49 protein-coding genes and 2 pseudogenes are annotated in these 57,671 nt (G+C 69.4%); 21 read left to right on the forward strand and 30 right to left on the reverse strand.

All coding sequences use genetic code 11. The features are described from left to right. Positions 1-100, forward strand: a pseudogene (locus AB0J95_RS34930) (IS481 family transposase); the annotation flags it as partial. 201 nt (positions 101-301) lie between these two features. On the opposite strand, the gene AB0J95_RS34935 reads toward AB0J95_RS34930, so the two are convergent. Continuing rightward, a complete protein-coding gene (locus tag AB0J95_RS34935) occupies positions 302-1,093 on the reverse strand; it encodes a hypothetical protein (protein ID WP_364767820.1) in 792 nt (263 codons plus the stop codon). Positions 1,094-1,131: 38 nt separating this feature from the next. On the opposite strand from AB0J95_RS34935, the gene AB0J95_RS34940 reads away from it, so the two are divergent. Then, the gene (locus tag AB0J95_RS34940; RefSeq protein ID WP_364767822.1) at positions 1,132-2,325 is read left to right on the forward strand and encodes an MFS transporter; all 1,194 of its coding nucleotides are present in this window, start codon (positions 1,132-1,134) and stop codon (positions 2,323-2,325) included. Here the strand turns inward: AB0J95_RS34940 and AB0J95_RS34945 are convergent. The 3 genes from AB0J95_RS34945 to AB0J95_RS34955 form a co-directional block, all read right to left on the reverse strand. Continuing rightward, entirely contained in the window at positions 2,265-2,456 is a 192-nt protein-coding gene (locus AB0J95_RS34945) for a DUF1918 domain-containing protein (RefSeq protein ID WP_364767825.1), read from the reverse strand. The genes AB0J95_RS34940 and AB0J95_RS34945 overlap by 61 nt on opposite strands. Then, entirely contained in the window at positions 2,437-2,988 is a 552-nt protein-coding gene (locus AB0J95_RS34950; protein WP_364767828.1) for a class I SAM-dependent methyltransferase, read from the reverse strand. Before AB0J95_RS34950 ends, AB0J95_RS34945 begins: the two co-directional genes overlap by 20 nt. A gap of 119 nt (positions 2,989-3,107) precedes the next feature. Next, positions 3,108-3,683, reverse strand: coding sequence for an HhH-GPD-type base excision DNA repair protein (locus AB0J95_RS34955; protein ID WP_364767831.1), 576 nt, complete (start codon positions 3,681-3,683; stop codon positions 3,108-3,110). Positions 3,684-3,826: 143 nt separating this feature from the next. Here AB0J95_RS34955 and AB0J95_RS34960 point away from each other — a divergent pair, with 143 nt between their 5' ends. Beyond that, positions 3,827-4,408 carry a rhomboid family intramembrane serine protease gene (locus AB0J95_RS34960; protein ID WP_364767834.1) on the forward strand — a complete coding sequence of 194 codons (582 nt, stop codon included), beginning with the start codon at positions 3,827-3,829 and terminating at the stop codon, positions 4,406-4,408. Here AB0J95_RS34960 and AB0J95_RS34965 read toward each other — a convergent pair. Continuing rightward, positions 4,359-5,177 carry an inositol monophosphatase family protein gene (locus AB0J95_RS34965; RefSeq protein ID WP_364767837.1) on the reverse strand — a complete coding sequence of 273 codons (819 nt, stop codon included), beginning with the start codon at positions 5,175-5,177 and terminating at the stop codon, positions 4,359-4,361. The two genes, AB0J95_RS34960 and AB0J95_RS34965, sit on opposite strands and share 50 nt — an antisense overlap. Positions 5,178-5,238: 61 nt before the next feature. On the opposite strand from AB0J95_RS34965, the gene AB0J95_RS34970 reads away from it, so the two are divergent. Genes AB0J95_RS34970 through AB0J95_RS34980 form a run of 3 tightly spaced genes read left to right on the forward strand, consistent with a single transcriptional unit; the run spans position 5,239 to position 8,473 of the window. After that, positions 5,239-5,922, forward strand: a complete 684-nt coding sequence (locus tag AB0J95_RS34970) for a response regulator transcription factor (RefSeq protein WP_364767840.1) — start codon at positions 5,239-5,241, stop codon at positions 5,920-5,922. A 27-nt stretch (positions 5,923-5,949) separates the two neighbouring features. Further along, positions 5,950-7,218 (forward strand): HAMP domain-containing sensor histidine kinase, encoded by a 1,269-nt coding sequence (locus AB0J95_RS34975; protein WP_364767843.1) that lies wholly within the window; start codon positions 5,950-5,952, stop codon positions 7,216-7,218. Between the two features lie 55 nt (positions 7,219-7,273). Beyond that, positions 7,274-8,473, forward strand: a complete 1,200-nt coding sequence (locus AB0J95_RS34980; protein ID WP_364767846.1) for a cytochrome P450 — start codon at positions 7,274-7,276, stop codon at positions 8,471-8,473. A gap of 1,002 nt (positions 8,474-9,475) precedes the next feature. Here the strand turns inward: AB0J95_RS34980 and AB0J95_RS34985 are convergent. The 6 genes from AB0J95_RS34985 to AB0J95_RS35010 form a co-directional block, all read right to left on the reverse strand. Further along, complete coding sequence (locus AB0J95_RS34985) at positions 9,476-10,465, reverse strand: malate dehydrogenase (RefSeq protein WP_364767849.1); 990 nt, start codon at positions 10,463-10,465, stop codon at positions 9,476-9,478. A gap of 87 nt (positions 10,466-10,552) precedes the next feature. Continuing rightward, on the reverse strand, positions 10,553-11,137 hold the full coding sequence (locus tag AB0J95_RS34990) for a VanZ family protein (RefSeq protein WP_364767852.1): 585 nt from the start codon (positions 11,135-11,137) through the stop codon (positions 10,553-10,555). Between the two features lie 80 nt (positions 11,138-11,217). Continuing rightward, a complete protein-coding gene (locus AB0J95_RS34995; RefSeq protein ID WP_364768567.1) occupies positions 11,218-11,451 on the reverse strand; it encodes a DUF3017 domain-containing protein in 234 nt (77 codons plus the stop codon). A 50-nt stretch (positions 11,452-11,501) separates the two neighbouring features. Further along, a complete protein-coding gene (locus AB0J95_RS35000) occupies positions 11,502-12,350 on the reverse strand; it encodes a bifunctional methylenetetrahydrofolate dehydrogenase/methenyltetrahydrofolate cyclohydrolase (protein WP_364767854.1) in 849 nt (282 codons plus the stop codon). After that, on the reverse strand, positions 12,347-13,312 hold the full coding sequence (locus AB0J95_RS35005; RefSeq protein WP_364767857.1) for a DMT family transporter: 966 nt from the start codon (positions 13,310-13,312) through the stop codon (positions 12,347-12,349). Before AB0J95_RS35005 ends, AB0J95_RS35000 begins: the two co-directional genes overlap by 4 nt. 1,178 nt (positions 13,313-14,490) lie before the next feature. Beyond that, entirely contained in the window at positions 14,491-15,711 is a 1,221-nt protein-coding gene (locus AB0J95_RS35010; protein ID WP_364767860.1) for an MFS transporter, read from the reverse strand. Positions 15,712-15,829: 118 nt separating this feature from the next. Here AB0J95_RS35010 and AB0J95_RS35015 point away from each other — a divergent pair, with 118 nt between their 5' ends. From AB0J95_RS35015 to AB0J95_RS35025, 3 genes are all read left to right on the forward strand, one after another. Further along, positions 15,830-17,818, forward strand: a complete 1,989-nt coding sequence (locus AB0J95_RS35015) for a TNT domain-containing protein (protein WP_364767863.1) — start codon at positions 15,830-15,832, stop codon at positions 17,816-17,818. Between the two features lie 96 nt (positions 17,819-17,914). Next, positions 17,915-19,075 (forward strand): SPFH domain-containing protein, encoded by a 1,161-nt coding sequence (locus AB0J95_RS35020; RefSeq protein ID WP_364767866.1) that lies wholly within the window; start codon positions 17,915-17,917, stop codon positions 19,073-19,075. 68 nt (positions 19,076-19,143) lie between these two features. Then, positions 19,144-20,175, forward strand: coding sequence for a hypothetical protein (locus tag AB0J95_RS35025; protein ID WP_364767868.1), 1,032 nt, complete (start codon positions 19,144-19,146; stop codon positions 20,173-20,175). Positions 20,176-20,267: 92 nt separating this feature from the next. Here the strand turns inward: AB0J95_RS35025 and AB0J95_RS35030 are convergent, their stop codons facing one another. Both AB0J95_RS35030 and AB0J95_RS35035 read right to left on the reverse strand, forming a co-directional pair. Beyond that, on the reverse strand, positions 20,268-20,714 hold the full coding sequence (locus AB0J95_RS35030) for a universal stress protein (RefSeq protein ID WP_364767871.1): 447 nt from the start codon (positions 20,712-20,714) through the stop codon (positions 20,268-20,270). Positions 20,715-20,756: 42 nt separating this feature from the next. Further along, positions 20,757-22,073, reverse strand: a complete 1,317-nt coding sequence (locus AB0J95_RS35035) for a reverse transcriptase family protein (RefSeq protein WP_364767874.1) — start codon at positions 22,071-22,073, stop codon at positions 20,757-20,759. A gap of 152 nt (positions 22,074-22,225) precedes the next feature. Between AB0J95_RS35035 and AB0J95_RS35040 the strand changes: the two genes are divergently transcribed. Next, entirely contained in the window at positions 22,226-22,582 is a 357-nt protein-coding gene (locus AB0J95_RS35040; RefSeq protein ID WP_364767877.1) for a hypothetical protein, read from the forward strand. Between the two features lie 83 nt (positions 22,583-22,665). Beyond that, on the forward strand, positions 22,666-22,794 hold the full coding sequence (locus AB0J95_RS35045; protein WP_364767880.1) for a hypothetical protein: 129 nt from the start codon (positions 22,666-22,668) through the stop codon (positions 22,792-22,794). Positions 22,795-23,241: 447 nt separating this feature from the next. Here the strand turns inward: AB0J95_RS35045 and AB0J95_RS35050 are convergent, their stop codons facing one another. After that, positions 23,242-26,562 (reverse strand): error-prone DNA polymerase, encoded by a 3,321-nt coding sequence (locus tag AB0J95_RS35050; protein WP_364767883.1) that lies wholly within the window; start codon positions 26,560-26,562, stop codon positions 23,242-23,244. 117 nt (positions 26,563-26,679) lie between these two features. On the opposite strand from AB0J95_RS35050, the gene AB0J95_RS35055 reads away from it, so the two are divergent. After that, a complete protein-coding gene (locus AB0J95_RS35055; protein ID WP_364767886.1) occupies positions 26,680-27,414 on the forward strand; it encodes a hypothetical protein in 735 nt (244 codons plus the stop codon). Between the two features lie 1,807 nt (positions 27,415-29,221). Here AB0J95_RS35055 and AB0J95_RS35060 read toward each other — a convergent pair. The 4 genes and pseudogenes from AB0J95_RS35060 to AB0J95_RS35075 form a co-directional block, all read right to left on the reverse strand. Next, positions 29,222-30,631: pseudogene (locus AB0J95_RS35060) on the reverse strand (DNA polymerase Y family protein); the annotation flags it as partial. 31 nt (positions 30,632-30,662) lie between these two features. Further along, positions 30,663-31,082, reverse strand: coding sequence for a hypothetical protein (locus AB0J95_RS35065; protein WP_364767889.1), 420 nt, complete (start codon positions 31,080-31,082; stop codon positions 30,663-30,665). Further along, positions 31,079-31,768, reverse strand: a complete 690-nt coding sequence (locus AB0J95_RS35070) for a hypothetical protein (RefSeq protein WP_364767892.1) — start codon at positions 31,766-31,768, stop codon at positions 31,079-31,081. Before AB0J95_RS35070 ends, AB0J95_RS35065 begins: the two co-directional genes overlap by 4 nt. 137 nt (positions 31,769-31,905) lie before the next feature. Continuing rightward, positions 31,906-32,595: a GntR family transcriptional regulator gene (locus tag AB0J95_RS35075; protein WP_364767895.1), complete on the reverse strand. Its 690-nt coding sequence runs from the start codon at positions 32,593-32,595 to the stop codon at positions 31,906-31,908. A 101-nt stretch (positions 32,596-32,696) separates the two neighbouring features. Between AB0J95_RS35075 and AB0J95_RS35080 the strand changes: the two genes are divergently transcribed. Next, the gene (locus AB0J95_RS35080) at positions 32,697-33,950 is read left to right on the forward strand and encodes an MFS transporter (protein WP_364767898.1); all 1,254 of its coding nucleotides are present in this window, start codon (positions 32,697-32,699) and stop codon (positions 33,948-33,950) included. After that, positions 33,947-34,714, forward strand: coding sequence for a putative hydro-lyase (locus AB0J95_RS35085; protein WP_364767901.1), 768 nt, complete (start codon positions 33,947-33,949; stop codon positions 34,712-34,714). Before AB0J95_RS35080 ends, AB0J95_RS35085 begins: the two co-directional genes overlap by 4 nt. On the opposite strand, the gene AB0J95_RS35090 is transcribed toward AB0J95_RS35085, so the two are convergent. Further along, positions 34,699-35,871, reverse strand: a complete 1,173-nt coding sequence (locus AB0J95_RS35090) for a phytase (RefSeq protein WP_364767904.1) — start codon at positions 35,869-35,871, stop codon at positions 34,699-34,701. The two genes, AB0J95_RS35085 and AB0J95_RS35090, sit on opposite strands and share 16 nt — an antisense overlap. A gap of 118 nt (positions 35,872-35,989) precedes the next feature. Between AB0J95_RS35090 and AB0J95_RS35095 the strand changes: the two genes are divergently transcribed. Beyond that, on the forward strand, positions 35,990-39,157 hold the full coding sequence (locus tag AB0J95_RS35095; RefSeq protein ID WP_364768570.1) for a S8 family serine peptidase: 3,168 nt from the start codon (positions 35,990-35,992) through the stop codon (positions 39,155-39,157). Between the two features lie 56 nt (positions 39,158-39,213). Here the strand turns inward: AB0J95_RS35095 and purH are convergent, their stop codons facing one another. From purH to AB0J95_RS35135, 8 genes are all read right to left on the reverse strand, one after another. Next, the gene (purH, locus tag AB0J95_RS35100) at positions 39,214-40,782 is read right to left on the reverse strand and encodes a bifunctional phosphoribosylaminoimidazolecarboxamide formyltransferase/IMP cyclohydrolase (RefSeq protein ID WP_364767907.1); all 1,569 of its coding nucleotides are present in this window, start codon (positions 40,780-40,782) and stop codon (positions 39,214-39,216) included. Next, positions 40,779-41,399, reverse strand: a complete 621-nt coding sequence (gene purN / locus AB0J95_RS35105; protein WP_364768572.1) for a phosphoribosylglycinamide formyltransferase — start codon at positions 41,397-41,399, stop codon at positions 40,779-40,781. Before purN ends, purH begins: the two co-directional genes overlap by 4 nt. A gap of 55 nt (positions 41,400-41,454) precedes the next feature. Further along, positions 41,455-42,825 (reverse strand): DUF6350 family protein, encoded by a 1,371-nt coding sequence (locus AB0J95_RS35110; protein ID WP_364767910.1) that lies wholly within the window; start codon positions 42,823-42,825, stop codon positions 41,455-41,457. A 151-nt stretch (positions 42,826-42,976) separates the two neighbouring features. Further along, a complete protein-coding gene (locus tag AB0J95_RS35115) occupies positions 42,977-43,669 on the reverse strand; it encodes a DUF5336 domain-containing protein (RefSeq protein ID WP_364767913.1) in 693 nt (230 codons plus the stop codon). Between the two features lie 432 nt (positions 43,670-44,101). Next, a complete protein-coding gene (gene sucD, locus AB0J95_RS35120) occupies positions 44,102-44,986 on the reverse strand; it encodes a succinate--CoA ligase subunit alpha (protein ID WP_364767915.1) in 885 nt (294 codons plus the stop codon). 5 nt (positions 44,987-44,991) lie between these two features. Next, a complete protein-coding gene (gene sucC, locus AB0J95_RS35125; RefSeq protein WP_364767918.1) occupies positions 44,992-46,170 on the reverse strand; it encodes an ADP-forming succinate--CoA ligase subunit beta in 1,179 nt (392 codons plus the stop codon). A gap of 121 nt (positions 46,171-46,291) precedes the next feature. After that, positions 46,292-46,627 (reverse strand): methylmalonyl-CoA mutase, encoded by a 336-nt coding sequence (locus AB0J95_RS35130; RefSeq protein ID WP_364767921.1) that lies wholly within the window; start codon positions 46,625-46,627, stop codon positions 46,292-46,294. Beyond that, complete coding sequence (locus AB0J95_RS35135; protein WP_364767924.1) at positions 46,624-48,471, reverse strand: hypothetical protein; 1,848 nt, start codon at positions 48,469-48,471, stop codon at positions 46,624-46,626. Before AB0J95_RS35135 ends, AB0J95_RS35130 begins: the two co-directional genes overlap by 4 nt. A 574-nt stretch (positions 48,472-49,045) precedes the next feature. Here AB0J95_RS35135 and AB0J95_RS35140 point away from each other — a divergent pair. Then, entirely contained in the window at positions 49,046-49,816 is a 771-nt protein-coding gene (locus AB0J95_RS35140; RefSeq protein ID WP_364767927.1) for a M23 family metallopeptidase, read from the forward strand. Positions 49,817-50,653: 837 nt separating this feature from the next. Here the strand turns inward: AB0J95_RS35140 and AB0J95_RS35145 are convergent. The 3 genes from AB0J95_RS35145 to pcrA form a co-directional block, all read right to left on the reverse strand. Then, the gene (locus AB0J95_RS35145; RefSeq protein ID WP_364767930.1) at positions 50,654-50,902 is read right to left on the reverse strand and encodes a hypothetical protein; all 249 of its coding nucleotides are present in this window, start codon (positions 50,900-50,902) and stop codon (positions 50,654-50,656) included. A gap of 112 nt (positions 50,903-51,014) precedes the next feature. Further along, positions 51,015-51,722, reverse strand: coding sequence for an aspartyl/asparaginyl beta-hydroxylase domain-containing protein (locus AB0J95_RS35150; protein ID WP_364767933.1), 708 nt, complete (start codon positions 51,720-51,722; stop codon positions 51,015-51,017). A gap of 133 nt (positions 51,723-51,855) precedes the next feature. After that, on the reverse strand, positions 51,856-54,195 hold the full coding sequence (pcrA, locus tag AB0J95_RS35155; RefSeq protein WP_364767936.1) for a DNA helicase PcrA: 2,340 nt from the start codon (positions 54,193-54,195) through the stop codon (positions 51,856-51,858). Between the two features lie 278 nt (positions 54,196-54,473). On the opposite strand from pcrA, the gene AB0J95_RS35160 reads away from it, so the two are divergent. The 5 genes from AB0J95_RS35160 (at position 54,474) to AB0J95_RS35180 (ending at position 57,615) form a co-directional block, all read left to right on the forward strand. Continuing rightward, positions 54,474-55,145 carry a DedA family protein gene (locus tag AB0J95_RS35160; protein WP_364767939.1) on the forward strand — a complete coding sequence of 224 codons (672 nt, stop codon included), beginning with the start codon at positions 54,474-54,476 and terminating at the stop codon, positions 55,143-55,145. Then, positions 55,142-55,534: a DUF1707 domain-containing protein gene (locus AB0J95_RS35165; RefSeq protein WP_364767941.1), complete on the forward strand. Its 393-nt coding sequence runs from the start codon at positions 55,142-55,144 to the stop codon at positions 55,532-55,534. The genes AB0J95_RS35160 and AB0J95_RS35165 overlap by 4 nt, the downstream gene beginning before the upstream one ends. A gap of 156 nt (positions 55,535-55,690) precedes the next feature. Beyond that, entirely contained in the window at positions 55,691-55,984 is a 294-nt protein-coding gene (locus AB0J95_RS35170) for a chorismate mutase (protein ID WP_364767943.1), read from the forward strand. A 214-nt stretch (positions 55,985-56,198) separates the two neighbouring features. After that, on the forward strand, positions 56,199-56,504 hold the full coding sequence (locus tag AB0J95_RS35175) for a hypothetical protein (RefSeq protein WP_364767945.1): 306 nt from the start codon (positions 56,199-56,201) through the stop codon (positions 56,502-56,504). Positions 56,505-56,745: 241 nt separating this feature from the next. Next, a complete protein-coding gene (locus tag AB0J95_RS35180) occupies positions 56,746-57,615 on the forward strand; it encodes a hypothetical protein (RefSeq protein WP_364767948.1) in 870 nt (289 codons plus the stop codon). Positions 57,616-57,671: the final 56 nt, after the last annotated feature.

A 57,671-nucleotide genomic window follows, 5' to 3' on the forward strand; every position in this document is an offset into this window, starting at 1 on the left:
GCACTACAACTACCATCGACCCCACACTGCCGCCGGAAACCAACCACCAGCCATCCGGCTCCACACCGGCGTCACCAACGTCATGGCCTCGTACAACTAGGCTCGCGGGGTGCAATCGGCTGGAAGTTCGCTGGCACTACGATCACCGGCGCGCCACGACGCTCGGTACGCATCCTGGCGCACAACCGAAAATCCCTCACAACCTGGAGCGATCGGACAATGATCCGGCACGGTGGAGAGAACGACGACAGCTGAACTGCCGTCGGCCAGAGCAGCTTCCCATCACACAAATGGGAAGCTCTCATTTCAGCTCGAGCCGCATTCCGATGCGCTTGCGAGGCGGGAAGTTGCAACCGGTGAAAGAGAATTTCCGCCGGTCACCGTCATCGGACGCGTCGATCGAGAAATCCCCGTTCGGCTCCGCGAAACCGACCGGCTCGTGATAGGCGTCCAGACCGGCGGGCAGGATGACCGCGTAGGTGGCGCGCTCGAGTGGCCACAGTTTGCTGAACTTGAAGATGTACTCGTCCGGGCGCCGTTCCCTCATGAGCGGCACACACTGTCCCGGCCAGGACCACTCGACCTCGAACCGGAGTTCGCTGCCCTGCCGCACGGGTTCGTGAAAATGCGCCAACACGTCCAGCCTGCTGGCCGACAACCAGGTGGTCGTGATCTCCCAGCTGGTGCCGCGAGTTCCGGCGATCAGCAGGTTGCGAATGGTCAGGCGAACGCGTTTGCGTTGCCGTTCCGGCTGCTCCCAGCCCGACCCGAACCGCAGCTGCAGAAAGTAGAGTTCCTTCTTGAGCACCACCGCGGTTATCGCGATCGTGCAGGTGGCGTCCCCGTTCTCCTGGAGAACAAGTGTCTGGTCCCAGCTCTGGACCCGGACAGTCGGGCGCGGTGGTGTCGCGACGAAATCGCAGTACCGGGTGAGCAGACGCCGGTAGCGGACCGCCTCTCGCTTGAGGTTCGCCCGGTCGGCGAACAGAAGCAACATCAATGACAGCATGACAAGTGTCACCGCGATGAGCAGGCCGGACTCGACTTCATATTCGATCGTGATGAACGGGCCGACCTGCCACCACTTGGACACGGTGGGCGTTTTGCCGGTTTCTGGTAAGTCCAGTGGGTATGTCGCTTCGGACGTATCTGTTGGCAACGGGGACATTCGCGGCCGGGACGAGCGCTCAGGTGATCGCCGGGGTGTTACCCGAGGTGTCGCAGGAGCTGGGGGTTTCGGTCGCGGCGGCGGGGCAGTTGGTGACGGCATTCGCGGTGACCTACGCGGTGGCGTCGCCGTTGTTGGCGGCGGCGACCGGCCGGTGGGAACGGCGGCGGTTGCTGGTCACCGCGCTGATGGTTATGGCTGTGGGCAACGGGTTGGCGGCGGTGGCGCCGAGTTACGGCGTGTTGGTCGTGGCGAGGATGCTGACGGCGTTGGGAGCGGCGGTGTACACGCCGGCGGCGACGATGGTGGCGACGGAGTTGAACCCGCCCGAGCGGCGGGCGCGGGCGATCGCGACGGTGTTCGGCGGGTTGTCGATGTCGCTGGTGCTGGGGATCCCGGTGGGCAGCCTGCTCGCCGGCTCGCTCGGCTACGAGGGGGTGTTCGCGCTGGTCGCGGGCTTGATCGTGGCCGCGGCGGTGGGTGTGCGGGCAGCGCTTCCGGTGGTCGCGGCGCCGCCGAGGGTGGGGTTGCGGGAACGGCTTGGGGTGGTGGGTGATCGGCGGGTGGTGCCGATGTTCGCGGTGACGCTGCTGGTTTCGGTCGCGGGCGTGAGTGTCTACACGTACCTCGCCGAGGTGCTGATCGAGGTCACCGGCGTGCACGGCGGCACGGTGAGCCTGTTGCTGTTCGTCTACGGAATCGCTGGGGTGCTTGGGAACGCGGTCGGCGGATGGGTGGCCGACCGGTTCGGTACCCGGTGGCCGCTGGTCGTGTCGCTGGCCGGAAGTGTTGTGGCGATGGCGTTGTTGCCGGTTGTGGCCGGTGGTTTCGTTGGGGCGGCTGTGATTCTGGTGGTGTGGGGGATGTCGGCCTGGTCGGTCAACCCGCCGATGCAGCACCGGCTGGTCTCCAGCGCACCCGCGACGGCCGGGCTGGTGCTGGCCATGAACGCGTCCGCCGTGTACCTCGGAGTGGGACTGTCCGGTGTGGCCGGTGGCCTGGTCGTGGCGTTCGCGGGCACGCGTGCGCTGGGGCCGGTGGCGGCGGTGGTCGCCGCCGTCGCCCTCACCGTCTTCGTGGTCGCGAGCCGGCCACGTCAGCCCTCGTTCGCCGGCTCCACAACGCAGTCCGGCCCGGGGAAGACCAGGCTCTCGTGACCGTCCGAGAACCGCACCAGGTAGGGCGGGGCGCCGTCCGGGCCGCGTACCTCGATGATCTCGCCGTGCCGATCGGCGAGGCCCACGTTCTTGCCATGGACGAGAAGCCGATCACCTGCCGTTGCCTGCATGGTGGCTCACCTCCGTATCGACCAGCGTAAGACCGCTGACAACCCCGGCGACCAGACCGATCGCCGGCGCCGGGGCGATGTCCCGGCACAGCACGTCCTCAATGGAGAACCCTTGCGCGGCAAGGACTTCCCTCGCCTGCTCGAGCACCTGCCGGTGACGCCCGGGGGTGGGCGGTTGATGAAAGACGAACAACCTCCCGCCCGGCGCCAGCAACGGCCGCACCATCGCGGCCAGCCGCGGCGACGTCCAGAACCCGCTCACGTTCACCGCGAAGACCTTGTCGTACTCGCCGGTCGCGGTGTCCGACTTGCGGATCACCGCCTTGCCCGCCGCGATGTTCGCCCGGTTGCGCCGGACCGCCGCGGCGACCATCACCCCCGACCGGTCGATGGCGGTAATCCGCCCATCACCCAACCTTTCGCACACCAACTCGACCGCGGCCCCATGCCCGCACCCAATTTCCAGCACCCGATCCCCAGCCACGACCCCAAGCGTCTCCACCGCCCACGAGAGCCGCTCCGCGATCGCCACACCCCCGAGTGTCCCGAACACACCCCACGAAAAGAGCCGCCAACCAGGTGTCACTTCACGAAGCACCCGGACGTCAGCGACCGGATCGAAAGCTCCGGCCCGACGCCCCTGGCACCGGCTCACTTCGCGGCTTTGGCGGCGGCCTTCGCTTCCTTCTTGAACGCACGCACCTGGGCCAGCGCCTCAGGACTGGTCACGTCCGCAATGGACCGGTGCGATCCCTCGTCGCCATAGGATCCGGCGGCCTCCCGCCAGCCCTCCGGCTGGATGTTGAGCTGTTTGCCCAGCAGGGCCAGGAAGATCTTGGCCTTCTGCTCGCCGTAACCGGGGAGGGCCTTCAGCCGCTTGAGGACCTCTTTGCCGTCCGGCTTGCCCTGCTTCCAGATCCGGTCGGTCTTGCCGTCGTAGTTCTCCACGATGAACCGCGCCAGCGCGTGCACCCGCCGCCCCATCGACCCGCCGTACCGGTGGATCGCGGGCTTCTGCACGCACACCTCGACGAAGCTCTCCTCGTCCATCCCGGCGATCGCCCGCACATCGAAACCGCCCATCCGCTCGGCGATCTTCTTCGGTCCCGAGAACGCCACCTCCATCGCGATCTGCTGGTCCAGCAGCATCCCGGTGAGCAGCGCGAACGGGTCCTTGCTGAGCAGGCGGTCCGCCTCGGCGTCGCCGGTCAGGTGCAGTTGCGGCATGCCGCACATCCTGGCACGTCCGACCGGTGCACACCTCCCCTGTGGGCCAAAGTCCGCCTGTCCAGTGCCCACGACATCTGTCATGGAAAACGTTGTGACAGCCGGCCTGAGGTCACGCGAACGCGCGCCCTTAGGTTGGGGGTATGGCTGAGAATGCGGTGCCGGCGCTGCCTGGTGTTCGGACGAAACTGCCTGTCGGGACGATTGTGGTGCTGGGGGTGTGGGCGGTTTGTACGGCGGTGTATCACCTTGGGGGTAATGGGTTGTTCTTGGCGGTGCGGCGGGATCCGGAGGCTTTGCGCGCCGGGGAGGTGTGGCGGGTGATTTCGCCGGTGTTGGTGCAGCCTGACTCGGTTCTGACGGTGCTGGGGCTGGGTGTGTTCGCGGCGGTGCTGGGGACCGTGACGGAAAGGGCTTTCGGGACCGGGCGGTGGGTTGTTCTGTTTCTGGCCGGGGCGTTGGCGGGGCATTTGATCGGTGAGATCTGGCAGCCCTACAGCGGTGGGGTTTCGGTCGGATTTTGCGGGCCACTCGGCGCGTTGGCGGTCTGCCTGATCCTCACCAGGAAATGGCAACCCGGAGTCGTGGTCCTCGCTGGGGCGGTGGCGCTCACCGTCATCACCGACATTCACGGGCCCGCGATCCTGGCCGGGGCGCTGGCCGGCCTGCCCCTGATCAGGAGCGGAGCACGAGCTCTACCAGCGACTCAGCCAACGCGGGAGTAGCCGCCGCCACTCCCGACCAGCGGCGGGAGAGGTCCGGGTCGAAGTCCAGCGGACGCCCGTGCACGTCCAGAACCACCCCGCCGGCGGCGGGAACGGTGACCATGGCGGCCGCGAGGTCCATGATCCGGTGCGTGTCCGATCCCGCGTCGATGAACGCGTCGATCGAGCCCTCCGCGACCAAAGCCGCCTCCAGGCAGGTACTGGACAGCACCCGCACCCGGTCGGCCGCGTAGGCCACCCGCATCCAGGCCGCGCGGTTGTTGTCCTTGGGGCGCAACATGGCCACCGACGCACCGTCCACTGTGGTCCGTCCGGAGGTGCGGAACGGGGTCGGCGTGCCGGACCGCGCCCACCACGCCCGGCCGGTGTCGAACCACAGTGTCAACGCCTCCTGGGCCACGCCTTCCTCGACGACCACCCCGGCGAAGCACGACAACGGCACCCCCATCGAGGCGTTGGACGAGCCGTCCAACGGGTCGACCACCAGCGTCACCGTCGACCCGTGGTCGAGGAATCCCGCCTCCTCGCTGAGCAGGTTCACCCGGTTGCGCGACACCGACAGCGCGATGGCCTCCTCCACGATCGCGTCGATCCGCATCGTCGGCGTCCCGTCCGCGCCCATGGCGACCTCCTCGGCCAGCTCTAGGCGGGGATGCGCGGCCCTGGCCGCGCGGAACGCCGAGGCGGCGGCCCGGGCGGCGTCGGCGAGCGCGGCGTGCACCCCTTGGGGCAGCTCGGGTTCGGGCACCGGCCAGGTGATCATCGACATACCTGCACGGTACGAGGGCGGCCCGTGCGAGACCAGCCGCCGAACGGGAACAATGGGTGTCGTGCAGCGCACTGGGGAAGGTCAGTACCTGCTCGTGGTCGACGACGAACCGGCGATCACGGAGCTGCTTTCCACCACCCTTGACCTGGCCGGGTACACCGTCGCCACGGTCCGTGACGGCCGCGCCGCGCTCGCCTCGGTCCAGGAGAAACGCCCCGATCTGGTGATCCTCGACGTGATGCTGCCGGACATGGACGGGTTCACGGTGTGCCGCAGGCTGACCGAGCGCGGCGACCCGCCGCCGGTGCTGTTCCTGACCGCCCGCGGCTCGATCGAGGACACGGTCACCGGCCTGCGGATCGGCGGCGACGACTACGTCACCAAGCCGTTTCACGTGCTCGAGCTGCTCGCCCGGGTGCAGGCGCTGCTGCGCCGGTCCGGCAAGGCGGCGCCCGGGATCCTGCGCAGCGCGGACCTGTCCCTGGACGAGACCACCTTCCAGGCCACCCGCGCGGGCCGCCCGATCGACCTGACGCCGACGGAGTACAAGCTGTTGCGGTACCTGATGCTCAACGCGGGCCAGGTGATGACCAAGGAGCAGATCCTGCAACACGTGTGGCAGCACGATTTCAGCGAGGGCGTGGTCGAGAAGCTGGTGTCCCGCCTGCGGCACAAGGTCGACGCGGGCCACCGGCCGCTGATCCACACCGTCCGGGGCTTCGGCTACCGGATCGCCGAGAACTGAGAGCTGGGAATTGGGAGCCGGAAGCCGATGCGGGGCGCGAAGAGCAAGCTGCTGATCGGGCTCGTCGCGCTGACCGTGCTCGCGATGGTCCTGATCGACCTGGCCGCGTTGTTCGTGCTCAACGTGTACGCCACCGACCGCGTCGACAGCGCGCTGGAGGAGATCCGGCACTCGCTCGACAGCATCTCCGGCCGAGTGGTCACTGTGGACGGTGCCACGGTGGTCCAGCAAGTGCCGGAAGGGTTCTTGGTAGCGTTCGTGGACGAGAACGGGAAGATCGTCCGGCAGAGCGCGCCCGCCGGCCTCACCGGCGAACCGATCACCGCACCCCGGTTCCCCCAGCCCGTTCCGCCGGACTGGGCCAGGGACGCCATCACACTGTCCTCTTCGGACACCCAGTTCCGGGTGCGTACCTTCGATCTCGGCGCCAAGGCGGAGATCGAGGTGCCGGATTCGGCCACGCCGGTGCGGTTCCGGTACGCGATCGTCGCGGGCAGCCTCGCGCCCGGCGAACGCGCGGTGCACCAGCTCCTGCTGTTCGAGCTGATCGCGACCGGTGCCGCGGTGATCGCCGTGTCGCTGTTCGGGTTGATCGTGTTCAACCGGTCCACCCGCGAGCAACGGGAATCCGAGGCGCGGCTGCGGGAGTTCATCGCGGCCGCTTCCCACGAACTGCGCACCCCGTTGACCACCATCCGCGGCTGGGCCGAGCTGCATCGCGTGTCCGGCAAGCCGGAGCTGACCGGGCTGGCACTGAGCCGGATCGAGCAGGAGGCCGACCGGATGAGCCAGCTCGTCGACCAGATGCTGCAGCTGACCAGCCTCGAACAGGGGCCCAAGTTCCGTCGTGATCCCGTTGACCTGCGGGCGATCGCGGCGGAACTGATCGCGGACGCGTCCGTGGTGCAACCGGATCGCCAGATCACCCTCGACGCCCCGGAAGAGGCGACCGTGCCCGGCGACGCGAACGCGTTGCGCCAGGTGATCGGCAACCTGATCACCAACGCCGTCAAGCACACTCCCGCCGGCACGCCCGTGACGGTGACCGTCCGCGGTGGCACGATCGCGGTCACCGATCACGGCCCGGGCATGTCCCCGGAGGTGATGGTGCGCATCTTCGACCGGTTCTACCGGGCCGAAGGCCGTACCTTCGAGGGTGGCACCGGCCTCGGCCTGAGCATCGTCCGGTCGATCGTGCAGGCGCACGGCGGCGAGGTCACGGTCTCCTCGGAGCCGGACGCGGGCAGCACTTTCACCGTCTCGCTGCCGACCGTCAGGTCTTCGTCAGACTACTGACAGCAACACGTCAGCTCCGCAGGGTTTCGTCGAGAACAGACGTGAAGGAGCTGTGATGACGGAAATCCTGTCCGGCGTTCCCACCCTCCCAGCCGACCGGGGCGACAGCCCGCTCGACCCGCCCGCCGGGCTGATCGCCCGCGAGCCGCTGAGCCCGCTGCAGTTCCACGGCGGGAAGACCGGCTGGCTCGTGACGTCCTACGCGCTGGCCCGCCAGATCCTCGCCGACCAGCGCTTCAGCACCCGCAGTGAGCTGCGCGGCTTCGCCCGGCGGGACGGCGAGCCGGACCGGAACATCGAACGGCAGCCGACCAAGCCCGGCATGTTCCTGGCGATGGACCCGCCCGAGCACGGCCGCTACCGCAAGCTGCTGACCGGCCAGTTCACCGTGCGGCGGATGAACGAGCTGATCCCGCGGATCCAGGAGATCGCCACCGAGCACGCCGAGTCGATGCGCCGCGGCGGATCACCGGCCGATCTGGTGCGGGAGTACGCGCTGCCGATCCCGTCGATGGTCATCTGCGAGCTGCTCGGCGTGCCGTACGCCGACCGCGCCCGGTTCCAGGACGGGGCCGGCCGGATGCTCAAGCTGACCTCGTCGATCGAGCAGATCCGCGCGGCCATCGCGGAGATGGAGGCCTACATCCTCGAGCTCGTCGCGGCCAAGCGCGCGAAGCCCGGCGACGACATGCTCAGCGGCCTGATCGAGACGGGCGAGCTGAACGACGGCGAGATGTCCCAGATGGGTTTCCTGCTGTTGCTCGCCGGGCACGAGACCACCGCGAACATGCTGGGCCTGGGCACCTACACACTGCTGACCAACCCCGACCAGCTGGCGCTGCTGCGGTCGGACCCGTCGCTGGTGGACAACGCCGTCGAGGAGCTGCTGCGGTTCCTGACCATCGTCCACTTCGGAGCGAGCCGGACCGCGCTGGAGGACGTGGAGATCGACGGACGGCTGATCAAGGCGGGCGACCCCGTGTCGATCTCGCTGCCCGCGGCCAACCGCGACCCGATGCGGTTCGCCTCACCGGGAAAGCTGGACTTCGGCGGGTCGCCGGCCGGGCACCTCGCGTTCGGTCACGGCATCCACCAGTGCCTGGGTCAGCAGCTGGCCCGGATCGAGATGCGGATCGGATTCACCACATTGCTGCGCGAGTTCCCGACCCTGCGCCTCGATGTGGCGCCGGAGGAAGTGCCCATGCGGTCGGACATGGCGATCTACGGAGTCCACAAACTCCCGGTCGCCTGGTAACCGGTTTGCCTCCGGCCCCCCGGAATCCAGCCTACCGGAAGCCACCGACAAAAACGTCTCACAGGGTAGCTGACCTGCGGAGACGCAATTCTTGTCGGTGCCCGCTGATAGGCTGGAAATCGGGGGCCGGAGGCAAAGCCGACCACAAATCGGCGGCCACCCACCGACTGACATCACCATGAGGCCCCCAGCCAACCCGCCAGCCACAACAATGAGCGACCACCACCCAGCGCGGCAATTCATCAGAGCGACTACCCCCAGCGCGGCAATTCGTCAAAGCGACACCACCCAGCACGCCCCACGACCAAAGCAAGCCACAGCCCAGTACGGTCGGCCACGGCAACGAGCCACCCCGCAACGCGGCCGATCTCCGAAATCAGCCGTCGCCGCAGCGTAGGCGTCAGCCGCGACGCAGCGCAGCCGACCGTCAGAATCTGCCCAGCACCGTGCGGCCGACCACCAGAATCAGCCGCGGCGCAGTGCGGCCGACCACCAGATCGAGCCGCCACCCGTCCGGCCGACCATCAGAAAGAACGGCTACCCCCAACGCGGCCGACCATCGGAATCAGCCATCGCAGCCGACCACCAAAACAGCTGCTGCGCAGTGTGGCCGACCATCAGATCGAGCCGCCACCGGTCCGGTCGACCATAGAAAGAACCGCCAGCCCACTGCGGCCGACAACCAGAACCAGCCGCAGGGCAGCGCGCTCGACGACCGGATCGAGCCGCCACCCGCCCGCCGAACAACAGAACAACCGCCACCTCACCGCGGCCGACAACCAGAACCGGCCGCAGCACAGCGCGCCCGATCGCCGGAATGAACCACTACCCGGTCCAGCCAAATGAGTAGCGGCCAGGAAAATGAGGGCGCTGGCCGACAAAAATCACTTGCTCCGAGCGGCAAGCCCTGCGATCTGGCCAAAGAGCAGCGCCCGGATACGAAAAATGAGCGGCCGGCCCGAAGGCCGACCGCTCATTTCCGCGAACTCAGGTAAGCGCCACTCAGATCAGGCCGAGGGCCTGCACCGCGTCGCGCTCCTCGGCCAACTCGGCCACGGAGGCGTCGATCTTGGCGCGGGAGAAGTCGTCGATCTCCAGGCCCTGGACGATCTCGTAGCCGCCGCCGGTGGAGGTCACCGGGAACGAGGAGATCAGGCCCTCGGGCACGCCGTACGAACCGTCGGACACCACACCCGCGGAGGCCCACTGGCCCTCAGCGGTGCCGTTCACCCAGTCGTAGACGTGGTCGATGGCGGCGTTGGCGGCGGACGCCGCGGAGGACGCGCCGCGGGCCTCGATGATCGCCGCGCCGCGCTTGGCCACGGTCGGGATGAAGGTGTCGGCCAGCCAGGCCTGGTCGTTCACGAGCTCGGCCGCGTTCTTGCCGTTGACCTCGGCGTGGAACAGGTCCGGGTACTGGGTCGCGGAGTGGTTGCCCCAGATCACCAGTTTCTTGATCTCGTTGACGCTCACGCCCAGCTTGGCGGCCAGCTGGGAGTAGGCGCGGTTCTGGTCGAGGCGGGTCATCGCGGTGAACCGGTCGGCCGGCACGTCCGGGGCGTGCGAGCGGGCGATCAGCGCGTTGGTGTTGGCCGGGTTGCCGACCACCAGGACGCGGACGTCGTCCGCCGCGTGCGCGTTGATGGCCTCGCCCTGCGGCTTGAAGATTCCGCCGTTGGCCTCCAGCAGGTCACCGCGCTCCATGCCCTTGGTCCGCGGCCGGGCGCCGACCAGCAGGGCGACGTTCACGCCGTCGAACGCGACGTTCGGGTCGTCGGTGATGTCGATGCCCGACAGCAGCGGGAAAGCACAGTCGTCCAGCTCCATGGCCGTGCCCTCGGCCGCCTTCAGGGCCGGGGTGATCTCCAGCAGCTTCAGCCGGACGGGCGTGTCCTGGCCGAGCAACTGGCCCGAGGCGATGCGGAACAGCAGGGCGTAGCCGATCTGGCCGGCCGCGCCGGTGACGGTGACGTTGACGGGGGTGCGGGTCATTGCCTTCCGATCCACTCCAGAGCGAGTAAGGGGGTCTCGGGCGCGACCAGCGCGGGCCTCAGCGCCGGGACCAGCCCCCGCAGGCTATCAACCCTGGAAAGCGCGGTCCCGCAGCGGTGATGGTGCTCTCATGGGTTCTGCGACACGCACCCTCGCGATGGCGCCCGCGACTGTCACCGCGGCGATCCAGCCGAGCGCGGCGCCGAGGGTGTTGGCCATCAGGTCGTCCACGTCGAAGATCCGGTACACGAACGGGGCGGTGCCGAAGTTGCCGCTCAGCTGGGTGATCTCGACCACCAGCGAGACGGCGAACCCGACCATCACCGTCTCCTGGAACGAGCGTCGCCAGACGACGATCGCGAGCACGCCCAGCGGCACGAACAGCAGGGTGTTGAGCACCACCTGTTCGAGTGCCTTGACGTCACCGCCTGCGAAGTCCAGCACCCACTGGAACGGCATCAGCTGAATGGTCTGCCGCAGCCGGTGCGCGCCGGGGCCGGGCAGCGGCAGGAACACCACGGCGAGCGCGAGCGTGGCGTACAGAGTGACCACCGCGCCCGCGGGCACGTGCCGCTTCTGCCGGAGAACCAGCTGCGTGACGGCCACGACCGGCCAGATCACGAGGAAGCCGATCAGTCCGAAGTGGATCGCGGTGGTCTGTGCCGTGGTCATGGGAACGACGTTATGGATCGCCGTGTCCCCTGACTTCGGTCGAAAAGCTCGCCGGTCTCGGCCGCTCGGCCAGGACCGGGTCAGCCGAATGGCCCGCCGGTGATGGTCAGCGCGACGAACATGATCATTCCGCCGAACCCGCCGTAGAGCAGGAAGTCGACCTTGCGGGTGCGCACCGCGAGCAGGCCGGCGCGCTGGTCGGACAGCATGATCCGCAGGATCGCGGCGACCAGCAGGGCGACGCCGATCAGGACGGTGCCCTGCCGCCAGTGGTACATCACGATCCGCACGAGCCCGAGCACCACGATCAGCATCACCGCGGCGAACGGCAGCTGGGCGCGCGAACCGTTGCCCTGTGCCACGGTCACCCCTGGGCCTCGGCGGCTTCCACGACGTTGGTCAGCAGCATGCCGCGGGTCATCGGCCCGACCCCGCCGGGGTTCGGCGAGATGAACCCGGCGATCTCGGCCACGTCCGGGTGAACGTCGCCGCGCATCCCGTCGGCGGTCTGGCTGACCCCCACGTCCAGCACGGCCGCGCCCGGTTTGACCATGTCCGCCGTGACCAGGTGCGGCACCCCGGCGCCGGCGATCACGATGTCGGCGCGGCGGATCTCGGTGGCCAGGTCCTTGGTGCCGGTGTGGCACAACGTGACCGTGGCGTTCTCGGACCGACGGGTGAGCAGCAGGCCCAGCGGGCGGCCGACGGTGACACCACGGCCGACGATCGTGACGTTCGCTCCGGCGATGGGCACCTGGTAGCGGTTGAGCAGCTCGACGATGCCGCGCGGGGTGCAGGGCAGCGGAGCGGGTTCCATCAGCACCAGGCGGCCGAGGTTGACCGGGTGCAGGCCGTCGGCGTCCTTGGCCGGGTCGATGCGCTCCAGCAGACGTCCGGTGTCGAGGTGCCTGGGTACCGGGAGCTGCACGATGTAGCCGGTGCAGGCGGGGTCCGCGTTCAGCTCGTCGATGACGGCCTCGGCGTCCTCCTGCGAGATGTCCGCGGGCAGGTCCTTGCGGATCGAGGTGATGCCGACCTTGGCGCAGTCCCGGTGCTTGCTGCGGACGTACATCGCCGAGCCCGGGTCGTCGCCGATGAGGACCGTGCCCAGGCCGGGTTCGATCCCGCGGGCCTTGAGCGCGGCGACGCGCACCTTCAGGTCCTCGTAGATCGCTTGCAGGGTCGCCTTGCCATCCAGGATCGTCGCGCTCACGCCGTCATCCTCTCAGAGCGCTCGGGTATCGCAGCGACAACCACCGCGACCAGCGTGATCACGGTACCCAGCACACTCGCGACCGTCAGCTCTGTTCCTCTGGCAGGAACCACGAGATCGAGCAGGACGGCTCCGCCGAGCTGACCGGCGACCGTGCAGAGGCTGAGCAGCAGCACACCGATGGCCTTGACCACGAGGACACCGCCGGAGATCACGAAGATCCCATACAGGCCGCCGGTGTAGAGCCACCACTCGGACGGCGCCCGCGTTGGCCAGCCGCGGATCGCGAGATCGACGACGAACGCGACGAGCAGCGTCGCCATCGCGACGCCGAAGTTGACCAGGGCGGCCAGGAACGAGTTGCCCGCGGTCTGGCGGACCAGCCCGTTCATCGCGCTCTGCCAGGCCAGCCCGAACCCGGCGACCGCGGGCAGGATGACGAGCCACACCTTCCCGGCGGCGCCGATGTCGCCGTTCAGGGAGACGACCACGGCGACCACCGCGATGGCGGCGCCCAGAATGCGCCAGCCGGTGATGGCCTGCTGCCCGCCCGGCCCGATCCCGGCCCGGTCGACGAGCAACCCGCTCAGCAGCTGCCCGGTCACGGCGGCGACGGTGAACAGCGCCACCCCCAAGGTCGATACGGCGATCCCTTGTCCCGCAATGAAAAGCGCCCCACACACCCCACCAAGACATTGCCACCACAGGAGTTCCCGTGTACGCAACCCATCCCGGAACCGCGCGATCCCCCGCCGTCCGCTCGAAGTCAGCGGAAGAACAACCCCCAACACAACCAACCCGCCCAGCGTGGAGATGGCCGCAGCGGCAACCCCATCCCCCAATCCAGCCCCCAACTGCCCGTTGACCCACCCCTGAACCGCCAACAACCCCCCGCACACCACCGCCACAACCACATACCCAACCTTCACCGCCCCATTGTCAGCGCCCACCCCAAGATCCACCGATCATGCGACCCGCATCACAGCCGCTCCCGGCGGACCCGCACTGGTGACAAGGCGACCACCACTCCGCCATACCCAACGAGCTTGCGAAGCCAGCCCCTTCGAACCCGCCCCCTCCGCCTGCCCACCTCCTCGCCTCCTGACCATCACCCTCGCACCACGGCAACCCTCGCCCAGGCGCAACCCTCGCACCACGGCCCCCCTCGCCCCACGAGCAACCCTCGCACCACGGCCCCCCCTCGCACCACGAGCAACCCTCCGCTAGCCACGTTCATAACCCCGCCGACGCCACCCACCCCAGTCCACGCTCACCCCCTCGCCCCAGCCCACCTCACCGCCCCACCGACGCCACCCACCCAGCCCACACTCACCCCTTGCCCCAGCCCACGTTCCCCCTTTGCCCCAGCCCACCTCACCGCCTCGCCCGCGCCACCCACCGCAAGCCAACGGTTGTGGCCACGTGCCCAAGCCACCTCACAGCCCAACCATCACCAGCCCACTCCACGCTCAACGCCCCGCTTCCCACCAGCCCACTCTCGCCACCAACCCACACTCACGACCCCGCCGACACCACTCGCCTCCGGGCGCTGGCCCACGACCCTGCCGACACCACTCGCCTTCGGGCGCTGGCCCGCGGCATCACTCACCATCGACACCCGCCCGCAGCCCGGGCATCACTCCCCATCGGCGCTGGCCTGCGCCCACGACCCCGCCAATGCCACCCGCCTCCCGTATTGACCCACGACCCCGCCAGTGCCACTCGCCTCCCGTGTTGCCCCATGGCCCCGCTGACACCACTCGCCCCGGCACTGGCCCGCAGCCGCGGCATCACCCACCATCGACACCCACCCGCAGCCCGGGCATCACTCGCCGAGGCGAACAAGGCCCGCTACCCCACCACGGCGCGCCGCCCGGAAACCGCAGGAGCGATCTCGCGACTACCGCCGAGTTCCCTCACCGCCCGCTGTCGCTCAGCGGCACCCGCTCGTCTCCCACCTCGTTGCCGTGTGTACCCGGCTCGGTGGCGCTGCGGAGCATGCCCGAGATGCCTCCGCTGCGATCGCGGACATGGCGTTCGGCGCGGCCCTCCATCGGCTCGTGGATGACGGGCGGCGCTGGGCTCGCCCCGAGTGAGCGCGACTCTGCGATCCCGAGGCCTGGGCGACGAGCGGCGGGAGTCAGGCGGGGGTGGGGTGGAGGGCGGGTTTGGGGGTGGGGATGAGGAGGGTGAGCAGGACGGCGAGGATGCCGATGGCGGTGGCGCCGGTGGCGGCGAAGGCGGGGCCGCCGTGGTCGAGGAGCATGCCGGAGCCGGGCAGGGCGATGAAGAACCCGGCGGTGGACGCGGTGGAGGCCCAGCCGAAGGCCTCGGCGCGGCGATCGGCGGGGGCGAGTTCGCCCAGGACGATGTTGGCGGCGGCGACGGCAGGCGAGATCGCCGCGCCACCGAGTAAGAGCACGAGACCGACGAGCCACGGCGACGCGGGATCGAACAACGGCGGCAGCACGGGGATGAGCGCGGCGAGGCCGACGAGGGTCAGCAGGACGCGGAACGCCAGCCGCGGCTGACCGGACAGCCCACCGGCGATCATCCCGCCACCGAACGACCCGACGGCCCACACGGCACCCAGCGCACCGGCGAGGATCGGCAGGTCCATGTTCCGCGCGAGCGCCACGATGGTCGTGTCCACGGTGAACAACGCGCCGACGAGGCACACCATCAGCCCGAGGGACGCGAGCACACCGGGAGCCCGGAGCAGACCCGTCGAGGAAGTCGCCCGGGTGGACGCCGGCAGCGGCCCGCCGTAACCCGCTGTGGTCAAAGCCCGCGCGAAGACCACCGAACCGAGTGTGGCCAACACCCCACAGGTCACGATGGCCAACGCAGGGTTCAACACGGCCACCACCGAAGCGGCTAACAACGGCCCGACCGCGTACAGCAGCTCGGTGAACGTGGCCTCGACGGTGTACATCGAGGTCAGCGCGCTCCCGGAGAGCATCCGCGGCCAGGTGGCCCGCGCGATCGGGGCGACCTGCGGGCAGGACAGACCGACGGTGAAGGCCAGGACGCCCTCCACCGGCCACCACCCAGCCGGCAACCAGCTGGGTAAGTACGCCACAAGGGTTAACCCGAGGCCATAAGTCACACCCGAGACCATCAGCTGGCCGGCGGCGCCGCGCTTGTCCGCCAGACGGCCGAGCACCGGCCCGGCCACGCCCAGACCGGCCATCAGCAGGGCCGCCACCACCCCCGCACGGGCGTACGAGCCGGTCCATCCGGCGATCAGAAAGGACATGGCGAGCGGGGTGCCCGTCTGGTGCAGCCGGCCGACCAAAGTCCAGGTCAGCAGGGCCAAGGCCTGCGGCACCCGGGCCAGTTCTCGGTACGGTCGAAGCACCCCGACACTGTCTCAGACCCCACCGACATTTCCGGAGCGATTACTCTTCGGGGCGTCACGGGTCCGGTTGGGCACATGGTGAATTCCGCATGTGCCGAACCGGCGTGCGAAAGGGAGGATGGGGATCGTGACGCAACCGACCCAGCTGGATCCGACCGAGCAGGACACTCTGGTCAAGCAGATCGGCCTGGCTCTGCTGCGGGCCTGCCCGCCGGAGTGGGAACAGGTCACGGTGCAGTACCGGGCGGTAGGCCGGTACCACGAGATGACCGCCGAGCTGACCGCGGAGAACGAGGAAGCCCGGCCGTGGACGGTCGCGCCCGACATCGCCGGCCTGTTCGGCCGGTTGCGCGCGGGCATGTACCGCGACGGCCGCGGAACCTGGTTCAACGCGCGCTACCAGCTCGACCGGCCGTCCAGTTACAACCTCGAGTACGACCGCGAGGAACCGCGCTGGAACACCCCTCCGCCGCCGCCCGCGTACGCCGATGAGCTGCGGATGTTCCAGCGCGACGAGGAGAACGTCCCCGAGTGGCTCTCGCGCCGGGTCTCGGCCGCGATGCCGCCGCCTCCGCCGCCAGGACAACCACAGCAGCCACAACCACCTCAGCCGCCTCAGCCGATGACGCCCCCGGGCGGCCTGCCAAGGTTCCGCGTCGCGCGCACGTTCGACGGGCTGGGCCCACAGGGTCGCCCGATTGTGAACCGCCCGCAGGTGGACGAACTGGACACCGAGGCCCTGCTGGGTTACCTCGATGACGCTCCGGTCGTGATGCCCAGCCGTGGCCTCGACGTCGACCGGCTCGACCCGGAGGGCCGCAACTCGGTGCCGATCGCGTTCCACAGCGACGGCACCTGGATCTGGCCCGCGTCGGTCAACTACTACCTGCGCACGTACGGCGTGAGCCCCGAGCCCGACCTGGTGGACCACATCCGCCGACAGGGTTTCGAGGTGCCCAGCGACATCGACGAGGCCGCACTCGCCGAGGCCGCCGCATATGTGTCGCGCGGCACTCCGCCGCCACCGCCCGGTGGCCGGCCCGCGGCACCGCCGCCTCCCCCACCACCACCGCCCCCGCCGTCGATGCCGGTACCGCCTCCACCTCCGCCGCCGCCCCCAGCGCCGCCGGCAGCGCCGCCTCCACCTCCCGTGCCGGTCGCCCCCGCGGTCAGCGCGCCGCCGCCTCCGGGCCCGGCACTCGGCCAGGTCCGGGCGAAGTTCGCTGAACTGGGTGTCCCGGAGACGGCGTACCGGATCGGCCCGCCGGTGGACCGCACGTGGACGCTGGAGCGTGTCGAGGACAAGTGGAAGGTCGGCTGGTTCGAACGCGACCAGTACGTCTCGCCGACCACGTTCGAGGACGTCGCCGACGCGGCCGCCTTCCTGCTGGGCAAGGTCCTGCTGGACGGTCAGCGCCCGCGCCAGGCGGAGCCACCGCCGCCACCGTTCGCCGAGACCCAGCCGCGCATGGATCCGCTGCACGAGCCGCAGCAGTCCGTGTCCTTGCCCACGCCACCGCCGCCTCCTCCGCCCCCGCCGCCTGTCGACGACGACATGGCCAAGACGGTCCTGTCGTTGCCGTCGCTGGCGTCGTTGGAGGACACCGACGAGCGTGAGCCGGTCTCGGTGCCGAGCGCGCCGCCGCCCGAGCCGCAGCCGACCGGCCAGCAGCACGCGGCCACCGCGATGATGCCGATGTCCGCAACCCGCGGCGTCGGGGCGCCCGACCCGGCGCCGTCGCGTCCGCAGGACTGGCCGATCCAGCCGCTGTACGGCGAGCCGCCGCTGACTTTGTTCCGCGGCAAGCGAATGATCGAGCTGCACCCGGGCACGGAGATCGACCGGTACGGCGACGCCGACGGAAACCTCACCTATGCCGTCGGCACGCCGTTCACGTCCCGCTCGCTGGTTCCGGACTGGATCAACCGCGATTACCACACCTACCGCGTGCAGCAGCCGTTCGAGGCGCTGACCGGAGTGGCGATCCCGTGGTTCGAGCAACCCGGTGGTGGAACGGCGTTTCTGTTGCCGCACGCGGTGGAGGACCTGGTCGAGGACGGGTTCCTGATCGAGGTCCCCGGACGGGAGCGCCCGCCGCACAACTGAATCCGCGTTACGGAGCCCCAGTGTTAACACCGTGTGGTCCCCGCTGATACTGCTATCGACGCGAAGCCGTTCGAGGCTTGGAAGCAGCGGGGAGATATGGGCGTTTTCGACAAGATCCGTGGCGAGTTCATCGACATCATCGAGTGGACCGACGACAGCCGGGACACCATCGTGTGGCGGTTCCCCCGCTACGAGAACGAGATCAAGATGGGCGCCAAGCTCACCGTGCGTGAGTCCCAGGTGGCCGTCTTCGTCAACGAGGGGCAGGTCGCGGACGCGTTCGTGCCCGGCATGTACACGCTGGAAACGCAGAACATGCCGATCATGTCGACGCTCAAGGGCTGGAAGTACGGCTTCCACTCGCCGTTCAAGGCCGAGGTGTACTTCGTCAACACCCGTCAGTTCACCGACATGAAGTGGGGCACGCAGAACCCCATCATCGTGCGCGACCCGGAGTTCGGCATGGTCCGGCTGCGGGCGTTCGGCGCGTTCGCGCTGCGGGTGACCGATCCGGTCGCGCTCCTGCGGGAACTGGCCGGTACCGACCCGCAGTTCCGCACCGAGGAGGTGGCGGAGCACCTGCGGCAGGTGATCGTCGGCAAGCTGGCGCCCGCGCTGGCCAGCGCCGGGGTGCCGATGCTGGACCTCGCGATGCACCAGGGCGACATCGGCGACAAGCTGGCCACCGCGCTGACCCTCGAACTGCACTCGATGGGCCTTTCGGTGCCCAGGTTCATCATCGAGAACATCTCGCTGCCGCCCGAGGTCGAGGCGGCCATCGACAAGCGCTCGCAGATGGGCGTGCTCGGAAACCTGGACCAGTTCACCAAGTTCCAGACCGCGAACGCGATCGAGAACGCCTCGCTGAACGAGGGCGAGGCGGGTGCGGGCGTCGGGATCGGCCTCGGCATGGGGCTCGGTCAGGCGGTCGGTTCCGCTATGCAGCAACAGTTCCAGCAACCGCAGCAGCCGGTTCAGCAGCCACAGCAACAGTTCCAGCAGCCGCAGATGGCTCCGCCGCCGCCGTTGCCCGCGCCCGCGGCCCCGTGGTTCATGGGCGTGAACGGCCAGCAGGTCGGCCCGTTCGACCAGAACCAGCTGTCCCAGCAGGTCGCCGCCGGGGCGCTGACCGCGAGCACCCTGGTGTGGCGCAACGGGATGAACGGCTGGGTGGCCGCGGGCCAGGTGCCCGAGCTGGCCGCGTTGTTCGGCGCCGTGCCACCGCCCCTTCCCCCATCACTTCCCCCACAGGCCTGAGGTCCATGAACGACTTACCAGCCCCGGCCGCGCACCACACCTACCCTTGCGGCGGTTGTGGTGCGCGCGTGCAGTTCGCGCCCGGCACGAACGTGTTGCGCTGCCCGTACTGCGGCTACCAGCAGGAGATCACCACCGCGGACCGCCAGGTGCGCGAGCTCGCGTTCGCCGAGCTGAGCACGTTGCCGCGCAAGCCGGTCGGCTCGATCGGCGCGTACACGTTGGTGTGCCAGCAATGCGCGGCCCGCACGGAGACCAACGAGGTCGCCAGCAAGTGCCAGTTCTGCGGGTCACCGCTCGTGGTCGACTCCAACGCCACCGGCCAGATCGTCGCCGAGGCCGTGCTGCCGTTCCGGCTGGACCGCGGCGGGATGCGGGACGCCCTGGGCAAATGGACGTCCTCGCGGTGGTTCGCGCCGGGAGCGCTGAAGAAGGTGCGCGAGGCGGAGTCCACAAAGGGCACTTATGTTCCACATTGGACGTTCGATTCGGCCACGGTGTCGCAGTACGTCGGCCAGCGCGGCGAGCACTACTACACGACCGAGTCCTACACCGACGACAACGGCAACCAGCAGACCCGCCGCGTGCAGCACACCCGTTGGTACCCGGTGCGGGGTGTGGTCGACCGGTTCTTCGACGACATGCTCATCCCGGGCAGCACCACGTTGCCGGAGAAGAAGCTCGCCGACCTCGAGCCGTGGCCGCTCACCGAGGCCGCCCCGTACCAGCCGCAGTACCTGGCCGGGCACTTCGCGCTGCGCTACGACGTCGAGCCGGAGCCGGCGTTCGAGCTGGCCAAGCACCAGATGAGCAACGTCATCCGCGAGGACTGCCGCCGGGACATCGGCGGCGACGAGCAGCGGGTCAACGAGGTGGCGACCGAGCACAACAACGTCACCTTCAAGCTCATGCTCCTCCCGGTCTGGATCGCGACGTACATCTACGCGGGCCGGACCTGGCAGATCCTGATCAACGGCTGCACCGGCGAGGTGCACGGCGAGCGCCCGTACAGCAGGCTCAAGATCGCGCTGGCGATCCTGCTCGTGCTGGCGGTCATCGCCGCGATCGTGATCTGGGTGGTCGCCAGCAAGCATCGCTGAGGGTGGTCCGGGGTTCGGCGCCTCGTTCCTTGCTCACCGAGTCGCGTACTCGCCAGTACCGGACAGTGACGGCCGTCACATGTGGATAACCGCTACGGCACGACCACGACCGGGCGTTTGGCGTCCTTGATCAGCATCTTGGGCACCGAACCGACCAGGCCGCCACCGTGGCGGGACCGGCCGACGACGATACAGTCCGCGCGGCGCTCCTCCGCGATGGCCTCCAGGCCGTGCGCGGGGTCGCCGCGGTAGTGCACGAGCTCCCACGGGATGCCCGCGTGCTCCAGGTAGGCCGCGGCGTCCTTGCGGATCTCGTCGACGAACGCCGAGGCGGCCTCGGTCGCCCCGGCCATCCCCATCGCCGTCCAGTACGCCGGGCTGGCGATCGGTTCGACGTAGACGAGCACCAGCTTGGCGCGTTCCCGCCGGGCGAGCCCGCCCGCCCACGCCGCCGCGTGCAACGCGGGCGGACTTCCGTCAACGCCCACGACGATCACGGTCGACCCGTCTTTGCCGATCTCGAAACCGCCCTCGGACACACCCGGATGGTAAGGGGGCGAGCGGCAAAGCACAGGTTGCGGTCACCAACTGACACGTTCGTAAAGAAACCGCAACTTGGCGCCACGCCCGGGATGCCCGGCCGCGACCCACTCGATGCGGCCCCGCACGTGCGCCTGGAAGTCGTGGTGGCCGTTGCGGTTCTGCGCCTCCGGGCCGGTGCGCGCACAGTTGTGCAGCAACGCTTTCAGCGCGTCGAACTCGGCCCGGGAGACGGTCGGCGTGGCGTTGACCACGAGCCCGGTGAGGCGCTGGCGTTGGTGCGCCGCGGCGATCCTGGTCTTGTCGGGCCGTACCCGGAACCCCTCGTCGGCGGCGATCCGGCGGACCCCCGGGAGCAGGCGATGTAACGGAAGCGTTTGCGGGCCGGAGAACGCGAGGTCGTCGGCGTAGCGCGTGTAGTCGGCGCCGAGGCTGCGCGCCAGCCCGGCCAGGCGTGCGTCGAGGCGGTGTGCGACCGCGTTGGCGAGCGCGGGTGAGGAGGGCGCGCCTTGTGGGAGGTGCTGGTACGCGAGGTGGTTGAGCAGGCGGCGCCGGACGTCCGGGTCACCGGCGGACGGCGGGGCTTCGATCAACACGTCTTTGGGCGTTCGCGTGGTGAGCAGTCCCGCCAGCCGCGCCGCCACGGGTTCCGGGTAGCCGGCGGACTTCAGCAGGGCCCGGACCCGCGCTCCGGTGACCGCGGCGAAGAAGCCTTCAAGATCCATCCGGACCACGAAGGCCTTGCCCGCGTGGGGTTGCGCGTAGGTGTGCGCCGACCGGCCGGTGCGGAACCCATGTGCGGCTTCGTGAACCGGCAGGGCAGCGATGAGGTGGCGGGCGATCCGGCGCTGGGCCTCGGCGAGCCTGGGTTTGGGTGCTTCGATCAACCTGAGACCGCCGGTGGACGTGGTCATCCAGCGATTCTTGTAGTGCCTGATCTTGCCGGCCGCGTGCCGGTTCCAGCCACGCGCGTCGGCCATCCAGTCCACTTCGGACGGTGTGAGGTCCAGCAGCGCGGCCAAGTCCGTCGTGGAGGTCCATTGTGGTACGCGTGGCCACCATTTGCGTTCCGGCGGACTTTCTTGCAGGGCAACCGGAAAGGCCATGATCTGGCGGGCGAGATCGGCCGGGTCGCCGAACGGGCGGGTCGGCGAGTGCTGGACGAGCAGGTCGGCCATGGTCTCGGCGGCCGCCGGATCCGGGTAGAGGTCCACCAGGCGCCCGGCGATCTCCGGACGGCGCCAGGGCCCGGCCAAAGCGAGTGCGGCGACGCGGAATGACTCTTGCTCTCTCCAACCGCGCGCACCCACGTCCGCAACGCGTACCGCCGCGCGTGGGGCGCCATGCTCAGCTGACATCGTGCACCCCGGGGTTGCCCCGGAGGGGCGTTGAACCCAACGCCTGCTCATGTCCGCGTCGCCGCACCCCGCCGAGCGTAACCGAGTTTCGATTGCGGACAAGAAGTGTCCTAAAGCGGCCATAGGCTGGTGCCCTGATCCACGAAGCTTCGGTGTTCCTGCAGGCCGACCAGGCCGCGGTGTCGGTGTTCAGCCGGATCGCGGACTGGGACTCGATGATCCCGCCGCTGTTCGACATGCCCGGAGCCGACGAACACCTGCCACTGCGCCAAATGGTCAACCACCAGGTGTACGACGACGCCTGGGTCCCCGACATGCTGGCGGGGCGGACGATGGACGCGGCCGGACGCGGCAAGTTCGACGGCGACCTGCTGGGATCCTCGCCTTCGTCGGCTGTGCCCGGATCGGGCACGCGGCGCAATCGGCGGCTCGTCAGGTCACCGACCGGGACGCGGTCGTGCACTGCTCGTTCGGCGACTGTGCGACATGGGAGTACTTCTGGCAGCTGAACATCTCCCGGTCCCTTGCGGCACACGAAGTCGCGCGCCACATCGGACAGCCGAGCCCGTTGTCGGAGGAGTTGTCGCGCGCGATGTTCGAGGGAACGGCGCCGGCCGCGGAGATGTGGCGGTCACTCGGGATCTACCGCGCCCCGGTCCCCGTCGGCGCGGATGCCTCGTGGCGGACCCGGTTCCTGGCGTTGACCGGGCGAACTTCCTGAGACGGCGGCGCCGGGGCGAAGTAGGCGCCGCCGCCGGTGTCACGGGGCAGCAGGAGCGGCACAGACCTTGGGGGGAACCGATCCTGGTGGACCACTGGGCAAGTGATCCACGAACCCCTCAACGTGACACCACAAGTACAGCAGCCACGCCTTGCACAGGTCTTACACGCCACTCAAGCCGATGAACCCCCCATGAAACCGCCCACCCCCACACTCCTCCCCCTGTGGACAACTCCCCACCACACCCCCATTTCTGTCACCCCTCCCGCGTAACGTGAAAACTGGGGGTCCCCCCACGCGGGGGACGCTCGTCGCGGCGTGGGCGGGGTGGGCGCGGCGCCCAGGTGGAGTGTGGGTGCGGCGGTCAAAATGCTGCGTGGGTGCGGCGCGAGTGGGTGTGGGCAGCGTGCGTGTGGTGGCGGGCGAGGGGGTGTGGGAGGTAGGGGGTCAGCGGAAGTCGCGGGATTTGGAGGGGATGCGGAGGTCGAGGTGCTGGAGGCGGTCGGCTTGGAGGCTGATGACGCCTTCGGCTTTTTCGATCACGCCGCGGACGAGCATGGCGGCGCTGGCCCGAGCAACCCGCCGGTACCGCGCCCACAGGCCGGGTGAGCACACGACGTTGACCATGCCGGTCTCGTCCTCGATGTTCAGGAACGTCACGCCGCCCGCGGTCGCCGGCCGTTGGCGGTGGGTGACGGCGCCGCCGATGAGGACGCGGGTGCCGTTCTCCACGTCCTTGAGGGAGGCGGCGGGGACGGCGCCGAGTTCGGTGAGCTGCTCGCGGACGAACTGGGTCGGGAAGCTGTCCGGGGACAGGCCGTTGGCCCAGACGTCGGCGACGGCGGTCTCCACGTCGTCCATGCCGGGCAGCATGGGCGCGTCGGTGCTGACGGTGGTGCCGGGCAGTTTCTCGGGGCGGTCCTCGGCGACGGCGCCCGCGGACCACAGGGCGGCGCGCCGGGTGATGCCGAACGAGCTGAACGCGCCCGCGGTGGACAGCGCTTCCACTTGTGGTGTGGTCAACCGGATCCGGCGGGCGAGGTCGGTCATGCTCGCGAACGGGCCGTTCGCCTCGCGGTCCTCGACGATCAGCTCGGCCGGCCGCTGGCCGATGGTGCGGATCGCGCCGAGGCCGAGCCGGACCACCGAGGTCTTGTCCGTTGTGGACAGTGGTTCGAGGGTGGCGTGCGGGAGGCTCGCGTTGATGTCCGGGCCGCGGACGACCACGCCGTGCCGCCGCGCGTCGGCGACCAGCGACTGCGGCGAGTAGAACCCCATGGGCTGGGCGCGTAGCAGCGCCGCGCAGAACGCGGCCGGGTGGTAGTACTTGAAGTACGAGCTGGCGAACACGAGGTGCGCGAAGCTCAGCGCGTGGCTCTCCGGGAAGCCGAAGTTGGCGAACGCCAGCAGCTTCGTGTAGATCTTGTCGGCGAGCTCGCCGGTGATCCCGTTGCTCGCCGCGCCTTCGTAGAACCGGTCGCGCAACCGTTCCATCCGGTAGGTGGACCGTTTGGAGCCCATCGCCCGGCGCAGCTCGTCCGCCTCGGCCGCGTCGAACCCGCCCACATCAACGGCGATCTGCATCATCTGTTCCTGGAACAGCGGCACCCCAAGCGTTTTCTCCAGCGCGGGCCTGAGCAGCTCGTGGTCGTAGGTGATGTCCTCCAGGCCGTTCGCGCGGCGGATGTAGGGATGCACCGAACCACCCTGGATCGGGCCGGGCCGGATCAGCGCGACCTCGACCACCAGGTCGTAGAACTTCCGTGGCTTCAACCTCGGCAGGGTCGCCATCTGCGCGCGGCTCTCCACCTGGAACACTCCGACCGAGTCCGCCTCGCACAGCATGGTGTAGATGTTCGGGTCCTTCAGGTCCAGGTTGCCGATGTCGACCTCGATGTTCTCGTGCTCCCGGACCAGGTCGGTCGCGTAGTGCAACGCGGACAGCATGCCCAGGCCGAGCAGGTCGAACTTGACCAGCCCGATCGCGGCGCAGTCGTCCTTGTCCCACTGCAGCACCGACCGGTTGTCCATCCGCGCCCACTCGATCGGGCACACCTCGCCGACCGGCCGGTCCGCGATCACCATCCCGCCGGAGTGGATCCCCAGGTGCCGCGGGAACCCCTCCAGCCGGCCGGCCATCTCCAGCACGACCGCGGGGATGTCGTGGTCGTTCTCCTCCACAGTGGACTGGACCGGTCCCCAGCGGTCGATCTGCTTGCTCCACGCGTCCTGCTGGCCGGGCGAGTAGCCGAACGCCCTGGCCATGTCCCGCACCGCGGACTTGGCCCGGTAGGTGATCACGTTGGCGACCTGGGCGGCGTGCCTGCGGTCGTGCTTGCGGTAGACGTACTGGATGGCTTCCTCGCGGCGGTCGGACTCGATGTCCAGGTCGATGTCCGGCGGGCCGTCCCTGGCCGGTGCGAGGAACCGTTCGAACAGCAGGTTGAAGCGGACCGCGTCCACGTTGGTGATGCCCAACGCGTAGCAGACCGCCGAGTTCGCGGCCGATCCCCGGCCCTGGCACAGGATGTCGTTCTTCCGGCAGAACCGGGCGATGTCCCACACCACCAGGAAGTAGCCCGGGAAACCGAGCTCCTCGATAACCTTCAGCTCGTGCGCGATCTGTTCGTACGCCCTGGGGTTGCGCTCACGCGGGCCGTACCGTTGCGCGGCGCCCGCGTAGGTCAGCTCGCGCAGGTAACTGTCCTCTGTGTACCCCGGGGGCACGTTGAACGGCGGCAGTTTCGGCGCGACCAGGCTCAGGTCGAACGAACACGCCACACCGAGCACCGCGGCCCGGTGCACCGCGCCCGGGTAACGCCGCTCGAACCGTTCCCGCATCTCCTCGCCGGACCGCAGGAACGCCGTCGCACCGGGCGGCAGCCACCCGTCCAGCTCGTCCAGGCTACATTGGGCACGCACCGCCGCCATCGCCGCGGCGAGCCTGCTCTGTTCGGGCTGGGCGTAGTGCACCGCGTTGGTCGCGACCGTCGCCAGATCGAACCGTTCGGCCAGCGCGCTCAGCTGGTCGTTGCGCATGCTGTCGCCGGGCAGGCCCTGGTCGGTCAGTTCGACGAAAACGCCGTCCTTACCGTAAATCCCGACCAGTTCCCGCAGTTTCGCCGCCGCCGCGTCGACCCCGGCGAGCTCCAGGGCCCGCCGGACCGGGCTTTTGCGGCACCCGGTGAGCAGGACGCAGTGTTCTCTGGTGTTCTCGTAGAGCATTTCGAGGTCGTACTCGGGTTTGCCCTTCTCCTGGCCCGCCAGATGACCGTTCGTGATCGTGTCGCAGAGCCGCCGGTAGCCCTGGAGATCGCGGGCGAGCAGCAACAGGTGCTCCCCCTCCGGGTCGGGAACACCGTTCTGCGGCGCGGAAAGGCCGAGGCTCAGCTCGGTGCCGAACACCGTGCGCACACCCAGTTCCTTGGCCGCTTCGGCGAACCTGACCACGCCGTACATGCCGTCGTGGTCGGTGATCGCTATCGCTTCCAGGCCGAGCAGCGCGGCCGCCTCGACCAGTTCCTCCGGATGGCTGGCGCCGTCCAGGAAGCTGAAGTTCGAGTGGCAGTGCAGTTCCGCGTAGGGAACGTGACGCCGGATGACCGGATCGTCACTCGCGCCAGGTAAGTTGATCTCCGACGGGCGGCTGTACGGCGCACGGTGATGGGTCCAAGCTGGACTGTCGCCGCCGTCACCAGCGTGGTAAGGCTTACCGGACAACGCTCGTTCCAGCTCGGTCCAGCGCACCGGCGGGTTGTTCCAGCCCATTTCTCACCACCTGCCGTCATTTCCCGGTTACCAGCAACTGCCCAACCGGGCAGACTTTGGTCCAATCGACTGCGGAAACTCTTCATTTGGCGCGTTCCCCGCGTCTACCGTCCAGCCGTGACTCAGAACCCGCAGGACCCGTACCGGCCGGGCCAGGGCCAACCCGGTGGTTTCCCGCCACCCGGGCAGGGCCGACCGCAGGGTCCGCCTCAAGGCCCTCCTCAGGGCGGCCAGCCGCCTTACGGCCAGCCCCAACCGCCTTACGGTCAGCCGCAGCAGCCGTACGGCCAGCAGCAACAGCCCTACGGCGCCCCCGGCGCCGGCGCGAAGATCCCCGAGGTCCCCGCCTTCGCCCAGAAGTTCACCGGCTTCGGCGCGAACTGGGGCACCGGCGGCGCGCGGCCCACGCTGCCCACACCCAAGAGCGTGATCTGGGCGTTCCTGCTCGCCGCGGGCGGCGCCGTGATCAGCATCCTCTACAGCATCCTGTACATCATCTCGTTCTCCGGGTACTACCTCGGCTTCAGCGGCACGGTGATCTTCCAGATCATCATCGCCCTCGGCCTGGTCGTGCTGGCCGTGATGATGCGCAACGGTGCCGAGTGGGCGCGGATCGTGCTCGCCGTGCTCGACGGCCTCGGCGTGCTGTTCGGCCTGATCGCGCTGTTCGGCATCGGCCTGGTGTTCACCGTCACCGGTGGCTTCGGCGCGGTGCTGCTGATCTTCCTGCTGGTCCAGCTCGCGGCGCAGGGCGCGACCCTGTTCTTCCTGTTCCAGCCCGACTCCAACGCCTACTTCAAGTCGGCCGCGGGCCCCGGCCCCGGCCAGCCAGGACCCCAGCACTTCGGCTGATCATCCATCGGCTGACGTTGCCGCGGGATCAGCTCGGCGAGCAGATCCTGAGCCATGTCACGGTCGGACCGGTACAGCGATGAGAAGTTCTCGAACATGTGTTCGAGTATGTCCCTGTGGGTCACCCGGGTCAAGTTGAAGGCGGTCGCGCGTGTCGCGACCGCCTTCACTGCGTTCATCCTCAGAGGACGGTCGCGAGTGGTCAGTCGTAGTGCGCGTGCAGGCGCCAGCCCCCTTGCGTGTAGGTGACCAGGAAGGCGGTTGTCGGGGTCGCCGGGCGTTCGGGCACCGCCGCGGTGTGCGGCTTGCCAGCGGAGGGCGCGGCGGAGATCGGCGTGATCGGCGCGGGCTCATCGGAAGTCTCTGACGGGGCAGAGGTGGGCGTTGTTGGGGCGGGGAGCGCGGAGGCGGTGGGCGTGTGGGAAGCAACAGAGGTGGGGGCAGTAGGTGTGAAGGTCTGATGGATGGTCGTGGCTGAGTTGGATTCGGGCGTGGAGGGCGGGCCGGTGTGAGAGGCGAGATGGGTGTGCACTGAGGAAGTGCCAGTTGTTGTGGAAATGGGTTCGGGGAGGGGCATGGCTGTGACGGGTCTGATGGGGATGGGGGCCGCGACGGTGTTGGAGGGGGCGGGGCCTAGGAGGAGTTGAAGATGGGCTTGGGGGTTGAAGGTGCTGGAGGTGAGGGCGGAGATCGGGGCTTGGTTGAAGAATGCGGTTGGGGGTAGGCGGGAGGCTGGGGTCGAGGAAGGTGAGGGGCGGGGCGGGGTTGCGGTGGATGGTCGAGGTGGTGCGGCGGCGGGAGTTGAAGTGGTGGTGTGAGTCAGAGGTGCGGTAGCGGCATGAGGTGGCGATGAGGTGGCGATGTCGGTTGAGGGCTCAGTGATGGCATGCGGTGGAGGTGAAGTGACGTCTTGGGTTGGGGAGGGGACGTGGGGTGAGGAAAGCGTGTGGGGTGAGGTAGGGGCGTGGGGCGAGGACAGGTTGTGAGGCAGGGAAAGGGTGTGTGGCGGGGAGGGATCGCGAGGAAGTGATGGGGCGGTGGTTTGAGGTGCGGGCGCCGGGATGGTGCGGGGCGAGGATGGAGTGATCGTGTGCGGGGAGGGCGAAGTCTGAGGCGGGATGGAGATGCGGGGCGAAGAGTGGGGATGAGGCGGAATGGCGGCGTGAGGTGAGGAAGGTGCGTGGGTTGAAGGTGAGGTAGGGATGTGGGCCGCGGATAGGTTGTGAGACAAGGAAAGGGCGTGCCGCGGGGAGGGATCGCGGGGAGGGGATGAGGCGGTGGTTTGAGGTGTGGGCGATGGGGTGATGGCGGGCGGAGAGGAGGTGTGCGTTGAGGGCGAGGTCTGAGGGCGAGGCGAAGCAGGGGTGTGTGTTGAGGGTGGGGTGATGGCGGGCGGGGAAGACGAGGTGTGAGGTGGGGTGGCGGCGTGAGGTGCGGAGGGAACGTAGGGCGGAGATGGGGTGGCGGTTTGAGGTGAGGGCACCGGGGCGGTGCGGGGTGAGGATGGAGTGCGGGGTGGAGATGGAGTGCGAGATGAGGAGGGCGTGCGGGGTGAAGTGGGGGCGCGAGGTGGAGTGAGGGTGTGGGGTGAGGGTGACGGAGGGGTGAGTGGTGTGGGGGTGAACGGGGATGAGGTGGGGGTTGGGGACGAGGTGGGGGTTGGGGACGAGGTGGGGGTTGGGGACGAGGTGGGGGTTGAGGACGTCGGGGTGGGGGTCGAGGTGGATGGGGTGGGGGTTGTGGTGGTGCGAGTGGACGTTGGGGTGGAGGGGGTTGGGGGTGGGGTCCACCAGTGGGGGTCGGTGAGCCAGGGGCCTGCGTGGGCGAGGATGTGGCGGGGTGGGCCGCCGTTGATGCGGATGGTGGTGGGTGGGGCGGAGAGGGTGTGGCGGGCAGTGAGGTGGACGGGGTGGTTGTGTTCGTCGAAGAGTTCGGCGGGGATGAGGTCGGGGAACACGACGGTGGGGGACGGTGCGGGGAGGCGGCCGGGCCACGGGAGGTCGGGGTCCGATGTGGACTGGCGGTCCTCGCCCCACGGCACCAGGCGGACCCGGCTGAGCGGATCACGCCCGCCCTCCAGGACGGGGGTGGTCACCCCCTCGGGACCGAGCAGGCCCTGGACGCGCACCATCGCCCGAGCGGCCCGTTCCTCGGCCTCGGCATAACCCTGGCCACGCCACAGATCCAGCTGCAGCGCACGCCCCTCGACGACCTCCTCCGGCTCAAGCCACAGCAACCGCAGACCGGAGGTCGGCCCACCCGCGCGTAACCAGCCGTCCAGCTGCCAGCGCACCCGGTCGGCGATCCCGTTGGGGGTCAACGGTTCCGCGCACCGCCAGACCCGGCCCAGCTCCTCGCCCCGCTCGCTCAGCGCGTAGATGCCCAGGCGGGTGCACGCGAGCCCGTGCGCCGCCAGCCCTTCGTGCAACCGGTCCGCGAGCGACCTGGCCACGAACGCCGCCGCGTCCACCCGCTCGACCGGCGGGTCCAGCTCGGCGCGGACCGACAGGTCCGGTGGCGGCCGGCGGCGCGCGGGTGGCCGCTCTTCCAGCCCGCGCGCCAGCCGGTGCGCACGCATCGCGTCGGCGTCGAACCGGGACAGCACGTCCCTTTCGGACAGCGACGCGAACGCGCCCAGCGTGCGCAACCCCAACCGCCGCAACAGGTCGATCAGCTCGGCGCGGTCCGGCCCGCCGGGCTGGTGCAACTCGGCGACGGACAGCGGCGCCAGGAACTCCGCGCTGCGCCCCGGCTCCACCAGCACCCCGCGCCGCGCCGCCAGCGTCGCCGCGAACAGCCCCTCGGCCACTCCGACCTGGCTCTCCACCTCGGTCCGCACGGCGACCTGGTCGACCAGTCGCTCGGCCGCGCCCTCCTCACTGCCGAAATATCCCGCCGGTCCCTGCGCCGGGACCGCCACCACGCCCGGCCGCACCACCTCGACCCCCACGGCCAGCTCCTCGACGGCCGCCGCCACCGCCTCGAACAGCCGCGCGTCCCGCACCGGATCGTCGTCGAACACGACCAGCTCGGGACACTTGCCCTGGGCCTCGCGCCGGCGCATGCCCCGCCGGACGCCCTCGGCCCGCGCCACGGCGGACGTGGCCACCACCCGGTTGGCGGCCACCACCGCCATCGGGACGGCGAAGGGCAGGCCTGCTACCGAAGCGGCCGCCACCACCGGCCAGTCCGGGCACCAGACCACGAGAGTTCGCATGATTCGAACATAGGTGCGGTTTTTCTGAGGGTCAACCGATGTCGCTCGAACGAGTGATCACCGGCATGAGCAGCTCGACCTCGGTGCGGCGCCGGTAAAACTCCACGTCAGGACGCTTGGGGTCGGCCCTGGCCAGCGCGTGCAGCTCCCGGAAGCCGGGGCCGATCCCGGAGTAGACACCGGGCGGCTCCCCCTCCAGCCGCAGATAGTCGCCGCCGGCCACCTCGCCGACCTCCAGCCCGAACCGGCCGGGCGGGTCGCCGGGCCGGATCCCGGCGCAGACGAGGTACTCCTGAGCCCTCTCGTCGAACACCCCGTAGAACCTGCGCTCCCGCAACCCGACCACGCCCTCCAGCTCGGCCCACGCCCGTTGCATGGCCGGTAGCTCGTCGGCGACCCGCAGGAACATGACCGGCGCCGCCGTCCGGGTCACCCGGCGAACGACGCTCACGTCTCGCCGTCCGCGGGAGCAGGGGGCGGGGCGGCGGAAAGACCGTCCGGGGTGAGGACGACCGAGGTCGTGACCGGGCGCGCGGCGGCGCCGCGGCCGCGCGCGGCGAGAGTCAGCCTCCGGGTGTGCAGGTAGCCATGGCCGGCGTCCATTCCTGTCCACTGGCTACGCACATGCGTGACCTCCAGGTCCGCCCCGGGCCACGGGCCGAAGGGGATGAGGACCGCGCCCCGGTTGCGGGCGCGGGCGGAGAGCTTGCGGGCGTTGGCGTCGGAGATCCGGCCCGCGGCCGAGATGACCACCAGGTCCATGCCGTCGAGCAGGGCACCGGCCACGGCCGGCAGGTCCGCCCCTGGCTGGGGCACCAACGCGAGCCGTGACACGGCAACACCCAGCTCCGCCGCGGCGATCACCCCGAGCCGCGGCAGACCGATCACGCCTGCCCACGACCCTTGGGCCGTGGCTTTGGCAAGCAGCGCAAGCAGCACCGTGACGGATCCGCGCACCGCCACCGTGCTGCCGCGCCGCAAGCCACCCCAGGGGAACAGTCCCGCCAGTGCCTCGGACACCGGCAGCACGCGTTCCCCGTTGACCGGTGTCAGGGCCAGGCCACTGGCCACGCCCACCCCGTCGGGCAGGACCATGGACTTCAGCGACGCCGCTCTCGTCACTGCCGACCCTGACACCGGAACACCTCCCGCACACCGAACGACCGCCGTGGGGAGCCGGCGCGCTTCGAACACCTGTTCGATCGCTGGAACCAGCTTACCGCAGGGTCCGGCCCGGTTGTCAAGCCGGTCACCCGAACGAGAAAAGCCTTGTGTCAGGCGGGATTCAGCTCGCCGTACGCCCCGACCAGCTGATCTTCGGCGTCCTTCAGATACGCCGCCAGCATGCCCTCGGCGCGGGGTCCGTCGCCGACCGAGATGGCCGCCGCGATCTCGCCGTTGCGCAACAGGTACGGCTCGTGGAACCGGCGCGGGTCGGACATCACGTGGAAGACCAGCCGCAGCTCGGCGAGCAGACCACGCATCAGCTCGTCCACCCGGGGGCTGCCCGCCAGCGCCGCGATCGCCTGGTGGAAGCGGATGTTCGCGGTGCCCAGGGCCAGCCAGTCACTGGACGACGCCGCCTCTTCGCCCGCTTTGACGGCGGACATCACCCGATCGAGCCCACTTGGCGGGGCGGTCAGGTCACGGACCGCGGCGCACTCGATGAGCCGCCGCACGCGGTAGATGTCGGTGACGTCCTCGACGCTCAGCACCCGCACGAAGACGCCGCGGTTGAGCTCGTGGGTCAGCAGCCGCTCATGGGTCAGCAACCGGAACGCCTCGCGCAAAGTGTTGCGGGACACCGCGAGCGCGCCGCCGATCGCGTCCTCGGCCAGCCGCGTGCCGGGCGGGAAGTATCCCTCGCTGATCCGGGTCCGCAGCACGTCGGCGACCCGTTCGGCGGTGCTCGACCGGCCGAGGAGGGCACGGTCGGCGGCCAGGCCGGACACTTCGGCAGTCACGCTGTACCTCCATGGCCACGAATTTCATCCATCCTACCTCTTGAAGGATTGTTGAACGATCCTTACATTGAACTCTCATACAACTCACCTGCGAGGTGCGTATGAGCACAACGACCGCGGAGCGGACCAGGCCCTTCGAGTGGTTCCGGTCGCTCGGCTCCAAAGGCAGGCGCGCGTTCGCCGGCGCTTTCGGCGGCTACGGCCTGGACTCCTACGACTTCCAAGTCCTCCCGCTCGGCATGGTGGCCATCACGGCCTACTTCGGCCTCACCAAGCTGGAAGCGGGCCTGCTCACCACCGTCACGCTGGTCGTCTCGGCGGTCGGCGGCGCGATCGCCGGGATCATGGCCGACCGGATCGGCCGGGTCCGCACCCTGATCATCACCGTGGTCGCGTACGCGGTCTTCACGGTGCTCTGCGGGTTCGCCCCCAACTACGAGACGCTGCTCGTGCTCACAGCCTTGCAGGGACTGGGGTTCGGCGGCGAGTGGGCGGTCGGCGCGATCCTGGTCGCCGAGTACACCAGCGCGAAGTACCGCGGCCGCACGGTCGCGTTCATCCAGAGCGCCTGGGCGGTCGGCTGGGGCCTGTCGGTGGTCGTCTACACCGTCGTGTTCAGCATCGCCAGCGACGACCTGGCCTGGCGGATCCTGTTCTGGACGGGCGCCCTGCCCGCGGTGCTGATCTGGTACGTCCGCCGCAACGTCAGCGACGCGCCCACGGCCGACGAGAAGCGCGTCTCCCACCACGAGCGCGGTTCGTTCAAGGCGATCTTCCAGGGCAACCTCACCCGCACAACGATTTTCGCCGCGCTGCTGGCGACCGGTGTGCAGGGCGGCTACTACACCCTGGCCACCTGGCTGCCGACTTTCCTGAAGACGGAACGGCATCTGACCGTGGTCAACACCGGCGGCTACCTGGCGTTCCTGATCAGCGGGGCGTTCATCGGGTACGTCTGCGGCGGGTACGTCACCGACTGGATCGGCCGCAAGAAGACGTTCGCGTTGTTCGCGATCCTGTCCGCGCTGCTGATCGTCGCGTACATCAACATCCCGGCCGGGGCCAACCAACTGGTGCTGTGGCTGGGTTTCCCGCTCGGCTTCTGCATGTCGGCGATCTTCAGCGGGTTCGGCTCGTTCCTGGCCGAGCTCTACCCCGCCGAGCTGCGCGGCACCGGCCAGGGTTTCACGTACAACTTCGGCCGTGCGGCGGGCGCGCTGTTCCCGACGCTGGTCGGCCTGGTCGGGCAGAGCTGGAGCCTCAGCGAGGCGATGGTCTTCGCCGCGATCGCGTACGCCATCGCCGTCGTCGCGTTGTTCGGGCTGCCCGAGACGCTCGGAACGGAGCTGAAATGACCCCCGGGGAAGCCAGGAAGCTGTTCCGCGCCGGCACGGTCGCGCCGACCAGCGGCTGGGCTCCCGGTTACACCCAGGCCAACCTGATCGCCGTGCCGCGCGACTGGGCGTACGACCTTCTCCTGTTCGCGCAACGCAATCCGCAGCCGTGCCCGGTGCTGGACGTGACCGATCCGGGCGTCACCTCGACCCCGCTGGCCGCCGACGCCGACCTGCGCACGGACCTGCCCAGCTATCGGGTGTGGGAGTACGGCGAGATGGTCTGTGAGCTGCGGGATGCCACCCGGTTGTGGCGGTCGGACCTGGTCGCGTTCCTGATCGGTTGCAGCTTCACCTTCGAGCACGGGCTGACCCGCGCGGGCATCCCGTTGCGGCACGTCGAGCAGGGCCGGAACGTGTCGATGTACATCACCGACCGCGAATGTCGTTCCGCCGCGAGGATGCGCGGCCCGCTCGTGGTGTCCATGCGGCCGATCCCGGCCGATCTGGTGGAGACGGCGACCAGGATCAGCGCCCGGATGCCGGAGGTGCACGGGGCTCCCGTGCACGTCGGCGACCCGGGCGGGCTGGGCATCAAGGATCTGTCCACACCGGACTTCGGGGACGCCGTCGACGCGCAGCCCGGCGACGTCCCGGTCTACTGGGCCTGCGGAGTGACCCCGCAGGCCGCGTTGATGGCGTCCTGCCCGCCGTTCGCCATCACGCACTCGCCCGGGCACATGTTCCTCACCGATGTGCCCGAGGACACCTACCGGATCGCGTGAACGACGTCATCCCATCTGACGAACTTGAAGTTGGTGCTGTCCCTCGGCTCTCCCGCGTTGTGACCGTCCTGGACGGCCAGCAGGCCGTTCGGGAAGCGGGGGCCGAGGTACGCGCCGCTCACGGCGGCACCGTCGGACTCCTCGACGCTGTCGGTCTTCCCGTCGCCGATGTGGAACGAACCCTTGTACACGCCCGGCAGCCGGTACGCGGCAAAGGTGTTGTCGCCCTGGCTGGACGCCAGCAGCAGATTCTGTCCATAGTGGATGGTCAGGCCCTCGACGTCCGCTGAGATGTGCTTGCCGCCGAAGCCGGGGTCCTGACCGGGCACGCATTCCTCGGTCGACGGGTCGTACGTGCCGGGCACACCGAACTCCCGCACCTTGTCGACCAGCATGGGCTGTCCGGTCAGCCGCGCGGACAGCCGCCAGATGCCGACGTCCTCCTGGCCCGCGTACAGCGTCCCGGTCCGCCAGTCCACGACCATGCCCTCGACCTGCGGCCCCACGCCCGGCTCGTCGCACGGCGACCACTTGGCCCCGTTCGGCAACGTGAACCGCCCAGGCAGATCCAGGGTCCGCACAACGCGATAGCCGTACTTCGACCCGTGCTTCTCGACCTTCAGCAGCGCCACACGGGTCGTCTCACGGCGGCTGACCACCACGTACGTCGACCGGTCGAACGGATCCGACCACGCCGCCAGGCCGTACACCGTGCGCTGCTCGTCCACTTCGGACTGAGAGGTGTTGAACACCCACGGCACGTCCGGCGCGGTGACGTCGGCGAGGTCACCGGCCCGGTAGAACCGGACCTTGTCGTTGCCGCGGTCGGAGACGATCGCCAGGTCGCCGACGATGTCGACGTTGTTGAACCGGCCGGGCTTGTGATCGGGCACCGAAGGCGGGGTCACGTGCTTGAACTGCGTCCCGTCGAGGCGGTACGAGTACAGCCCGCCCTCCTTGGCGGTGGCCACGACGATGCTGCGGTCCGGGCGGTGCGGGTCGACCCAGATCGCCGGGTCGTCGGCGTCCGCGTTGCCGCCCGCCTCATCGTCGAACAACGGCGGCGTTTCCAGTTGAGCCAGCACGATCGGCTGACTGGCGTACGCGGGCTGAGCGGCGGCCACCAGGACACCCACGGCAAGCAGGACTTTTCGCATTCCGGGCAGCCTTCCGTCGGTTTGTGAACTCTCAACGACAAGCAGGCGAACAAAACCGGTGCAACCCAAGAAGCTCACTCGATGCAACGAAATGACTCCGTCAGGTGTCTAGTTGTACGTGATTAACAAACGCACAGCTAGTGGCTTACTGGCCTCAGCGCTGGTCTGGGGTGCTGTCGTCCCGGCCGCGACCGCCCTGGCGGCGCCGGCCGCGGTCCCGGGGTCGCCCGGGACGATCACGTTGCTCACCGGGGACAAGGTCACGCTCGGCGGTCCGCACGGCGCCACCGTGCGCCCGGCACACGGCCGCGAGCACACCAGGTTCTCGCAGTACAAGGACGAGCTCGGGGACCTGCACGTGGTTCCCGAGGACGTCCTGCCGATGCTGCGGGCAAAGCGGATGGACCCGCGGCTGTTCAACATCACCAAGCTCGTGCAGAACGGCTTCGACGACGCGAAACGCAAGGACATCCCGCTGATCGTCAGCGGTGCGCCGAACATCGCCGCGGCCAAGGTCCGTGACCTGCCGAGCATCCAGGGTGCGGCCGTACGCGTCGACAAGGCCGCGGGACTGCGCACGTTCACTGCGGCGCAACACGTCTGGCTGGACGGGCCGGTCACCGCGATGCTGGACCACAGCGTCCCGCAGATCGGCGCGCCGGAGGCGTGGAAGGCCGGGTACACCGGCAAGAACACCACAGTCGCCGTGCTGGACACCGGTGTCGACGCCAGCCATCCGGACCTCGCTGGGGCGGTCGCGGACGCGCAGAACTTCTCCGACGCCACCACCGGCACCGACGACTACTTCGGCCACGGCACGCACGTGGCCTCGATCATCACCGGGCAGCACGAGAAGTACACCGGTGTCGCACCGGACACCAAGCTGCTCAACGGAAAGGTGCTCAACGACTTCGGCGGCGGCGCCGAGTCGTGGATCATCGCGGGCATGCAGTGGGCGGCCGACAAGGGCGCCAACGTGATCAGCATGAGCCTGGGCAGCTCGTTCCCGAGCGATGGCACCGACGCGATGTCGTTGGCGGTCAACGAGATCACCGCCAAGTCGGGTGCGCTGTTCGTCATCGCCGCAGGTAACTCGGGCGGCGCTCCCGGCAGCCCGGGTGCCGCCGACGCGGCGCTGACCGTTGGCGCGGTGGACCGCAACGACAACCTGGCCCCGTTCTCCAGCCGTGGCCCTCGGTGGCTGGACGACGCCATCAAGCCGGACATCACCGCGCCGGGCGTGGACATCGTCGCCGCCAAGGCGACGCACGGCCAGATCGGTGACCCGGTCGACGCCACGCACGTCAAGCTGTCCGGCACCTCCATGGCCACGCCGCATGTCGCTGGGGCGGCGGCGATCCTGGCGGGTGAGCACCCGACGTGGAAGGCCGACCAGCTCAAGGCGGTGTTGATGGGCAGTGCCAAGCCGAACCCGGCGCTGTCGGTGTTCGAGCAGGGCGCGGGCCGGGTCGACGTGGCCAAGGCGGTCAAGCAGAGCGTGTACTCATCGCCGGGCAGCATCAGCGAGGGTGTGGCGCAGTGGCCGCACAACGACGACCAGCCGATCACCAAGACCGTGACCTATCACAACGACGGCACTGCGCCGGTCACGTTAAACGTCACCGTGGATGCCCACGACCCCAACGGGAAGACGGCTCCTGCTGGCATGTTCACCGTCACTCCCGCGACGCTGACGATCCCCGCGGGCGGCCAGGCACAGGCCACAGTCACTACAGACACACGTGTCAACGGGCCCGACGGCATCTACAGCGGTGTCGTTGTCGCCGGTGATGTGCGTACGCCGATCGCGGTCACGCGTGAGGTGGAGAGCTACAACGTCAAGCTGACCTTCCTCGGGTTCGACGGGAAACCCACGCCGGACTACGGTTTCCGGTTCGTCGACCTGGACCACCCCAAGGCGTACCTGCCGTACGACGAGTCCGGCACGGTCGTCGCGCGCCTGCCCAAGGGCCGGTTCTACCTGGACTCGTCCGTGCAGGAGCTCTCGACCCGCAAGCTGACCATCGTGGTCGAGCCGGAGTACGTGGTAACCGGGGACGCCTCGCTGACCATCGACGCGAGGGCGGCCAAGCCGGTCGGGATCAGCGTCGACAAGCCGAACGCCAAGCCGGGCCAGGCGACCCTCGGGTTCGAGCGATCCACCACCTGGGAAGGCGGCACCGGCAACTACTACGTCCTGGGCAACTTCGACGATGTCTACGTGCGCCCGTCGACGACCTCGTCCGCGCCGAAGCAGTTCAACTACTTCGCCGAGGCCAGGCTCGCCGAGGCGGACGCGCAGGGCAGCTTCAACAACAGCCCGTACCTGTACAACGTGCACAACAACACCGACGCCAAGGTTCCCAGCGAACTGGTGCAGCACGTGTCCGACAGCAAGCTGGCGAAGGTGCACTCCGAGCAGGCGACCACCGCGGCCGGCCGGTTCGGTGAGCGCGAGAACATGATCGTCAAGCCGTTGCCGTACACGCTCGAGGAGTTCTACACCCCGGACGTGCCGTGGTTCGGGTCGTTCGGCCAGAAGCTGAAGGCCGACGACTTCCAGACCGAGACCGGGTCGTACTCCGTCGAGACGCGCTCGTTCAAGCTCGGCCGCACGACCACGGAACGCTGGAACTACGGCGTTTTCGGGCCCGCTTTCCCCGCCGACCCCGGCCGTGAGTGGCGGTACGCGGGCCGCATCGGCGACCAGCTGGGCTTCGGCGTCGGCATGTTCACCGACCAGGGCAAGGGGCGCTACGGGTACTCGATGAACACCGGCAGCACTTCGTTGTACCGCAACGACAAGCTGGTCGGTACCCAGCCGTACGACGGGTCCGGCGTGTTCAACGTCGAGCCCGGGCCTGCCTCGTTCCGCCTGCACACCGAGGCGACGCGGGACCTGAATGTGTCCACAAAGGTCAGTGTGGACTGGACGTTCAAGTCCGACACGGTCACCGGGGACACGCCGAAGCCGTTCGGGCTGCTCGCGGTCCGCTTCGCGCCGAACCTGGACGCGCAGAACCAGACCTCGGCGGTGCTGCCGACGCTGCTGCCGATCACGGTGGAGAGCAACACCGGCGCCAGGACCAGGACGCCGGCAGTGCGGGTCTCCTACGACGAGGGCAAGACGTGGACGGCGTTGCCGGTGCTCACCATCGGCGGCCGGATGTTCACCCTGCTCGTTCACCCGAGGGGCGCGAAGTCGGTGTCCCTCAAGGCATCCGCGAGTGACACCCACGGCGTCACGGTTGACCAGACCATCATCAAGGCGTTCACGCTGAAGTAGTCCGATGAAGAGAAGGCCCGGTCCCGCGCGCGGGGCCGGGCCTTCTCTTCGTTGTGTCAGTGGGCGAAGTGGCGGGTTCCGGTGAAGTAGAGGGTCACGCCTCCGGCCTCGGCGGCCGCGATGACCTCGGGGTCGCGGATCGAGCCGCCGGGCTGGACGATCGCCTTCACGCCCGCGTCCATCAGCACCTGCGGGCCGTCCGGGAACGGGAAGAACGCGTCGGACGCGGCCACCGAGCCCTTGACCCGGTCGCCCGCCCGGGTGACGGCGAGGCGGCACGAGTCGACCCGGTTGACCTGGCCCATGCCGACGCCGACGGTGGCGCCGCCGGAGGCCAGCAGGATCGCGTTGGACTTCACCGCGCGGCACGCGCGCCACGCGAAAGCCAAGTCCGCCAACGTCTCCTCGTCCGCGGCCTCGCCAACGGCGAGCGTCCACTTGGCCGGGTCGTCGCCCTCGGCCTCGATGGTGTCCGACGTCTGCAGCAGCAGGCCACCGGAGACCGCGCGCATCTCGGCGCCGCCACGCCGGCGCTCCGGGGCGATGAGGATGCGGATGTTCTTCTTACGGGTCAACACGTCCACCGCGCCCTCGGCGTACGAGGGGGCCACGATGACCTCGGTGAAGATCTCCGCGACCTGCTCGGCCATGTCCACCGAGACCTCGCGGTTGGTGGCGATCACGCCGCCGTACGCGCTGACCGGGTCGCACGCGTGCGCCTTGCGGTGCGCCTCGGCGATGTCCACATCGGACACCGCGATGCCGCACGGGTTGGCGTGCTTGATGATCGCGACACACGGCCGGTCGTGGTCGTAGGCGGCCCGGTAGGCCGCGTCCGCGTCGAGGTAGTTGTTGTACGACATTTCCTTGCCGTGCAACTGTTCCGCCGTCGCGAGGCCGGCGGGGCCGCCGTGGCTGGACACGTACAGCGCGGCCTTCTGGTGCGGGTTCTCGCCGTAGCGCAGCACGTTCGAGCGTTCCCAGCTCGCCCCGACCCAGCCGGGGAAGTTGGAGCCCTCGTCGTCCGGCGCCAGCACGCTGCCCATCCAGGACGCGACGGCGATGTCGTAGGACGCGGTGTGCCGGTACGCGGCAACGGCCAGCGCCTGCCGGTCGGCCAGCTCGAACCCGCCGTCCCGCACCTTCTCCAGCACCCACTCGTAGCGCGACGGGTCGACGACGACCGCGACCGACGGATGGTTCTTCGCGGCCGCACGGACCATCGCCGGGCCGCCGATGTCGATCTGCTCGACGCACTCGTCGGGGCCCGCGCCGGAGGCGACCGTCTTCTCGAACGGGTACAGGTTCACCACGAGCAGGTCGAACGGCTTGATGTCGAGCGACTCCAGCTGCGCCAGGTGCTCGGGTTTGCGCGTGTCGGCCAGCAGGCCCGCGTGCACCCGCGGGTGCAGCGTCTTGACCCGGCCGTCGAGCGACTCCGGGAACCCGGTGACCTGCTCGACCGGGGTGACCGGGACGCCCGCGTCGGCGATCACCTTCGCGGTGCCGCCGGTGGACACGATCTCCACCCCGGCCGCGTGCAGCCCGGTGGCCAGCTCCAGCAGACCGGCCTTGTCCGAGACGCCGATCAGCGCCCGCCGGACTGGGCGCTTGGAAGATGTCACGGGATGCTCACCTTTCGTCCGTCCACAGTGCAGCCCTCGCGCACGATCCGCGCGAGCACGTCGACCAGCAGCCGACGCTCCACCGTCTTGATCCGTTCGTGCAGCTCGGCCGCGGCCGCACCCGGCTCGACCGGCACGGCTTGCTGGGCCAGGATCGGCCCGGTGTCCACGCCGCCGTCCACCAGGTGCACTGTGCAGCCGGTGACCTTCACGCCGTACGCGATCGCGTCGTCCACCGCGTGCGCGCCAGGGAACGCGGGCAGCAACGCGGGATGCGTGTTGATCACCCGCCCGGCGTAGCGGGCCAGGAACGCGGGCCCGAGGATCTTCATGAACCCGGCGGAGACCACCAGATCGGGTTCGTACTTGGCGACCGCGTCGGTGAGCGCCTTGTCCCACTCGTCCCGGTCGGCGTGGTCGCGCAGGCGGACGGTGAACGTGGGCACGTCCGCGCGCTCGGCCCGCTTGAGGCCCTCGATGTCCGCGCGGTCGGCGCCGACCGCGACCACCTGGGCGGGGTAGTCAGCCGCCTGGTCGAGCAACGCCTGCAGCAGGGTGCCCGAGCCGGAGACGAGCACGACGACCCGGGCGGGGGTGGGCGGGGCGAGCCGGTCGATCGGGTTCGGGTGAGCGCTCAGCGTGAACTCCTGGCCTGGTGGGGTCACCGCCAGCCTAGGTGTTCAGCTCTGGATCTTCCGCGTCAGGTCCGTCCTGCGCGGGCTCCTCCGGTTCGTCGTCCCCGGCTTTCGCTTCCGGCTCTTGGTCTTCGTCCGGCTCCGGGTCTTCTCCGGGTTCCTCCGCCTCAGCCGCGGGCTGGGTTTGCACGTCCTCGTCTTCGTCGGCCTCGTCCCCGGCGGCCGCTTCGGCTTCGATGGCGTCGTCGAGGAGGCTGCGCGAGGGGGCGAGGACGAGCCGCGGGCCGGTCCACCAGGCGACCGTTGCCGCCGGAAGCGCGATCCACAGCAACACCGCGATACCGAGGCTCCAGGGGTGCACACTCAACGGCGTGAAAGGGCCCTCCGCGAGCCGCCCGCCAGCTGCGATCCCGAGCCCCGCACACCCCAACGCCACGACCGCCGCCGCACCGCCGACTGCCCGCAGGCGCGCGATCGGGTCCTCGCAGGCGTCCCGCAGGACCCAGCCGACCAGCGCGCCCACTCCGAGGGGCAACAGGAAGACCACCGGCCACCAGGCGGCACCGCTTTCCGGAAACGCCGCCAGCAACGGCACGCGCGGCAACGGGCCGTTGGTGAAGTGCAGCGGGGTCGCTGAAAGGTGGCCGATCGACACGCCCGGTCCCACCGCGAAGGACGTGCCCGCCACCACCGCGTTCGGCAAGTAGGCGGTGGACAACAGGAACATGCCCACGCCGTCACCGATCCCGGGCAGGTCGAACATCCGCTCGGTGGTGGTCCACGAGGTCACGAGCCCGAACGCGACCAGGAGGGCCCCGGCGCCGAGCAACGCGACGAGGCCCAGCAGACCGGCGCGCAGGCCCCGGGTGACGAGGTCGTCGAACCGGCCGAGCAGGTCGTGGAAGCAGCCGCGCGCGGCCAGACCGAGGGTCGCCGCGACGCCGGAAACGACCGCGGGCACGAAGAAGCCCGCGAGACCGGACGCGTTCGAGGTGACTTCCGCCAGCACCAGACCGGCGGTCGCGTGGGTCGCGGTGATGGCGACGAGGATCGGGACGGTTTCGCGGACGGCGACCACCGCGAGCCGATCGGCGGCGTTCCCAGCGACCCGGGCGATCAACAGCATCATCGCGAGCGTCGGCAGCAGCGGGAGCGCGCCGAACCCGTGGCCACCAAGGGTAAGCGGGACCTGGTAGGTCGCGAGCCAGCCCGGCATCGCCGCGGTCAGCACGCCCGCCGTGGTCAGGTGCGCGCGGGTCGCCGTCGCGATCACCAGCGCCAACACCGACACCACACCCGCGTAGCCGACGAACAACGGCCACAGCGCGGACGTCAGCAGTACCCGGGCCCGGCCGCGGACGGGTTCATACGCCAGGTCGTCCTCAACGTCGGGCGGGTACAGGGACATACACCCACCCTGACACCGGCGCTAGTCCGTTCGGACCAAGGCACGCCGCCCCGTCAACCGATCAAGTGAACCCTGTCGGCGCTGCTCACAGAGTGTCCACATGCGACGGCGGGGTGGTCCGCCCGGGACCACCCCGCCGGTTCGTCCGCGATCAGTACTGCGGCGGCTGCTGCTGCGGGTACCCGCCCGGAGGCGTGCCCGGCTGGCCGAACTGGCCCTGCTGCGGCGCGAACGTGGTCTGCTGGCCCGGCGAGAACCCGGGCTGCTGCACGGTCTGCTGCTGCGCGGGGAAACCACCCGTCTGCGGGAAACCCGGCTGGGACGGCGGAGGCGGCGGGTACCCACCGTGGCCGTGGCCGTAGGGGTTCGGCGCCGGCGGCTTCACCAGACCGGTCTCGAACAGGTACGCGGTCACCGCGGCACCGCTCTGGATGATGCTGAAGATCAGGACCATCACACCGCCGGCGCCCAGGCTGGCCCCGGAGAAGACCTGGAACAGGAACCCGAGCGTGATGCCCAGCGTCACCGCGGCGGGCGCGATGCCGGTCTTCTGCTTCTCCTTGTCACCGGGCAGGATCGCCGGCGCCTGCAGCAGGCCGCCGATGAACAGGCCCGCGGGCACCCACGCGTCGAAGCTCGCGTAGAAGCCGCTGCCACTGCCGCTGACCGGCGCGAAACCGAGGAAGAGGATCAGCACGCCGAGGCCGCCGGCGACCAGCGCGAGGATCTGCGTGAGGCTCAGCTTCAGGCCGGCCCCGGGCGGGGGACCGTAACCGGGTCCTGGCGGGGACTGCTGCGGGCCTTGACCCGGGTAGCCGCCCGGTGCTCCGCTCGGGAAGGTCATCGCGTGCTCTCCTCAGCTGCTCGGGCACGATGTGGACACATATTTTCCCACCTTGGACGCAACGCGGCCCGGTCCGGTTCCCGGAGCCCCCGTTACTCCAAACGGGCAGGCCCGGACGCTACACCAGCCATACCCACACCCGCGTAAAGCCTCACCCACTCCCACCCCAACCCCCGAAAATGTCAGTCCCCCCGCGTAGCGTGGAAGTCGGGGGATCCCGGCCGAGAGCACCGATCTCTCCCTCATCCCGGGACTTGTCCACATCCCATCCCCACCCCCTCCCACCCCACACTCCCCTGATGTCAGCGTTGAAAGTGGGGGTCCCCCTCGGGCGGGGACGCTCGTCGCGGCGTGCGCAGGCTGGGTGGGCGGGTATGCGAAAGGCCGGGCACCTGGTGGTGCCCGGCCTTCCGGGTGGTGCTGGGTGGTGTGTCAGCCTTCGACGATGGCGCGGGCGAGGGCCGCGGTCTCGCTCGGGGTCTTGCCGACCTTCACACCGGCGGCCTCGAGGGCCTCCTTCTTGGCGGCGGCGGTGCCCGCGGAGCCCGACACGATGGCGCCGGCGTGGCCCATCGTCTTGCCCTCCGGCGCCGTGAAGCCCGCGACGTAGCCGACGACCGGCTTGGTCACGTTCTCCTTGATGAACGCCGCCGCGCGCTCCTCGGCGTCCCCGCCGATCTCACCGATCATCACGATCAGCTCGGTCTCCGGGTCGTCCTGGAACGCCTTCAGCGCGTCGATGTGCGTCGTGCCGATCACCGGGTCGCCGCCGATGCCCACGGCCGAGGAGAAGCCGATGTCGCGCAGCTCGTACATGAGCTGGTAGGTCAGCGTGCCGGACTTGGACACCAGGCCGATCTTGCCGGGGCCGGTGATGTCCGCCGGGATGATGCCCGCGTTGGACTTGCCGGGGGAGATCACGCCGGGGCAGTTCGGCCCGATGATCTGGGTCTTGTTGCCCTTGGCGACAGCGTGCGCCCAGAAGTAGGCCGAGTCGTGCACCGGGATGCCCTCGGTGATCACCACGGCCAGGCCGATCTCGGCGTCGATCGCCTCGAGCACGGCGTCCTTGGCGAACTTCGGCGGAACGAAGATCACCGAGGTGTCCGCGCCGGTCTTCTCGATCGCCTCGGCCACCGAGCCGAACACCGGGATCAGGGTGCCGTCGATGTCGGCCTCGGTGCCGGCCTTGCGCGGGTTCACGCCGCCGACGATGTTCGTGCCCGACTTGAGCATCCGCTTGGTGTGCTTGGTGCCCTCGGAGCCGGTCATGCCCTGGACGATGACCTTGGAGTTCTCGTTGAGGAAGATGGCCATCTGTGTCACGCCCCCGCAGCAGCAAGTGCGGCGGCCTTGTCGGCCGCGTTGTCCATGGTGTCGACCTGCTCGAGGCCGGGCAGCGCCGCCTCGGTGAGGATGCGCCTGCCCTCCTCGGCGTTGTTGCCGTCCAGCCGGACCACGATCGGGCGGCTGACCGCCTCACCGCGGGACTCCAGCAGCTTGAAGGCCTGCACGATGCCGTTGGCGACCGCGTCGCACGCGGTGATGCCGCCGAACACGTTCACGAAGACGCTGCGCACGTCCGGGTCGGACAGGATGATCTCCAGCCCGTTGGCCATCACCTCGGCCGACGCGCCACCACCGATGTCCAGGAAGTTGGCGGGCTTGACGCCGCCGTGCTGCTCGCCCGCGTAGGCCACGACGTCCAAAGTGGACATGACCAGGCCCGCGCCGTTGCCGATGATGCCGACCTGGCCGTCGAGCTTGACGTAGTTGAGGTCCTTGGCCTTGGCCGCGGCCTCCAGCGGGTCCTCGGCGGCGACGTCGACCAGGTCGGCGTGCGCGGGGTGCCGGAACGCCGCGTTCTCGTCCAGCGTGACCTTGCCGTCCAGCGCGATGATCTGGTCCTGCGGGTCGCGGACCAGCGGGTTCACCTCGACCAGGGTGGCGTCCTCGGCGACGAAGGCGTCCCACAGCTTGACGATGACCTCGGCGACCTTCCCGGCCACGGCCTCGGGGAACTTCGCCTGCGCCACGATCTCGTTCGCCTTGGCCAGATCCACGCCCTCGATCGGGTCGATCAGGACCTTGGCCAGCGCCTCCGGCTTGGTGGCGGCCACCTCCTCGATGTCCATGCCGCCCTCGACGGACGCCATGGCGAGGAACTTGCGGTTGGCCCGGTCGAGCAGGAACGAGAAGTAGTACTCCTCGGCGATGTCCGACGCGGGCACGACCAGCACCCGGCGGACGATGTGGCCCTTGATGTCCAGGCCGAGAATCTGCTGTGCCTTGGCCTCGGTGTCGGCCGGGTCGTCGGCCAGCTTCACGCCACCGGCCTTGCCGCGGCCACCGGTCTTGACCTGGGCCTTGACCACGACGGTCTGGCCGAGCTCGGCCGCGATCGCCTTGGCGTCTTCGGGGTTGTCGGCCACGGAGCCCGGCAGTACCGGCACTCCGTGGGCGGCGAAGAGGTCCTTCGCCTGGTACTCGTACAGGTCCACTGAGAGCTCCTGCTCCACCATATGCGCACTGCGTTGGACGCAAAGACCCTAGCGAGGTGTTTCGCAGGCCGGGGCGCCGGACCTGGTGAGGTCGGTCACCGCATGTGACCGGGCGCCGCGGTCAACCGAGTTTCCCGGCCCACGCGACGACGTGATCTGCCGCCCCTGTCTGGAAAACCGCCGCCACACCGGCTTGCCGCAGGTCCGGCTCGTCCTGCGCGGCAGTGGCGAACACCACGACTTCGCGGGCGGCCTCGGCCGCAAGCCGACGCTGCTCGTCGGTGCGTACGGCGAACCCGACCGCGCGCACGTCCTCCTGCGCCGCGGTGATCACGACCTCGTCGGCGGTGCCCGCGGTTGTGTAGACGACCTCAGCGCCCTCGTCGCGCAGCGCGCGGGCGAGCGCCCGGGTGTCGTGGTCGTCCGGGTCCAGTTCGACGAGCAGCAGCCGGATCATCGGCGGTCGGTGTGCACCGCCAGCGCCACGAACGCGCTGATGATCAACGCGGCGATGCAGGCGAGCGACAGCCACGTCCCCGCGGCGATGCTCGCGTCCTCCGCACGGGCGCTGGTCATCGGGTACTCGAGAACGTGCACGCCGACGACCGCGGCCGCGCCGAACAACAGCGCCGCCGCACGCGAAGGACGGCTGCGCGTGGCAGCCCCGGCGACCAAGGTCACCGCGATCAGCGCGAGCCACAGACCCCACGACGCCAGCCTGAAGTTCGCCACCAGACCCGGTGCCACGAACGTCTCAGCGCGCATTGTGGGCAGGGCGAAGGCACCGATGGCGAACAACACCGCCCCGGCGGCCGGGGCCGCCAGGATCGTGTTCGTCGTCCGCTCGGTGAGGTCGACGTCCTCGCGTTCGATGCCGCCCGCCACGGCCGCGACCAGCCCAGCGGCCGTGGAGACCAGGAGGGCCAGCACCGTCCACACCACACCGGCGCCGGACTGGATCGCGTGGCTCGTGCCGGTCGCCGTCGCCGCCGCTTCGAGCGCGGGCAGCCCGGCCAACGGGATCGCCACCCAGCCGACGCTCAGCACCGGGCGCACGACCCCCGCGATCGGCCGGATCAGCAGCAGGACGCCCACCGCGATCAGCAGGACCGCGGCCGGGACCAGCAACCGGTTCGCGTAGGTCTCCGGGTTCACGCCGGACAGCAGGATGGAGATGTCCGTCTGGCTGATCGGCGCGTCCGTCGGCACCTCGACGACGAACAAGTTCGTGGTGCGGCCGAGGATCGCGAACACACCGGCCACGATCGCCAGCACGCCCGCGGCCAGGTGCAACCGGTTGGCGTTGCGCTCCACCGGTTCGTCGTGGTGCGCGCGGCGCCACGGCACATAGCCCGCGGGCCACACCGCTGTCGCGAGCATGCCGACCGCTCCGGCCGTCGCCCAGTAGGACCGCCAGTCGGTGTGCAGCCAGTCGACGGCCATGCCCGCGATCTGCACCGGCAGCACCGCGGCCAGCACCGCCAGGCCGAGCCCGGCCAGGATGCCGCGGCCGAACTTCGCGGAGCCCGCCGTGCCGGCGAGCACGCTCCCGAGCAGCACGGCCACGACGACCAGCAGGCCGCCGACCATCACGACGGTCGACCCGTTCAGCAGGTCCCGCGCGAGCAGGAAGGCGTTGTCGGATGTGTAGGCCGGCATCAGCAGCCCGAGCGCGGCCAGGCCACCGAAGGCCAGCCCGCCGCCGAGCAGCTGCTTGCGTTGGCCGTTGTCCTCTTCGAACTCGGCCGCGACCGCCGTCCCGGGCACCGATCCGGCGCGGACCAGCACCAGCGCGCCCGCGGCCAGGGCCAGCACGTGCCCGGCGATGAGGAGCCAGGTCCCCACGCCGGTGTGCGGCGGCTGCAGGCTCGTCGGCACGGCCAGCTCCGGCCGGGGCGCGACCAGGCCGTCCACCGCGAACTGCAGGTCGTTCACCGCCTGCCCGAGTCCGAGCAGGCCGGCGCCGGTCAGCACTCCCGCGGCCCCGATGGGGCGCCCGGCGGCCACCAGGCCACCGGCCAGGACGACCGGGAGCACCGCGAGCAGCACCAGGACGAAGCCGCTGCTGTACGCGGCGCCTGGATCCGGGTCCAGCACACCGAGGAGTGGTCCGGCTGCGGTCAGGACGGCTCCGCACGCCGCGACGATGATCGCGACCCGCAGCAACAGCGGTGCGGGCAACCGGGTGGGCGGCTCGGCGGCCGGCGCGGTGTCGCGCCCGGCGGCCTCCGGGTCGTCGGCGGCCGGGTCAGATGCCCGCCGCGACGGCCGGTTCTCCGAAGATCGGGTCCGGGAACTCATCGCGCCCAACCTAACAAGGTCGTGCGGTCCCGCCGAGACGGCATCACGGTCGGCCGTCCCTGTCCGGACAGGTCGGCTCAGTTCGCAGGTGGTCTCCTCTCCGGTATGCATGCGGCGAAATTTCTTGGCGGCACGCGGGCAACTGTTATGGAATGTCCGGCGGCGCAGTCCGTGGAACGCCGCTTTTGCCCAAGGTGTCCGCCTTGCCGGGTTGTCACCAGGGCCGCAACCGCCCGGTTGGCGTAACGCAGGTCACATCCTGTCGTGTTATGTCGCCTTAACTTTGGGTAATAACCACTGCATATCAACTTTCGGCGGCAACCTGAACGGCACAACGCGCGTCAGGGAAGTTGCCGTGGGCTGTCTCCCTTCGTTACTGTCCCCGGGTCCGTTGTCACGGTCCGGTCACGGCTGGACGGAGTGGTGCCCCGAGCCACTCACCCGGGATCCCCCGCCCGGTGTCCACGCCAGAGCTCGTCCCCGCGAGCCGAGGTGCGCCCGCCCGGATCTCCCCGAGGCAGAAGGGCAGGCTTTGTCTCAGCACCGCTCCCCCGGCGGCCAGAAGCAGTCTGCGGTGGTCATCGAGGCGCTCGAACGCACCTCGGAGGATGACCGTCGCGGCGGACGTGGAGTCCACCGGCTCCCCGCGCCCCCTCCGGCCCTGCGCGGCCGCGTGGTCGTCGCGGCCGTCGCTCTCGGCGCTTTCGCCGCGGCCGCGGCCGGCCAGACCCTCAAGGGTGGCGCCGCGACCGCGAGCGACGACATCGCTCCCCTGACCGGCACTGACGCCGCCGCCGCGTTCGGCGGTGTGGGTGGTGAAGGCTCCTCCGCTCCCGAGATCCTCACGGTCGCCCGGACGACCGACGGCGGCGTCGAGGCCCAGAAGCTGACCCAGAGCGCGCAGCTGCTCGCCAACCGCACGGCCAAGGAGACCGCCGACAAGCTCGAGGCGTCCCGGCCCAAGTACGTCAAGCCCGCCCAGGGTGTGTTCACCTCCGGCTTCGGCTACCGGTGGGGCACGACCCACTTCGGCATCGACATCGCCGGCGTGTTCGGCTCGCCCATCGTCGCGGTCACCGACGGCGTGGTGATCGAGGCCGGTCCGGCCAGCGGGTTCGGCCTGTGGGTGCGCATCCAGCACGCCGACGGCACCATCAGCGTCTACGGCCACATGGACTCCATCACGGTCAAGGAAGGCGCCCGGGTCAAGGCCGGCGACCAGATCGCCCGGATGGGTAACCGCGGCCAGTCCACCGGCACCCACTGCCACTTCGAGATCTGGGACGCCAGCGGCCGCAAGATGGACCCCAAGCCCTGGCTCGCCGCGCGCGGCATCCAGCTCTGACCCCACCCAACGGCACGGTGTCCGCGACGCGGGCTGCTTGCTCGAGATCTCATGCTGAGCCACGGCGACGTCCATGACGCCTTGCGGAGCTTGGTCGACGCCGGACTCCCTGTGTGACCGACTGCCGCTGAAGACGGACTTTTGCCAGTCCGCAGCCTGACGGCGGAATGTGCGTGGCGTGTACACGAACGCCGCAGCGCCAAGTGCCGTGGACCCGCCTTCCGCGCCGGCTCGCAGAATCCGCTTGCCGGACGGGGATCCACGATCGACAGGTCCACCGGCTCGAGCGACCGCTGCCTTCTTCCTTGGGCCACCGGCGAACTCCGCCCCGGAAAAGGTGCGCTGCAGGCATGGGAGAGCCGCGATACCAAGGGCCGCCTGGCATTCCGACGACCTGCCCGTGTCGGCGGCACCGCACAACTCGCCTGTCTCCCGGCTGATCGGGTGGTGGAGGAAGGCACGCTCGCCATAGTCGGTCGGCGAGGCAGTTCGATGTCCTGCTGCCGCGCATCCACGCACCAGGGCGATCCAGCTGAGCTCGGCGACAGCTGAGCAGTACACGTGCAGGCGACATCGACGGGCCGCGATGCCAAGGCACGCAGCAGTTTCCGACCGGTGGCCCACAGCGTCGGCAGGTCAAAGCTCGCTGGTGGCTCGCTCAGGTCCACACCGGAATGCCACCATGCCAAGGGAAGCGCAGCCTTCAGGGCTGGCAGCCGCGGTGACGACGGACCACAGTGAACTGACAACTGTGCAGAATGTGCCTGGGCGACAAGGGATCTCAGGGCAAGGACGGCCGTCCGCACCACGACGGATGTCGCTCGCGCACGGCGGAGATCAGGGAACGAAGATGGCTGTGGCGACCTTCCAGACTGGACACATTCCTGGTGTGCGGCAGACGGGACAGCGGTTGGTGCGGCGCGTGGCGGTGGGCGTGTGGAGGTCGAGGAGGGTTCGCCAGGCGGTGGTGAGGCGGTGGAGCTCGACGGCGGTGCGGGCCGGGTGAGTGGTGGCGGCGAGGCGGTCCACTTCGTCCAGATGGCCGCGAACGCGCTCGTCCAGCGCGCGGAACAGGATCTCGTCCACTGTGCTGCCCTGTGCTTGGTGATCTGCATGTCCGGAAGCTAAGCACAGGGGTCTGACAATTTCGGAACACCTGAGCGAGGGCCGGTTCGATCCCCGGCCCCCGGTCGTCGACTCAGTGAGTGGCTGTGGCGGCCGCGCCGTCGGCGGCGCGCTTGAGGACCTTGCGGCCGTAGACGTAGCGGGCGACGCGGGCCACGCCGTGGTTGACGATGGTCTGCGGCAACGGCATCGGCCGCAGGACGTCCACGATCAGCACGATGCGCTCACCGGTGCTAGTGTTGGTGACCTCGTGGTTCCAGCTGTCGTCGAACAGCACGCTCTGCTGCTCCTGCCAGGTGTACCACTGGTCGTGCACGCGGATCCGCGGCGGCGAGTCCGGCGGAACGATCAGGCCGAGGTGGTAACGCAGGTAGCCGCAATACGGGCCCTCGTGCTCCGGGATCGACTTGCCCGGCTCCAGAATCGAGAAGAACGCCTGGAAGACATTCGGGATCGAACCGACCAGAGCGGCCGTCTTGGGGCACTTGGAGGCATTCGGCTCGGCCCGCTCGCCCATTGCCCACAGGTAGTAGATCTTCCACTCCTTCGGCGTGACGTTGGAGATGTCCGCCTGGTCCGGATCAAGATCGTGATACGCGGGCAGAACGTCCCGATTCTTCAACACCTCCTCCAGTTCGGCCCGGATGTCCGAATACCCGTTGTCGAGTCGCCGCAGGGCCGGGTAGGTCTGGTCGATGTCGAACATGACCGGCCGCTCGGGCCCGCCCGCGGTGCGCTTGAACCAGTTACTGACTGCGTCCTGGATGGGTTTGGTGTTCACGAATTCTCCGTAACGCGCGTTAGTACCTCGACTCGGAAAGGTTCCCCCGAGATTCCAAGAACAGATCTTGAACCCGTCGGGGGCCGCACGCATCCGGGAACACCCGTAAGGAGTCCCTGAGTCTTCGGTCAGCCTAGAGTTTGACCAGGGGAACGCTGCCGATCAGCATCAGCCGGATTGTGCCCGCGCTGCCGAAATCGATGGTCGCCGTGGCGCGCGGGCCGGTGCCGTCGGTGGCCACCACGGTGCCCAGCCCGTACTTGTCGTGATTCACCCGATCGCCTGCTTCCAGCTTCAGCGCGGGCACGTCCTTCCACCCCTTGAACGAGGTGGTCTTCATGCCCTGCGCGGCGATCCGGGCCTGCGCGGAGTCCGAACCGGTGCGGCTCCACGTGGTCGCCGCGGACGGACCCGACGACCGGCGCACCGGCGCCATCCGCCGCCAGTCCAGCAGCTCGGCCGGAATCTCGTCCAGGAACCGGGAAGCCGGGTTGGTCGACGGCTGCCCCCACGCGGACCGCGTGATCGCGCGCGACAGGTACAGCCGTTCGCGCGCACGCGTGATGCCGACGTACGCGAGGCGCCGTTCCTCGGCCAGCTCGACCGGGTCGCCCAGGGCCCGCTGGTGCGGGAAAACCCCGTCCTCCCAACCGGTCGAGAACACCACCGGGTACTCCAGGCCCTTCGCGGTGTGCAGGGTCATCAGCGTGACCACCCCGTCGGACTCCGCGTCCGGCACCTGGTCGGCGTCCGCGACCAGCGACACCCGCTCCAGGAACGCCTCGAGCGAACCCTCCTGCGGCGCGGTCTCCTCGTCGTCCACCGGCGGCGGGGACTGGGCGAACTCGCGCGCGACCGTGACCAGTTCCCGCAGGTTGTCCAGCCGGGTGGCGTCCTGCGGGTCCTCGCTCTCCTCCAGCTCGGCCTGGTAGCCGGTCTGGTCGATGACCGCCTCGAGCAGCTCGGCCACGCCAAGCCCGTCGTCCAGCTGGGACCGCAACGAGTCCAGCAGCTCCACGAACCCGGCGATGGCCTTCTCCGACCGCGGGTTGAGCAGCGGCACCTGACCGGTGACGGCCTTGCGCATGGCCGCGTTGAACGAGATCCGCTCCTGCTCGGCGTGCGTGGCGACCACGGCCTCCGCCCGGTCGCCGATGCCGCGCTTGGGCACATTCAGGATCCGGCGCAGCGAGACGGTGTCCTCCGGGTTGGCGAGAACCCTGAGGTACGCCAACGCGTCGCGGACCTCGCGCCGCTCGTAGAACCGCACCCCGCCGACCACTTTGTACGGCAGGCCAAGGCGGATGAAGATCTCCTCGAACACGCGCGACTGGTTGTTGGTCCGGTAGAACACCGCGATGTCGCCGTTGCGCGCGTCGCCCTGGTCGACCAGCTTGTCGATCTCACCGGCCACGAACGCGGCCTCGTCGTGCTCGTTGTCACCGACGTAGCCGACGATCTTCTCGCCGTCGCCGTGGTCGGTCCACAGCCGCTTGTCCTTGCGGCCCTCGTTGCGCGAGATCACCGCGTTCGCCGCGGACAGGATCGTCTGTGTGGAGCGGTAGTTCTGCTCCAGCATGATCGTGGTGGCCTGCGGGTAGTCCCGCTCGAACTCCTCGATGTTGCGGATCGTCGCGCCGCGGAAGGCGTAGATCGACTGGTCCGCGTCGCCGACCACGCACAGCTCGCCCGGCTCGACGCCGTTCTCGCCGGTGCCCACGAGCTCGCGGACCAGCATGTACTGCGCGTGGTTGGTGTCCTGGTACTCGTCGACTAGCACGTGCCTGAACCGCCGCCGGTAGTACTCGGCGACGTCCGGGAACGCCTGCAGCAGCTCGACCGTGCGCATGATCAGGTCGTCGAAGTCGAACGCGTTGGCCTGCGACAACCGGTTCTGGTAGGCGCCGTAGACCTCGGCGACCCGGCGCTCGAAGTCGTTGGTGGCGCGGCCCGCGGCGGCCTCGTGGTCGACCAGCTCGTTCTTCAGGTTCGAGATCTGCACGGCCAGCGAGCGCGCGGTGTAGCGCTTCGGGTCCAGATCGAGATCCCTGGCCACCAACGTGATCAGCCGCCGGGTGTCGTCCGAGTCGTACACCGAGAAGTTCGACGACATGCCGAGCTGTTTGGCCTCGCGGCGCAGGATCCGCACGCACATCGAGTGGAACGTGGACACCCACATCACCCGTGCGCGGCCGCCCACCAGGTCGGCCACGCGTTCCTTCATCTCCGCGGCGGCCTTGTTGGTGAACGTGATCGCCATGATCTGGCCGGGGTGCACGTCCCGCGCGGCCAGCAGGTAGGCGATTCTCCTGGTCAGCACCCGGGTCTTGCCCGAGCCCGCGCCCGCGACCACGAGCAGCGGCGTGCCGCTGTGCTCGACGGCCTGACGCTGCCGGTCGTTGAGGCCCTCGAGCAGGGCGGCGACAGCCGGGTCGACGGGAGTGGTTCCGGGAAGCTCGAACAGCGCGCTCATCGCGTTAAACCGTACCCGCCCCGGCCGGCAAAGCCCCACACGACTCGCACAGGTGTGCAGTCTCGCTGGCTTCATCCAGCCAAGTTCGTCGGGCATAGAACTGGCCGTAAATGAGTTGGCCCAGGTAGAGGCCGTGGTGTCCCCTGGACCTAGGGGGTGTCACCGGGTGTTCAGGGACGGTTTCCGGGATCTTTCGGGGCTGCTCCCTGATCCGGATGCCGTCCACGCGCGACAGTCTGAAGTGCGTAAGGACGGGGAGAGACGAAGGGGGCCAGAGGGTGTTCCAGGATCTGATGCCGGACCTGACAGCACTGTCGCCAGTACTCGTGCTGGTGACGATCTTCGTGCTGTCGTTCCTGGAAACCACCCTGGTCGTCGGTGTGGTCCTGCCGGGGGAAGTGCTCGTGGGCGCGTGCATCGGGGTGCTGCACGTGTCGTGGTCGCCCATCGCCGGGGTGGTGGCGGCCGCGGGATGCCTCGCCGGACAGCTCGGGGGCTACGCGATCGGCCGCTGGATGGGACCGGCGGTGCGGCACGGGTGGATCGGCCGCAAGGCGGGGGCCAAGCGGTGGGAGCAGGCCGAGAAGCTGGTCGGGGACAACGGCGGCCTGCTCCTGGTGACCGCCCGGTTCGTGTCGGTGGCGCACACCCTCGCGCCGGTGCTGGCGGGGGCGCTGCGGATGCCGTTGCGGCGGTTCACCTTGTTCGGGGCGATCTCCGCCGTGGTGTGGGCGGCGCTGTGGACCGCGGTCGGGGCCGCGCTCAGCGGGGCCAGCCAGTTCGTCGACTCGGGGCTGCTGTCCTGGGCGATGGTCCTCGGCGGGGTGGTGATCGGCGCGTTCGTGATGGGCAAGCTGCTCAAGCGCGTGGATACGTCAGAGGACGTAGCGGAAACAGCCGCTCCTCAGCCGACGACGCGTGAGGCCGTCCCGTCGACCATGGGGGTATGACTACCGAGCAGGTCCTGGCGTCCGACGCGGAACGCGCCGATGTCGCCTCCATCGTCCAGACCGCCGGCGGCGAAGGCCGGCTCACCATCACCGAGACCGAGGAGCGGCTGGCGCGGGTGTACGCCGCCCGCTACCGGCATGAACTCGCCGAGCTGACCCGGGACCTGCCGCGCCCCGTGGCGGTGGCGCCGCCATGGGGGTGGCTGGCGTTCGCGGTGCACGCCGGGATCGTCCTGCTGGTCAGCACGTTGGTGATCGTCCGCTGGGTGTACTCGGGAGCGCCGTTCTTCTGGCCGGTGTTCCCGATGACCTTCCTGGCGGTCAGCCTGTTGATCCATCTGGCGGTGCGGGCCCGCCTCGACGGCGGCCGCCGTCTTGTGTCAAGATGAGTTCGTGCTGACAGGCCGCTTTTACTTTTTTTACGGGACCCGGACTCCGGTTCCCGTGGCTGCCTGACGCCAACAGACACCACGAGCCCCCGGAGTCCTCGGACCCGGGGGCTTCGTCTTCCCGGGCCTGGCCTCCAGTACGGAACGGACGAGCCGATGACCCCCACCACCAAGGACGATGCCACTCCCGCCGCCGAGCTCCCGGCGGCCGAGGAGATCGCCGAGCTGCGCAAGGAGATCGACTGGCTGGACGCGGAGATCCTGCGGCTGGTGAAACGCCGGGTGGAGGTGTCCAAGACGATCGGCGCCGCGCGGATGGCCGCGGGCGGCCCGCGGATCGTCTACAACCGGGAGATGGACGTGCTGGCCCGCTACCGCGAGCTGGGGCCCGAGGGCAGGCAGCTAGCGATGGCGCTGCTGAACATGGGCCGCGGCCGCCTGGGACGCTGACACCCCGCATGTCCCACACCCGGCGAGGGTGTGTCCCACACTCGCCGCCCCCAAGTTCCCCGTCGGCGGGAACCTCTGGGCGGACGAATGGGGAAAACGGGGTCCGTCAACGTGGGACACGGGGGCGGCGGATGTGGGACACGCGGGGAACTTCAGGGCAACGATCAGGGCGATCACCCATCCGTGGCGGCGCGGAAACGGGCACACTGGTGTCATGCTGCAGCTGATCGCCGTGATCGTCGCCCTGGTGGCCATCGTGGCCGCGCTCGGGCACGCGGGTTACCTCGCCATGCTGAACTCGGCCGCGAAGCGGCGGGCCGGGGGTGGCCCCGTCGCCCAGTACGTGCAGAGCCGGTGGCCGATCGCGGCGGGCACCACGATCGGCGCCCTGATCGCGCTGTGGTTCACCAGCGGCGGTGACTTCATGGACGTCCTGGCGATCCTGCTGGGTGCGGGCTCCGGCGGTGTGGCCGTCAAGGCCCTGGAGTCCACCCAGAAGCGCTACAAGACCGACCGGTAGAGACGCGCCCTCCCGCCGGGAGCGCCCTGGTTTGGCCGCGCCAAGCCAGGGCTGTCAAGAGAATTCACTCTGTTGTGTGACGTTGGATTTGTGGCCCTACCTGCGGTTCTTCACGAACCGGCAGCGCTTAGGCTGCGGGAATGAGAACCCGAGCCAGCGCCGGTCACTCCGGACCGGTGACCGCCTGGATGTGATCTTCGGTGATCACGTCATGACAGGCAGTGAGAAGGGTCACAGGAGTATGACCAGCGGGGAGCAGCAGCCGGAACACGGACGCCACCGGCATGGGACCGGCACGTGGACGCCTCAGGTGCAGCAGCTGCACGCACCCGCTCACGCCCGCCTGGAGCCCGAGGTCCCGGCCGAGATCACCGTGCCGGGGCTGCGCAAGTTCGACCTGGGCAGCATCCCGGCCAGCGTCACGCCGCCGCGCAGCTGGCGGCGGGCCGCCTGGTTCGCGGTGGGCGCCTCCATGCTGGTGGTGTTCGGCCTGATCTTCGCCGCGTCCACGCTGATGGGCCGGTCGCGCAACCCCGGCGGCATCGACGCGCTGCCCGGGTTCCCCAGCATGCCGTTGCTGCTGGAGACCCCGTCGGAGACCGGCGTCGGCAGCACGCCCAAGCCGACGCCGAGCAAGCGCCCCGAGCAACAGCAGCGCTCCAGCCTGATGTCGAGCCCGCCGCACCGGCCCGCGAGCAGCGGCACGACCAATGTGACACCCGTCACACCGTCGAGTGAAAGTCCTACCTCCGAGGCGCCCGCGCCGCCGCCGATCCGGGAGACCACCCCGCCCCGGGTCTTCGCGGTCAACGACCCCAAGGAGATCGGCGACCGCACCGAGACCTACTACAAGCAGGTCACCGCCAACCCCTCGGCGGCCTACAAGATGACCACCGGGGACATGTACCTGCAGGGTGAGGACGCCTTCAAGCGCCGGTACGCCGGCATCCGGTCGGTCCAGGTGCGGCGGATGAGCATCGACCCCAACCAGGGGACGACCGTCAGTGAGGTGAAGATCACCAAGACCGACGGATCCACGATCACCGAGGTCAGGAAGCTGAGATTCACATCCGGCAGCAACCCGAAGATCAGTTCCGAAGTTACCCATTAAGTATTGGGCCGAACGAGCCGATACGGAGTGTGCCAGCGGTTACCGCTGGCCCGATC

The organism is Actinocrispum sp. NPDC049592 (genome assembly GCF_040675465.1).
In the GTDB taxonomy this organism is placed as follows: domain Bacteria; phylum Actinomycetota; class Actinomycetes; order Mycobacteriales; family Pseudonocardiaceae; genus Kibdelosporangium.

What these genes read in the sequence shown, in the direction of transcription:
- AB0J95_RS34975 (WP_364767843.1), top strand. Translation starts at nt 5,950, where the DNA reads ATGCGGGGCGCGAAGAGCAAGCTGCTGATCGGGCTCGTCGCGCTGACC.
- sucD (WP_364767915.1), bottom strand. Translation starts at nt 44,986, where the DNA reads ATGGCCATCTTCCTCAACGAGAACTCCAAGGTCATCGTCCAGGGCATG.
- AB0J95_RS35115 (WP_364767913.1), bottom strand. Translation starts at nt 43,669, where the DNA reads ATGACCTTCCCGAGCGGAGCACCGGGCGGCTACCCGGGTCAAGGCCCG.
- AB0J95_RS34960 (WP_364767834.1), top strand. Translation starts at nt 3,827, where the DNA reads ATGGCTGAGAATGCGGTGCCGGCGCTGCCTGGTGTTCGGACGAAACTG.
- AB0J95_RS34955 (WP_364767831.1), bottom strand. Translation starts at nt 3,683, where the DNA reads ATGCCGCAACTGCACCTGACCGGCGACGCCGAGGCGGACCGCCTGCTC.
- AB0J95_RS35135 (WP_364767924.1), bottom strand. Translation starts at nt 48,471, where the DNA reads ATGAGTTCCCGGACCCGATCTTCGGAGAACCGGCCGTCGCGGCGGGCA.
- AB0J95_RS34980 (WP_364767846.1), top strand. Translation starts at nt 7,274, where the DNA reads ATGACGGAAATCCTGTCCGGCGTTCCCACCCTCCCAGCCGACCGGGGC.
- AB0J95_RS34945 (WP_364767825.1), bottom strand. Translation starts at nt 2,456, where the DNA reads ATGCAGGCAACGGCAGGTGATCGGCTTCTCGTCCATGGCAAGAACGTG.
- AB0J95_RS35130 (WP_364767921.1), bottom strand. Translation starts at nt 46,627, where the DNA reads ATGATCCGGCTGCTGCTCGTCGAACTGGACCCGGACGACCACGACACC.
- AB0J95_RS35165 (WP_364767941.1), top strand. Translation starts at nt 55,142, where the DNA reads ATGACTACCGAGCAGGTCCTGGCGTCCGACGCGGAACGCGCCGATGTC.
- AB0J95_RS34990 (WP_364767852.1), bottom strand. Translation starts at nt 11,137, where the DNA reads ATGACCACGGCACAGACCACCGCGATCCACTTCGGACTGATCGGCTTC.
- pcrA (WP_364767936.1), bottom strand. Translation starts at nt 54,195, where the DNA reads ATGAGCGCGCTGTTCGAGCTTCCCGGAACCACTCCCGTCGACCCGGCT.
- AB0J95_RS35170 (WP_364767943.1), top strand. Translation starts at nt 55,691, where the DNA reads ATGACCCCCACCACCAAGGACGATGCCACTCCCGCCGCCGAGCTCCCG.
- AB0J95_RS35180 (WP_364767948.1), top strand. Translation starts at nt 56,746, where the DNA reads ATGACCAGCGGGGAGCAGCAGCCGGAACACGGACGCCACCGGCATGGG.
- AB0J95_RS35175 (WP_364767945.1), top strand. Translation starts at nt 56,199, where the DNA reads ATGCTGCAGCTGATCGCCGTGATCGTCGCCCTGGTGGCCATCGTGGCC.
- AB0J95_RS35080 (WP_364767898.1), top strand. Translation starts at nt 32,697, where the DNA reads ATGAGCACAACGACCGCGGAGCGGACCAGGCCCTTCGAGTGGTTCCGG.
- AB0J95_RS35050 (WP_364767883.1), bottom strand. Translation starts at nt 26,562, where the DNA reads ATGGGCTGGAACAACCCGCCGGTGCGCTGGACCGAGCTGGAACGAGCG.
- AB0J95_RS35045 (WP_364767880.1), top strand. Translation starts at nt 22,666, where the DNA reads ATGTTCGAGGGAACGGCGCCGGCCGCGGAGATGTGGCGGTCACTCGGG.
- AB0J95_RS34995 (WP_364768567.1), bottom strand. Translation starts at nt 11,451, where the DNA reads ATGCTGATCGTGGTGCTCGGGCTCGTGCGGATCGTGATGTACCACTGG.
- AB0J95_RS34985 (WP_364767849.1), bottom strand. Translation starts at nt 10,465, where the DNA reads ATGACCCGCACCCCCGTCAACGTCACCGTCACCGGCGCGGCCGGCCAG.
- AB0J95_RS35015 (WP_364767863.1), top strand. Translation starts at nt 15,830, where the DNA reads ATGGGGATCGTGACGCAACCGACCCAGCTGGATCCGACCGAGCAGGAC.
- AB0J95_RS35085 (WP_364767901.1), top strand. Translation starts at nt 33,947, where the DNA reads ATGACCCCCGGGGAAGCCAGGAAGCTGTTCCGCGCCGGCACGGTCGCG.
- AB0J95_RS34965 (WP_364767837.1), bottom strand. Translation starts at nt 5,177, where the DNA reads ATGTCGATGATCACCTGGCCGGTGCCCGAACCCGAGCTGCCCCAAGGG.
- AB0J95_RS34940 (WP_364767822.1), top strand. Translation starts at nt 1,132, where the DNA reads ATGTCGCTTCGGACGTATCTGTTGGCAACGGGGACATTCGCGGCCGGG.
- AB0J95_RS35035 (WP_364767874.1), bottom strand. Translation starts at nt 22,073, where the DNA reads ATGTCAGCTGAGCATGGCGCCCCACGCGCGGCGGTACGCGTTGCGGAC.
- AB0J95_RS35110 (WP_364767910.1), bottom strand. Translation starts at nt 42,825, where the DNA reads ATGTCCCTGTACCCGCCCGACGTTGAGGACGACCTGGCGTATGAACCC.
- AB0J95_RS35020 (WP_364767866.1), top strand. Translation starts at nt 17,915, where the DNA reads ATGGGCGTTTTCGACAAGATCCGTGGCGAGTTCATCGACATCATCGAG.
- AB0J95_RS35090 (WP_364767904.1), bottom strand. Translation starts at nt 35,871, where the DNA reads ATGCGAAAAGTCCTGCTTGCCGTGGGTGTCCTGGTGGCCGCCGCTCAG.